Annotated in this window: 59 protein-coding genes, 1 tRNA gene and 1 pseudogene (2 of these 61 running past the window's edge); 48 read left to right on the plus strand and 13 right to left on the minus strand. The window is 44.4% G+C overall.

Features of this window, described 5'->3' with window-relative positions; all coding sequences use genetic code 11:
• Together L7H18_02785 and L7H18_02790 are read left to right on the plus strand one after the other, a co-directional pair.
• Positions 1 to 1877, plus strand: the 3' portion of a protein-coding gene (locus tag L7H18_02785) for a DUF3494 domain-containing protein (GenBank protein ID UMX48439.1). The gene continues 208 nt to the left of window position 1, outside the view; only the last 1877 of its 2085 coding nucleotides appear in the window; the start codon falls outside the window, past its left edge; the stop codon is at positions 1875 to 1877.
• 82 nt (positions 1878 to 1959) lie between these two features.
• Positions 1960 to 2574: a class F sortase gene (locus tag L7H18_02790; protein ID UMX48440.1), complete on the plus strand. Its 615-nt coding sequence runs from the start codon at positions 1960 to 1962 to the stop codon at positions 2572 to 2574.
• Positions 2575 to 2706: 132 nt separating this feature from the next.
• Here the strand turns inward: L7H18_02790 and L7H18_02795 are convergent, their stop codons facing one another.
• Both L7H18_02795 and L7H18_02800 read right to left on the minus strand, forming a co-directional pair.
• On the minus strand, positions 2707 to 3612 hold the full coding sequence (locus tag L7H18_02795; protein UMX48441.1) for a cysteine synthase family protein: 906 nt from the start codon (positions 3610 to 3612) through the stop codon (positions 2707 to 2709).
• 244 nt (positions 3613 to 3856) lie between these two features.
• Positions 3857 to 4771 carry a cysteine synthase family protein gene (locus L7H18_02800; GenBank protein ID UMX48442.1) on the minus strand — a complete coding sequence of 305 codons (915 nt, stop codon included), beginning with the start codon at positions 4769 to 4771 and terminating at the stop codon, positions 3857 to 3859.
• Between the two features lie 389 nt (positions 4772 to 5160).
• Here L7H18_02800 and L7H18_02805 point away from each other — a divergent pair, with 389 nt between their 5' ends.
• Genes L7H18_02805 through L7H18_02820 form a run of 4 tightly spaced genes read left to right on the plus strand, consistent with a single transcriptional unit; the run spans position 5161 to position 9204 of the window.
• Positions 5161 to 5772 carry a GtrA family protein gene (locus L7H18_02805; protein ID UMX48443.1) on the plus strand — a complete coding sequence of 204 codons (612 nt, stop codon included), beginning with the start codon at positions 5161 to 5163 and terminating at the stop codon, positions 5770 to 5772.
• Between the two features lie 38 nt (positions 5773 to 5810).
• The gene (locus L7H18_02810) at positions 5811 to 6182 is read left to right on the plus strand and encodes a four helix bundle protein (GenBank protein ID UMX47358.1); all 372 of its coding nucleotides are present in this window, start codon (positions 5811 to 5813) and stop codon (positions 6180 to 6182) included.
• 53 nt (positions 6183 to 6235) lie between these two features.
• Positions 6236 to 7354, plus strand: a complete 1119-nt coding sequence (gene dnaX, locus L7H18_02815; protein UMX47359.1) for a DNA polymerase III subunit gamma/tau — start codon at positions 6236 to 6238, stop codon at positions 7352 to 7354.
• 47 nt (positions 7355 to 7401) lie between these two features.
• Complete coding sequence (locus L7H18_02820; protein UMX47360.1) at positions 7402 to 9204, plus strand: peptidoglycan-binding protein; 1803 nt, start codon at positions 7402 to 7404, stop codon at positions 9202 to 9204.
• A 66-nt stretch (positions 9205 to 9270) separates the two neighbouring features.
• On the opposite strand, the gene L7H18_02825 is transcribed toward L7H18_02820, so the two are convergent.
• Entirely contained in the window at positions 9271 to 9747 is a 477-nt protein-coding gene (locus tag L7H18_02825) for a hypothetical protein (protein ID UMX47361.1), read from the minus strand.
• Between the two features lie 128 nt (positions 9748 to 9875).
• Here L7H18_02825 and L7H18_02830 point away from each other — a divergent pair.
• Positions 9876 to 9946 (plus strand) — tRNA-Gln (locus L7H18_02830).
• 1642 nt (positions 9947 to 11588) lie between these two features.
• Here L7H18_02830 and L7H18_02835 read toward each other — a convergent pair.
• The 3 genes from L7H18_02835 to L7H18_02845 form a co-directional block, all read right to left on the minus strand.
• Complete coding sequence (locus L7H18_02835) at positions 11589 to 12689, minus strand: hypothetical protein (GenBank protein ID UMX47362.1); 1101 nt, start codon at positions 12687 to 12689, stop codon at positions 11589 to 11591.
• Positions 12690 to 12697: 8 nt separating this feature from the next.
• Positions 12698 to 12892, minus strand: a complete 195-nt coding sequence (locus L7H18_02840; protein UMX47363.1) for a hypothetical protein — start codon at positions 12890 to 12892, stop codon at positions 12698 to 12700.
• Between the two features lie 138 nt (positions 12893 to 13030).
• On the minus strand, positions 13031 to 14296 hold the full coding sequence (locus tag L7H18_02845; protein ID UMX47364.1) for a hypothetical protein: 1266 nt from the start codon (positions 14294 to 14296) through the stop codon (positions 13031 to 13033).
• A 315-nt stretch (positions 14297 to 14611) separates the two neighbouring features.
• Between L7H18_02845 and L7H18_02850 the strand changes: the two genes are divergently transcribed.
• The 5 genes from L7H18_02850 (at position 14612) to L7H18_02870 (ending at position 18656) form a co-directional block, all read left to right on the plus strand.
• Positions 14612 to 15289: a hypothetical protein gene (locus L7H18_02850; GenBank protein UMX47365.1), complete on the plus strand. Its 678-nt coding sequence runs from the start codon at positions 14612 to 14614 to the stop codon at positions 15287 to 15289.
• Positions 15290 to 15322: 33 nt separating this feature from the next.
• On the plus strand, positions 15323 to 15715 hold the full coding sequence (locus tag L7H18_02855) for a hypothetical protein (protein ID UMX47366.1): 393 nt from the start codon (positions 15323 to 15325) through the stop codon (positions 15713 to 15715).
• A gap of 293 nt (positions 15716 to 16008) precedes the next feature.
• On the plus strand, positions 16009 to 16911 hold the full coding sequence (locus L7H18_02860) for a hypothetical protein (protein ID UMX47367.1): 903 nt from the start codon (positions 16009 to 16011) through the stop codon (positions 16909 to 16911).
• Positions 16912 to 17140: 229 nt separating this feature from the next.
• A complete protein-coding gene (gene pyrF, locus L7H18_02865; GenBank protein ID UMX47368.1) occupies positions 17141 to 17875 on the plus strand; it encodes an orotidine-5'-phosphate decarboxylase in 735 nt (244 codons plus the stop codon).
• 10 nt (positions 17876 to 17885) lie between these two features.
• Complete coding sequence (locus tag L7H18_02870; GenBank protein UMX47369.1) at positions 17886 to 18656, plus strand: phosphoribosyltransferase; 771 nt, start codon at positions 17886 to 17888, stop codon at positions 18654 to 18656.
• 92 nt (positions 18657 to 18748) lie between these two features.
• Here L7H18_02870 and L7H18_02875 read toward each other — a convergent pair whose 3' ends face one another.
• A complete protein-coding gene (locus tag L7H18_02875; protein ID UMX47370.1) occupies positions 18749 to 19063 on the minus strand; it encodes a hypothetical protein in 315 nt (104 codons plus the stop codon).
• 246 nt (positions 19064 to 19309) lie between these two features.
• On the opposite strand from L7H18_02875, the gene L7H18_02880 reads away from it, so the two are divergent.
• From L7H18_02880 to pcm, 25 genes and pseudogenes are all read left to right on the plus strand, one after another.
• Positions 19310 to 19576 (plus strand): GIY-YIG nuclease family protein, encoded by a 267-nt coding sequence (locus tag L7H18_02880; GenBank protein ID UMX47371.1) that lies wholly within the window; start codon positions 19310 to 19312, stop codon positions 19574 to 19576.
• 517 nt (positions 19577 to 20093) lie between these two features.
• Positions 20094 to 21167 carry a DUF2726 domain-containing protein gene (locus L7H18_02885; GenBank protein UMX47372.1) on the plus strand — a complete coding sequence of 358 codons (1074 nt, stop codon included), beginning with the start codon at positions 20094 to 20096 and terminating at the stop codon, positions 21165 to 21167.
• A gap of 184 nt (positions 21168 to 21351) precedes the next feature.
• Positions 21352 to 21672, plus strand: a complete 321-nt coding sequence (locus L7H18_02890; protein ID UMX47373.1) for an AAA family ATPase — start codon at positions 21352 to 21354, stop codon at positions 21670 to 21672.
• Positions 21673 to 21841: 169 nt separating this feature from the next.
• The gene (locus L7H18_02895; protein ID UMX47374.1) at positions 21842 to 22336 is read left to right on the plus strand and encodes an NUDIX domain-containing protein; all 495 of its coding nucleotides are present in this window, start codon (positions 21842 to 21844) and stop codon (positions 22334 to 22336) included.
• A 192-nt stretch (positions 22337 to 22528) separates the two neighbouring features.
• A complete protein-coding gene (locus L7H18_02900; GenBank protein ID UMX47375.1) occupies positions 22529 to 22876 on the plus strand; it encodes a hypothetical protein in 348 nt (115 codons plus the stop codon).
• Between the two features lie 387 nt (positions 22877 to 23263).
• A complete protein-coding gene (locus L7H18_02905; protein UMX47376.1) occupies positions 23264 to 23764 on the plus strand; it encodes a hypothetical protein in 501 nt (166 codons plus the stop codon).
• A gap of 85 nt (positions 23765 to 23849) precedes the next feature.
• Positions 23850 to 24509 (plus strand): hemolysin III family protein, encoded by a 660-nt coding sequence (locus L7H18_02910; protein UMX47377.1) that lies wholly within the window; start codon positions 23850 to 23852, stop codon positions 24507 to 24509.
• Between the two features lie 69 nt (positions 24510 to 24578).
• Positions 24579 to 24797, plus strand: a complete 219-nt coding sequence (locus tag L7H18_02915) for a type II toxin-antitoxin system HicB family antitoxin (GenBank protein UMX47378.1) — start codon at positions 24579 to 24581, stop codon at positions 24795 to 24797.
• Between the two features lie 328 nt (positions 24798 to 25125).
• Positions 25126 to 25263 (plus strand): GIY-YIG nuclease family protein, encoded by a 138-nt coding sequence (locus tag L7H18_02920; GenBank protein ID UMX47379.1) that lies wholly within the window; start codon positions 25126 to 25128, stop codon positions 25261 to 25263.
• A 102-nt stretch (positions 25264 to 25365) separates the two neighbouring features.
• Positions 25366 to 27228 carry a DNA helicase RecQ gene (recQ, locus tag L7H18_02925; GenBank protein ID UMX47380.1) on the plus strand — a complete coding sequence of 621 codons (1863 nt, stop codon included), beginning with the start codon at positions 25366 to 25368 and terminating at the stop codon, positions 27226 to 27228.
• A 367-nt stretch (positions 27229 to 27595) separates the two neighbouring features.
• The gene (locus L7H18_02930) at positions 27596 to 28102 is read left to right on the plus strand and encodes a winged helix-turn-helix domain-containing protein (protein UMX47381.1); all 507 of its coding nucleotides are present in this window, start codon (positions 27596 to 27598) and stop codon (positions 28100 to 28102) included.
• A 61-nt stretch (positions 28103 to 28163) separates the two neighbouring features.
• Positions 28164 to 28634 carry a transposase gene (locus L7H18_02935; protein ID UMX48447.1) on the plus strand — a complete coding sequence of 157 codons (471 nt, stop codon included), beginning with the start codon at positions 28164 to 28166 and terminating at the stop codon, positions 28632 to 28634.
• 128 nt (positions 28635 to 28762) lie between these two features.
• Complete coding sequence (locus tag L7H18_02940; GenBank protein ID UMX47382.1) at positions 28763 to 30697, plus strand: S8 family serine peptidase; 1935 nt, start codon at positions 28763 to 28765, stop codon at positions 30695 to 30697.
• Between the two features lie 534 nt (positions 30698 to 31231).
• Complete coding sequence (locus L7H18_02945; protein UMX47383.1) at positions 31232 to 31600, plus strand: TraR/DksA family transcriptional regulator; 369 nt, start codon at positions 31232 to 31234, stop codon at positions 31598 to 31600.
• A gap of 6 nt (positions 31601 to 31606) precedes the next feature.
• The gene (locus tag L7H18_02950; GenBank protein UMX47384.1) at positions 31607 to 32272 is read left to right on the plus strand and encodes a hypothetical protein; all 666 of its coding nucleotides are present in this window, start codon (positions 31607 to 31609) and stop codon (positions 32270 to 32272) included.
• Between the two features lie 121 nt (positions 32273 to 32393).
• Positions 32394 to 33575 carry an endolytic transglycosylase MltG gene (gene mltG / locus L7H18_02955; protein UMX47385.1) on the plus strand — a complete coding sequence of 394 codons (1182 nt, stop codon included), beginning with the start codon at positions 32394 to 32396 and terminating at the stop codon, positions 33573 to 33575.
• 334 nt (positions 33576 to 33909) lie between these two features.
• A complete protein-coding gene (locus tag L7H18_02960; GenBank protein ID UMX47386.1) occupies positions 33910 to 34227 on the plus strand; it encodes a hypothetical protein in 318 nt (105 codons plus the stop codon).
• Positions 34228 to 34241: 14 nt separating this feature from the next.
• The gene (locus L7H18_02965) at positions 34242 to 35081 is read left to right on the plus strand and encodes a hypothetical protein (protein UMX47387.1); all 840 of its coding nucleotides are present in this window, start codon (positions 34242 to 34244) and stop codon (positions 35079 to 35081) included.
• A 124-nt stretch (positions 35082 to 35205) separates the two neighbouring features.
• Positions 35206 to 36981, plus strand: coding sequence for an ABC transporter ATP-binding protein/permease (locus L7H18_02970; GenBank protein ID UMX47388.1), 1776 nt, complete (start codon positions 35206 to 35208; stop codon positions 36979 to 36981).
• Positions 36982 to 37152: 171 nt separating this feature from the next.
• Positions 37153 to 37485 carry a hypothetical protein gene (locus tag L7H18_02975; GenBank protein ID UMX47389.1) on the plus strand — a complete coding sequence of 111 codons (333 nt, stop codon included), beginning with the start codon at positions 37153 to 37155 and terminating at the stop codon, positions 37483 to 37485.
• A gap of 95 nt (positions 37486 to 37580) precedes the next feature.
• Positions 37581 to 37856: pseudogene (locus L7H18_02980) on the plus strand (ABC transporter ATP-binding protein).
• Positions 37857 to 38278: 422 nt separating this feature from the next.
• Positions 38279 to 38941, plus strand: coding sequence for a hypothetical protein (locus L7H18_02985; GenBank protein ID UMX47390.1), 663 nt, complete (start codon positions 38279 to 38281; stop codon positions 38939 to 38941).
• A gap of 179 nt (positions 38942 to 39120) precedes the next feature.
• Positions 39121 to 40839 carry a DUF2207 domain-containing protein gene (locus L7H18_02990; GenBank protein ID UMX47391.1) on the plus strand — a complete coding sequence of 573 codons (1719 nt, stop codon included), beginning with the start codon at positions 39121 to 39123 and terminating at the stop codon, positions 40837 to 40839.
• A 330-nt stretch (positions 40840 to 41169) separates the two neighbouring features.
• Positions 41170 to 42600 (plus strand): serpin family protein, encoded by a 1431-nt coding sequence (locus tag L7H18_02995; GenBank protein ID UMX47392.1) that lies wholly within the window; start codon positions 41170 to 41172, stop codon positions 42598 to 42600.
• A 35-nt stretch (positions 42601 to 42635) separates the two neighbouring features.
• Complete coding sequence (pcm, locus tag L7H18_03000; protein UMX47393.1) at positions 42636 to 43280, plus strand: protein-L-isoaspartate O-methyltransferase; 645 nt, start codon at positions 42636 to 42638, stop codon at positions 43278 to 43280.
• A 165-nt stretch (positions 43281 to 43445) separates the two neighbouring features.
• Here pcm and L7H18_03005 read toward each other — a convergent pair whose 3' ends face one another.
• The gene (locus L7H18_03005) at positions 43446 to 43802 is read right to left on the minus strand and encodes a hypothetical protein (protein ID UMX47394.1); all 357 of its coding nucleotides are present in this window, start codon (positions 43800 to 43802) and stop codon (positions 43446 to 43448) included.
• Between the two features lie 73 nt (positions 43803 to 43875).
• On the minus strand, positions 43876 to 45294 hold the full coding sequence (locus L7H18_03010; GenBank protein ID UMX47395.1) for an aminopeptidase: 1419 nt from the start codon (positions 45292 to 45294) through the stop codon (positions 43876 to 43878).
• A gap of 56 nt (positions 45295 to 45350) precedes the next feature.
• On the opposite strand from L7H18_03010, the gene L7H18_03015 reads away from it, so the two are divergent.
• Both L7H18_03015 and L7H18_03020 read left to right on the plus strand, forming a co-directional pair.
• Positions 45351 to 46430 carry a Xaa-Pro peptidase family protein gene (locus L7H18_03015; GenBank protein ID UMX47396.1) on the plus strand — a complete coding sequence of 360 codons (1080 nt, stop codon included), beginning with the start codon at positions 45351 to 45353 and terminating at the stop codon, positions 46428 to 46430.
• A 12-nt stretch (positions 46431 to 46442) separates the two neighbouring features.
• Positions 46443 to 47006 carry a hypothetical protein gene (locus L7H18_03020; protein UMX47397.1) on the plus strand — a complete coding sequence of 188 codons (564 nt, stop codon included), beginning with the start codon at positions 46443 to 46445 and terminating at the stop codon, positions 47004 to 47006.
• 29 nt (positions 47007 to 47035) lie between these two features.
• Here L7H18_03020 and L7H18_03025 read toward each other — a convergent pair whose 3' ends face one another.
• On the minus strand, positions 47036 to 47683 hold the full coding sequence (locus L7H18_03025) for a hypothetical protein (GenBank protein UMX47398.1): 648 nt from the start codon (positions 47681 to 47683) through the stop codon (positions 47036 to 47038).
• A 107-nt stretch (positions 47684 to 47790) separates the two neighbouring features.
• On the opposite strand from L7H18_03025, the gene xseA reads away from it, so the two are divergent.
• Positions 47791 to 49056, plus strand: a complete 1266-nt coding sequence (xseA, locus tag L7H18_03030; protein UMX47399.1) for an exodeoxyribonuclease VII large subunit — start codon at positions 47791 to 47793, stop codon at positions 49054 to 49056.
• The gene (locus L7H18_03035) at positions 49001 to 49237 is read left to right on the plus strand and encodes a hypothetical protein (GenBank protein ID UMX47400.1); all 237 of its coding nucleotides are present in this window, start codon (positions 49001 to 49003) and stop codon (positions 49235 to 49237) included. The genes xseA and L7H18_03035 overlap by 56 nt, the downstream gene beginning before the upstream one ends.
• A 295-nt stretch (positions 49238 to 49532) precedes the next feature.
• On the opposite strand, the gene L7H18_03040 is transcribed toward L7H18_03035, so the two are convergent.
• Positions 49533 to 49868, minus strand: coding sequence for a hypothetical protein (locus tag L7H18_03040; protein UMX47401.1), 336 nt, complete (start codon positions 49866 to 49868; stop codon positions 49533 to 49535).
• Positions 49869 to 49994: 126 nt separating this feature from the next.
• Here L7H18_03040 and L7H18_03045 point away from each other — a divergent pair, with 126 nt between their 5' ends.
• The 3 genes from L7H18_03045 to L7H18_03055 all read left to right on the plus strand — a co-directional run bounded on the left by L7H18_03045 (position 49995) and on the right by L7H18_03055 (position 53593).
• The gene (locus L7H18_03045) at positions 49995 to 51203 is read left to right on the plus strand and encodes a S41 family peptidase (protein ID UMX47402.1); all 1209 of its coding nucleotides are present in this window, start codon (positions 49995 to 49997) and stop codon (positions 51201 to 51203) included.
• Positions 51204 to 51354: 151 nt separating this feature from the next.
• A complete protein-coding gene (gene rplI / locus L7H18_03050) occupies positions 51355 to 51798 on the plus strand; it encodes a 50S ribosomal protein L9 (protein UMX47403.1) in 444 nt (147 codons plus the stop codon).
• Positions 51799 to 51967: 169 nt separating this feature from the next.
• Positions 51968 to 53593, plus strand: coding sequence for a CTP synthase (locus L7H18_03055; protein UMX47404.1), 1626 nt, complete (start codon positions 51968 to 51970; stop codon positions 53591 to 53593).
• Positions 53594 to 53819: 226 nt separating this feature from the next.
• Here the strand turns inward: L7H18_03055 and L7H18_03060 are convergent, their stop codons facing one another.
• Both L7H18_03060 and L7H18_03065 read right to left on the minus strand, forming a co-directional pair.
• The gene (locus tag L7H18_03060) at positions 53820 to 54104 is read right to left on the minus strand and encodes a bL27 family ribosomal protein (protein ID UMX47405.1); all 285 of its coding nucleotides are present in this window, start codon (positions 54102 to 54104) and stop codon (positions 53820 to 53822) included.
• A gap of 281 nt (positions 54105 to 54385) precedes the next feature.
• Positions 54386 to 54550 (minus strand): hypothetical protein, encoded by a 165-nt coding sequence (locus L7H18_03065; protein UMX47406.1) that lies wholly within the window; start codon positions 54548 to 54550, stop codon positions 54386 to 54388.
• A 97-nt stretch (positions 54551 to 54647) separates the two neighbouring features.
• Between L7H18_03065 and L7H18_03070 the strand changes: the two genes are divergently transcribed.
• The 4 genes from L7H18_03070 to L7H18_03085 all read left to right on the plus strand — a co-directional run.
• On the plus strand, positions 54648 to 55634 hold the full coding sequence (locus tag L7H18_03070) for an IS30 family transposase (GenBank protein ID UMX47407.1): 987 nt from the start codon (positions 54648 to 54650) through the stop codon (positions 55632 to 55634).
• A 136-nt stretch (positions 55635 to 55770) separates the two neighbouring features.
• Positions 55771 to 56772, plus strand: coding sequence for an NAD(P)-binding protein (locus tag L7H18_03075; GenBank protein ID UMX47408.1), 1002 nt, complete (start codon positions 55771 to 55773; stop codon positions 56770 to 56772).
• 7 nt (positions 56773 to 56779) lie between these two features.
• The gene (gene uppS, locus L7H18_03080) at positions 56780 to 57463 is read left to right on the plus strand and encodes a polyprenyl diphosphate synthase (GenBank protein ID UMX47409.1); all 684 of its coding nucleotides are present in this window, start codon (positions 56780 to 56782) and stop codon (positions 57461 to 57463) included.
• A gap of 9 nt (positions 57464 to 57472) precedes the next feature.
• Positions 57473 to 57671 carry the start of an isopentenyl phosphate kinase gene (locus tag L7H18_03085; protein ID UMX47410.1) on the plus strand. Its footprint extends 584 nt past the window's final position, so the window shows 199 of its 783 coding nt (coding positions 1–199); its start codon is at positions 57473 to 57475; its stop codon lies off the right edge, out of view.

The raw sequence follows: 57671 nt of genomic DNA on the forward strand, positions 1-57671 counted from the left end.
TAACCGCCGGTGATGTGAGCGGCACAATATACTCTACCGATGGAGTCGCGCCGGGTTTGGCAATTATAAACCCCGCCGTTCAGGCAAATCTTTCAACCGCGAACGACAACATATCCGGTCAAGCTCCAACCGCCAGTATCGGCCCCGTTCTTGATGGTTTGGTTCTCACTCCCGGGGTCTATGATATTGGCGCCGGACGGTTGAATGGCGGGTCGCTTACTCTTAACGGGCAGGGTATATATATTTTAAAGGCATCAAGCGATTTGGTATCCTCGGGTTCAATTATCTTAACTAACGGCGCGCGGGCTTGTGATGTGTATTGGCAAGTCAACACTCTGGCAACCATCACCAGCGGTTCATTTGCGGGAACAATTATCGCCGGGACCGGCATTCATTTCGGCAGTGGCGCGGCTTTGGACGGGAGAGCTTTGGCGTTGGGAGGCGATGTGACACTGCTCAACAACAACATTTCCGGACCGACATGCGCGACCGCTTCTCCTTCCGCCACCGCCACTCTTCATATCGTCAAGGCGGTGGTCAATAACAACGGCGGCACGGCGGTTGCTTCCGATTTCACGCTCAATGCTACCGGCACAAATGTTTCTTCGGGTTCTTTTACCGGTTCTGAATCAGGCACAGATATCACATTGGACGCCGGTTCTTACGCGATAACGGAACCGATCGTTCCAACCGGTTATTTGCAATCCGGTTCCGGCGATTGTTCGGGAACCATCGCGGCCGGCGAAACCAAAACATGTACCATTACCAACGACGATATCGCCCCGCAACTTGTCGTGAATAAAGTCGTTGTCAACGACAATAGCGGCGCCAAAACCATCTCTGATTTTCCGCTTTTCGTTGACGGCAACAGCGTGGTATCGGGAGTAGCAAACTCAATCGCGATAGGGCCGCACACGGTTTCCGAAACTCCCGGTTCCGGCTATACGGCCGTCATTGGCGGCGATTGCGCCGCGGACGGCACCATCACTCTCGCGCTGGGCGATGTGAAAACTTGCACCATCACCAATAATGACACCGCGCCGGTACCGGCGCCGGCGTCCCAATCAAGCGGCGGAGGTTCATATTATGCCGCCGTTCCGCCTCTTATTGATGCGGTGAAGGTGCCAAGCCCTTTGGCTTTGCCGAACGGCTCCGGTACGGTAAAGTACACTTACACGCTTCGCAATATCGGAACGGTTCCGGTGAGTAATGTGAAAATGGCGGGCGATACTTGCAGCCCCATCGTTTTGATTTCCGGCGACGCGAACGGCGACGCCAAACTTGATGTAAATGAAATATGGACCTATACTTGCTCCGCGACACTTTCAAAAACCCACACGAATATTGTCACCGCGACCGGGTGGGCTAACGGCATAAGCGCGACCGATATCGCAAGCGCTACGGTCGTTGTCGGCGTTCCGGTGGTGCCGCCGCTGATCCATGTGACAAAAGTTCCGAATCCGCTCGCGCTTTCATCCGGAGGCGGAATGGTCACCTACACCAACAAAGTTACCAACCCGGGAACAGTCGCGTTAAGCAATATCCGGCTCACCGATGATAAATGCAGTCCCGTAAAATATATTTCCGGCGACACGAACGGCGATTCAAAACTTGATACCGCCGAAACATGGACATATACTTGCCAAACAAAAATCGCTGAAACTACGGTAAATACCGTTACCGCGAGCGGAGAAGCCAATGGCCTAACAGCCAAAGATTTTGCGATCGCCACCGTTGTCGCGACCACCGTTCCCAAATTGCCAAACACGGGGATTTCTCCCGATAAAGATAACTCTTTTGGGAATATTATTATACCGGCGGGCGTTTTGGCGATTTTAATTTCCCTTTACTTTGTTCGAAGAAAGCAAACAAATTAGAAGATATTGGAAGAAAATGGGCAAGCAAATCCCGGATAAATTTTTATCCGGGATTTGAGGTTATCGAATTTTTGTGAAATATATGCGCCTGAAAATCCTGTCAAAACGAGCGATGTTGACGGTTGCCCTTTTTTCGGGGTCTGTTCTGTTCGCGGCCATTCTTTTGCCTCATACCCCAAAAAACTTAATTCATGACGGTTCGGCGTCGCTTATTGAAAATGCCGCCATTCTCTCAAATGAAGAACCGGCAAGCGTTGAATTGCCGGCGCGCCTTAAAATTCCGACAATTGATGTTGACTCCGCCGTTATTCCGATGGGCCTTACTTCCGACGGAGCAATGGATGTGCCGAAAAGCCCCACCGAAGTGGCATGGTTCGACCTCGGACTGCGCCCCGGAGAAAATGGCGCCGCCGTTATTGCCGGCCACTACGGCTGGAAAAACAATACACCGGGGGTATTTGATAATTTATATAAATTGGCCGTAGGCGACAAGATATTCGTTGAAGACGAAAAGGGATCAACCGCGGCTTTTGTTGTGCGCGAAGTTAAAATATACGGCAAAGATGAGGCCGTTCCGGATGCGTTTGTCTCAAGCGACGGGAAGGCGCATCTCAATCTCGTTACTTGCGCGGGAGCTTGGGATAAGGCGGAAAAAACCCGTTTCGAGCGGCTCATAGTTTTTACCGACAAAGAATAGGCTTGGCGTTCGGGATTGGCGAAAAAATGAAGCGGCCGCGGGAACAATCAAGAATTTGGAAGAAAAATTTTCGGAAAATAATTTTTCCAAAAAAAACACTCCAAAGGAGTGTTTTTCGTATTGTCCGGCGACCTAAGTTTTAAATATTTCCGTTGAAAGATATTGTTCGCCTCTGTCGGGAAAGATCGTGACGATCGTGCCGCTTTTGGCCTTGCGCGCGTAATTTTGCGCCACCAGCATGGCCGCGCCGGAACTGATTCCGGCAAAAATACCTTCTTCCATGGTTATGCGGCGCGCCATTTCGCCCGCTTCTTTTTCGCCGATCTCGACAATCGCATCAACCAAAACCTTGGAATGGTCGGCGCAAGGCGCGTTGGCGGCCAATACCGGCGCGGGCGCGTTAGTCTCGATTGAAGATCCGCTGCTCCATATTCGGGGCTGAATGCCGATAACCCGCACTTGCGGATACCGTTCTTTCAGTTGCCGCGCGATACCGGAAATCGTCCCGCCGGTACCGACGCAAGAAATGAAATAATCGATCGGCCCGGGTACCTGGCTGATAATTTCCTTGGCGGTGGTGCGATAATGGGCCTGGCAATTTTCCTTGTTGATGTACTGGTTCAAAACCACCAGACCGGAGTCTTTGGCAACCATTTCGTTAACCATATTGATCGCGCCTTGACGCCACATCTCGGGTTTAACCAATATAACTTTAGCGCCGAATCCGGCGATAACCCGCCGCCGTTCTTCGCTGGCGGTTTCTGGTGACACAATAATAGTCTTATAGCCCTTGGCCGCGGCCACCATCGCGATTCCCACGCCGGTGTTGCCGTTGGTAATCTCGATTATCGTTTTATCCTTTGTTAACCGGCCGGTCTTTTCCGCGTCCTCGATCATCGCCAAAGCCACGCGGTCTTTCATTGACCCGCCGGGATTAAAACCTTCCAGCTTGGCAAATGTCTTCACTTCGGGATTGGGATTCAATTTTTTGATTTCCACCAGCGGCGTGTTTCCGATGGCGCTTAATATTGTATTCATATTTTTTGATTGTAGTAAAAACGCCTCCCGGACAGAGAGGCGCAGATTGGTAGCTGTAATTACCGACAAAAATCCGCCCCCTCAACAGGTGAGAGCAAAACAAACGCAGATCGATTTTTTGCCGGTATATAAAGTCTTCATATTTCTATTATATTGATTTTATCAAGAAAGATTTGATTTTGTCAATGCTTGCGTGCTTGTTGTTCTTGTATGCTCCGCGATTCCCCCGCAATTTCTTTCGCGGTTACGCGGCAAACATTTCCGTGCTCAAATATTTTTCTCCGCGGTCGGGAAACACGGTGACAATTACGCCTTTTTCGATTTTTCGCGCGTATTTTATCGCCATTGCCATCGCCGCGCCCGAACTGGCGCCGACAAACAGTCCTTCTTTTCGCGCCAAATCCTTGGCCGCGGCGAAAGCTCCCGCGGAATCAACATCTATAATGATATCGATTAGCGACTTTGAATGGTCCGCGCAAGGCAGACTTGGGCAGAGGATCGGCGGGACATAGCCGTCTTTGACTGATTTTAACCCTTCAATTTTTTCTCCCGGCATAGGCTGGATCCCGATCACACGCACATCGGGGCAACTCTCCCGCAAACTTCGGGCAATCCCGGTTATCGTTCCTCCCGTTCCCACGCCGGCGATAAAATAGTCGACTTCTCCGCCGATCTCGTTGATTATTTCCTTGCCGGTCGTTCGATAATGAATATCGCAATTCTGCTGATTTTCGAATTGGTTGAGCATCACCAAATTTCCGTCGGCCGCCACCATCGCTTTCACTTTTTTTATCGCCGCGTCGCGCCATTCTTCGGGCTTGACCAGAATCAGTTCCGCGCCGAAAGCCTTGATCATTTTTCGGCGTTCGACGCTCATATGTTCAGGCATCATAATAATAACCTTGTAAGCTTTCATGGCCGCCACCATCGCGACGCTGATGCCGGTATTCCCGCTGGTCGGTTCGATTATAGTTTGTCCCTTTTTCAGCCGGCCGGTCTTCTCCGCATCCTCGATCATCGCCAAAGCAATTCTGTCTTTGATTGACCCGGTGGGATTGAAACCCTCAAGTTTGGCAAATATTTTAACATTCGGATTCGGATTCAGTTTTTTGATTTCCACCAGCGGGGTGTTTCCGATCAGCGAAAGTATTGAATTCATATTATTAGTGGTTGATTATTGCATTTAATTGTTAAACTCCAAACAAAACGCCTCTTTTGCGAGAGGCGGGCGGGTTAACAGAACAAAACCGCTTCTCGTTCAAAAGAGGCTCATACAGGCGCAGGCGATTTTCTTTCCCCGATGATTTTCCATAAATAAAAAATACATTGATGTCGGGGTATTAACCCCGCCATCAACCAAAGGATGTTTCCTTTGGAATCCTCATTTTTTTATTCCCCGCAGCAAGCTGACGGGGTATAATAAAAGGAATTAACAATAAGCTTATATTAACAAAAGACGCCCCATTGTCAATATATCGCTCAAATAAAGGATGTGGTAAACTTAAGATACGGCATCATATAACCATAAAATCATTTAATCACAAACAAATGAATAAATTCGACGCGATCATCGCCGCGGCCATTGGCGAAGCCACGGCATGGTATTTTATCAATCTTTTGGGTGAACAAGGCGTGGTGGAAAAATTGGGATGGTTGGGACAATATCTATGGATATTGGCGATAATTTTTCCGATATTGGCCGCGCTCGCGCTATGGATCGCCTCGCTGATAGGTAAAAAGTTCGTTTCAATTTACCAGCTGGCCAAATTCTTGCTCATTGGAGTGATCGCCACAATTTTTGATCTGGGAACATTGGCTTTCTTTATAAATGTTTCCGGCATAAGCTCCGGCTTGGGTTTTAATTTGTTCAAAGGCGCGTCATTTATTATTGCCACGGTTTTAAAATATATTCCCGACAAATATTGGGCCTTCAAAAAGAAAGAGGCGGCAAACATAAAAAAAGAATTCATCCAATTTTTCGCGGTTACGCTTATCGGTTTGGCGATTAATGTGTTTATCGCCGATTTCATCGTTAATGTGACGGGGCCGCAATTCGGCTTGCCCGCCAAACTCTGGGCAAATCTGGGCGGCATCGGCGCGGTAATCGTAACTTTCGCGTGGAACTTTATCGGCTATAAATTTATAGTATTTAAGAAATAGATACATCTCAAATGTCAAATCCTATATCTCAAATCTAAATGTCAAATCTAAAATCTGAAAAATCCAACAATATCAGATTCAGAGCATATGATTTTTCTATAGTGGTGATCGAATTGGTAAAAGATTTTCCGCAAACCAAGATGTATATGATTTTTATGGATCAATTGTTGAGATCGGCAACTTCAATCGGTGCCAATGTATTTGAAGCTAAATCATCAAGCTCAAAAAAAGATTTTGCGCGATTTTACGAAATTGCTTTAAAAAGTGCGAACGAAACCATATATTGGCTTTCTCTTTTGAAAGACAGCCGCTTGGTAGAAACTAATAAATGTGCCGCTTTAGTTAAAGAAGCGGAAGAAATTTGTAGAATGATCGGATCGAGTTTGCTAACTATGCGAAATAAAAGATAGTAGATTAAAGATATGGTTCTGACATCTAGGATTTGCATTTGACATAAAAAATTATGGAAAACCTCGTTTTATATCGCAAATACCGGCCGCAATCTTTCGCGGATGTGGCGGGTCAAGATCATGTAACGGTTACGATCCAAAACGAAATCAAAAGCGGACATGTCGCCCACGCATATTTGTTTTCCGGGCCGCGCGGGTGCGGCAAAACCACCACGGCGCGCATCATCGCCAAAGCCGTAAACTGTCTCAACCGCAAACCGGACGAATCCGAACCGTGCAACCGATGCGCCAATTGTTTGGAAATATCGAGCGGTCGGGCCATTGATCTGATTGAAATCGACGCGGCAAGCCATCGCGGCATCGATGACATCCGCGAACTGCGCGAAGGCATCAAATTCGCGCCCACCAAGCTCAAATACAAAGTTTTTATCATTGATGAATGCCACCAGCTGTCCAAAGACGCTTCCAACGCGCTATTAAAGACTTTGGAAGAACCGCCGGCGCACGCAATCTTTATATTGGCCACCACCGAACTTCACAAAATTTTGGCCACGATCCTGTCGCGGTGCCAGAGATTCGATTTTCGCAAATTGACCTTGCCCGAGCTTGCGGCGCGCCTGCAAAAGCTGGCCGACGCCGAAAGAGTGAAAGTGGAAAAAGCCGCCTTGGAATTGGTGGCATTGAGCTCCGGCGGATCGGTGCGCGATTCGGAAAGCCTGCTGGGCCAGGTATTGGTGTCGGGCGGCGGCAAAAAAACCGCGATAAAAGCCGAAGATATCCGTCGGATATTGGGAATGACCGAAATCAAATCCGTGGGTGAATTCGCGGGTTTGCTGTCGCAAAACAAAACCGCGGCCGCGGTCAACTATTTAAACGATATCGTTGAAAACGGATATGACATTCATGAATATGCCAAAAGCATTTTGGGCTACTTGCGCCAAGCGCTCATTCTTTCGATTGTCGGCGCCAAAACCGCCCCAAACGACAACTTTATGATCACCGGATTGACTAATGAAGAATTTGAATTACTGCGCGGGCAAACAATCGCGATGGGCGAGTCAAAGATAAAAAAAACTATCGAAATCTTTCTTTCGGCGCAAGAAAAAATAAGATATTCGCCAATACCGCAATTACCGCTTGAGCTTGCGATCGTGGAAGCTTGCACAGTTTAAACGGTTTTCACTTGCATCCATCGATGGGATGGTTGTAAAATTAAATTATGAATACAAAAATACTGTTGTTTTGTTTCTTTTGCGCTTTGGCGGCGAGCAACATTTTATTTGCCGCGAATGCCAGCGCCGCATTGGACGCACCGATAATCCCGGCCAACATGGCTGTTGGATCGGTAGGGGAAGATGTGAGAAACCTGCAAAAATTTTTAAATGCCGCGGGTTTTACGGTTTCGCTTGGCGGACCCGGATCGCCGGGAAATGAAACCGCGACTTTCGGCGGCGCCACGCGCGCGGCTTTAACAAGATTTCAGTCCGCCAACGGCATTGCCGCGACCGGAGCGTTCGATAACCGCACGCGCATATTGTTTGCCGTTCTGAATTTGAGAAATCAAATAGCTTTTCTTCAGCAACAGCTGGCGGCTATGCTGGCCAATACAAACCAAAACAACAATTCCAACGCCGTTGACGATACCTCAGGACCGCATATCGCCACATTAAAAATCAATAACGGCGGCGACAGTGGCTATGTCGATACCGGCGATTACATTACAATAATTTTCAACGAAGCGATAAACCCCCGATCAATCAACAGCGGCCTTGACGCGGGAGACAGAGTAACCGGAGTGGCCTATTATGAAACCGGCGGCGTGAGCGTTTCTTCGAACGGAAAGGTGGTTATAAAAAATATCGCCGAATTCGATATGGGATCAGTGAGAAACGCGGGCACATTCGCGGTTAAACTGGCTCTTGATCCCAACGGCAAAATTTTGACCGTCACCCTTTCCGGGGGCGGCGATCTGGATATTGCCGATGAGAATTTCGGCCAAATCGCGCAATCCGGCGGCACGGTTTATGACAAACACGGCAATAAAATGACCACCGATTCGGATGCCGGCACCGCCGCGGGAACCTTCGGCGGCAAAAACACGAGCGGCAGCGGCAACAGCCCCTACATAACTTCAATCGCTATTTTTAACGGCGGCGACAACGGTTATATCGACAAGGGCGATTATATTGAAATCACATTCAACAAAGCAATCAATCCCAAGTCGATAAACGAGGATTTGACAAACGGCGGTACCATGGTCAATCTGTATTCGTCCGATATCGGCGGCGTGAGCGTTTCTTCGGATGGAAGAGTAAATATCGGCGCGATCGCGTCATTCGACTCGGGAACGGTTAAAACCGCGGGAAATTTCACCTCGAAAGTTTTCCTCAATTCAACCGGCCGGGTATTGACAGTCACTTTGACCGGCGGCAGCGATGTTGAAATCACCGGCGAAGATTTTGATTCCGCCGCGCAAATCGCCGGCGCTATCGAAGACACTTACGGCAATGTGATGCAGGGCGATCAAAATATGGATGATCCGTACGGCACTTTCGGCGGCAACAACGGCGGCCCGAGCATCGCTTCAATCTCGGTATATAACGGCGGCGACGCGGGTTATATCGATGAAGGAGATTATATCAACATAACTTTCACCAAAGCAATTGATCCGTCATCAATCAATGGAAGTTTGAGCCGAAATAATACGGTTAGCAACATCGGTTATTCGCAAACGGGCGGTGTGACAGTATCCTCTTCGGGTACCGTAACCGTCAGAAATATCGCGGTTTTTGATATGGAATCGGTTCACAGATATCAAAATTATACCGTTGATTTGGCATTGAATTCCGGCGGCGATATTTTAACGATCATATTGACCGGCGGAAATTCAAACGAAATAACCCATGAAACACTCGATAATGCGATTCAGATAGGCGGAACCGTTACCGATGAAGATGGCAACGCGATGAACGACGGTTCAAGCATCGCCAATCCCACCGGTACCTTTGGCGGAAAGCTCTAGCGCGCAATTCAAAAAAAGACCGTCCTCGCGGACGGTCTTTTAAAATTGTATTCGGAATTTTATCGGCTAATAATAGTTTGGCGAATAATAATTGGCATTGCCGCATCCATACCCTTGGCAACCGGCATTGTAAGCCGGGTAATACGAAGCGGGGCAATTATAATTCACGCTTGATATCTGCGTATAGTTGGTCGCGCCCGACGCCGAATTGTAATAATACTGGCCGGCGTTTGCTTGATAGACAATGGGGCAATTGCACCCATAATTATAGTTACGGCTATAATCATAGCCGTAACCGGCGTAATAATAATTGTTGGCGGGAACATAATCGGGATAGGCGGCGGCGTTTCGATGCTGATACCCGCGGCTTGAATAGTCGCCGCGGTAATCCCAATCGTTGTCGTAATTATAATTTCTTCCATCATAATCGCTGCCGTGATAATTGTTGTTGTGATTTCGGTCCCGGGAAGCCAGCGAAAATCCCGGCAACAACGCAACCGCCGCAACACACACAACCAGCAAACAAACATATTTATTGGTCATATTTTCTTGATTATTTTATTATTTTACCACTTCACTTATCGCCACACAACCAAAACAACAACCCCCGCCTTGATATTCGCCTGTTTTGAGTTATAATAACTGCGTTAAAGTCAATCAAAGAAACACAATGCGGGATCGTCTAATGGTAGGACAACGGACTTTGAATCCGTTTATCATGGTTCGAATCCATGTCCCGCAGCATTCGCGGACTTTGAGCGTAAATTTCCTCAATTTCCATCTTATTTTTGCCTGTTTTAGCCGGTTCTAACCGCTTTTCTTCGATGGCAACCTGTTTCATCGGAATTAGCGTGTTTTCCGTATCAATCGTTATTATTCTGTCTTTTAGCAACAGGTTCGAACCAAGTTTTGAAAGTATCTCTTTTTTCTTCATTGCGTCGCCTTTCTCAAAAGCAATCAAAGCGTCTTGCGCAAAATCAAATACCTCGTCGGCTTTCTTAACCCAGTGGTCAACACTTTGGTTTGCGGTCGCAAACAAACCTTCCCAGCGTTTCTTTTCCGCGTCTAATTGTTCCTTGCGAATCTTAAACTCATTTTCGCTGATTTCATTTGCCGCTCGCATATCAATCAAGCCGTAAATCTTATTTACGCAATCCTTATACGCTTTTTGTTGCGTATCAATAACCGCATTTGTGGTTTTTGCTTCTTTTTGGTTTTCAATTCTGCACCATTTAAGCGCAAAATCGTGCAATCCCGCCGGAATTGTAAACTCTTTGATGGCTTTTTTGATTTGTTCTTCTAATTCCTTCTGTTCAATGCACTTTTGTGTGCAATTCGAGTGCTTACGCTTCGAGCAATGGTAATAAATATACCGATGAACCTTGCCATTTTTCTGTTTTTTAATTTTCTCCTCGGCGGTAACCATTGTATCTAAACACTCGCCGCATTTAATCATTCCGGTAAAAGCAAAAACGTGCGTTTTTGGCCTTGGCCTTCCTTTCCTGCCCAGCAAAAACTGAATTTTGTCGTATTCTTCGGCGGTCATTAACGGTTGATGTATGCCTTTATACCAAAGCCCGCTTCCTTTCGGGTATTCAAACGAACCAAAATAAACCGGATTGGTAAAAATAGAATACATCGTATTTTTGTGCATTCTCTTGCCGTTAGGCATTCGGAAATTCCATTCATTTGCTGCGATTTTCAAAATCTGGGGCGGATTGTAATTTCCAGTAAGCATTAAATCAACCATCTTTCTAACTAAATCAAACCGCTCCGGGTCGGGAAGTATCCGTTTGCTTCCGCGAACCGCAAATTTTTCATTCATATATCCCGTTGGCGCAGGAGCCGGGTATAAGCCCTTTTCGCATTTTGTCTTCAAGCCCCTTCGAACATCTTGGCCTCGAAAATCATTTTCAAGTTTTGCCTGCCCGCAAAACAATCCTAAAATAAATTTATCATTGGGAGTATTGCGGAAAGTTTGGGTCGGCGTTTTTACTTCCAGGAGCTTTCCTTCGTCGAACAAATAAATAATTTTACCCGCGTCAACCGAATTTCGTGAAATTCGATTTGCATTCCAAACCAGTAATCCATTGGCAAACCCTTTTTCGATTTTTTCAACCAAATTATTAAAAATCGGACGACCTGGCTTTTTTGCCGAATGCGACTCGGTCATTACTTCAACAATTTTGAGCTTCTCGCGCCTTACAACTTCTTCAAGCTCGTTTCGTTGCGATTCAACGCTCAGAATTTGTCTATCCTCGCCCTCAGACGAACGACGGCAGTATTCGATATATTTGATTGTTTGTTTTGCATTTTCCATAAGTTTTAATATCCAAGTTCTTGGACTTTACTATACCGCTTTTGAAGCGAAGCGGCCAGGGGATTTATTGTTTTACAATCTTAAAATCCACCAGCTGTTTTCGGCATTCGTCAAAGACTTGTTTTAATGTAAATGATGGTATGTTGTAAGTGCTTAATAATTTCTTTAATTTTTTCTTGGCTCGATGGCGGTCTTGCCTTGAATAATAATCATCGCCAAACAATTTTTGCTGGTAAGAACCCGTTTGCTGATTTGCCAGACACCAACCCATCCAAGCGTAAGCGTCATATAAAGGCATTCCTGATTGCTTGGCCTTTTTTAGAAACTCACTGGTAGGGTATAGCGGCGTATCGATTGTGGCAATGCTCAAATCATTGGCTAATTTGTCGAAAAATTCCAAAAGAATCCGCTGGCATAAGTTATCATTAAAAACTTCCTGCAAACACCTTTCTTTGCTTTCGTCCCCGTCAATTCGTCTGCCGATGTATTTTTTGAGCGTAAACCTTTGCTGGAATGTTATTTCCATTCGAAGGATTTTATCCGGCAACATCCCAATCTTCATTTTTTCAGCAATTTGTGTTTCTGCGTTATTCTTTGCCTTATCGACCAATTCCGAACCTTTGTCATACATTTTCCAGCCAATCTGTTTATTGTAGATTCGCCCGCAAAATCCAAGACGGTTGCCTTCGGTGTAATATGTATCTTTTGTATGGCTGTATGCTTTGCCAATATCCAAAAAGGGGATAACTTTCAAAAATTCAACCGGATAGCCAAAGTTAGACGGCAAAATGAAATTAAACGAAAAAGCGATGTTTCTTATACTGGCCATTTTAATTATTTCTCTTGAAATCGGCTGGCCGTTAAAAACTCGGCACATTTTATCAAACAGGGTATTTAAGACCTGCTCGTAATCCTTTTCATCAACTCCAAAATAATTGCTATTTCTTATCAATTTTGGAGCGGAAAATTGAATAACGATGTCGCGAGTGTAATAATCGGTTATTCCTTGTTTTTTTGAAATTGTGACTGTGGGCATATAATTTTTTGCCGGGTCGGGATTGAATACGTATTTTGTTACACCCCCGCTTTTGATTGACCTGAAATGAGTTAAATATCTGTCGGGAATTTCCAATCTTTCGACAATCAAAATTACAGTATCTATCATAACCAGTGTTACAAGGTGATAGTATTACTCCGGTCAGTTTCGTTGCCGTTTTCAATTCGGCCGATTTTAGAAGGACCATAAACTGCCTTGTAAAATTCGACAAAGCGATTGGCTTTTTCTGAAGCCTCGGTATCTGAAAGCTGGATTTTATAAATCCGGCAGTAAATTCGCTTAAATTCGTCAACGGCCTTTTGCGGAAGCATAATTTTGACCCTTATGCAGTTATGACGCAAAACCGCCAACAAATCCTATGGCTAAAAGTTGGATAAAATTCTGACTATATTCTGACTATTTCCTGTAACAAAAAACCGCTTTTTGAGGCGGTTTGCGGACTCTTGTTTTTAATCGACTAATTTTAAGCGATAGGCTTTATTATTTTTTTGAGTTTCAAATATGTTTTCGTTTGAATTTTCATTTTTGGGTAAAATTTTAAGTCCGTGTTTAATCTTTTTAACTATACCTTGCAAACACCACATTTCCGTTTGATAGTCTACGAGTGGATTTGGAAACTCCTTTTTGTATAAAACTTTTAAGAGAGTTGTATATTTGGCTAAATGAGTTGCGCTTTCCAAAAGACATAAAAGCACAATGTATTCCTGGGTTTCGGGTGCAAAGCTGCCATACGTATTATTGCCATTGCCACCGTCATACTTAAAAGCCCCGCTAAACCTGTTAAAATCCAGTTTTAACCCGCTTTCGGTATGAAAAACGAGCCAACCATCATCTTCCCCTGCATTTATCTCTTCTAAACCCTGTTTTTCATTATCATCATCAATGGCCTTTTTTGCTATTTTTTCTCTTTCCTCGCTATTTCCCAGAACCTCTATTATCGAATAAAAAGATGTTTTTTCTTCTGTCAAAAAAAATCCAGGTAGCTCAATTTCTTTATAATTGCACAATGAATCAATTAAACCACCAATTACTATTTTGCAATGTTGCTTGATTCTATTAAAATCTTTTTCTCGTATATTGCTTTTATAATTTTCCGGCGAAACCAATAAGCCGCATAAGTTCCAAAACTCTCTAAATGTATTTACATTTAATCTGGCCGGAAGCCAGCTAATTAGTTGATTAAATTCAAGCAGGCCATCGTTGTACTCATCAATCAATTTATAAAATTCAAAACGTGATTTTTTATCTTTAACAATGTGGTAGCCAATTAAATTAAAAAGCCTCGTTATTGATTCGTATTGTTTTTTAACTTGGTAAGCTTTATTTGCGTAATCATTCAATGCGCTTTCATCCAACCGATAATAATTATTTTTATCTAATGCTAATTGATATAATTCTGGTAAATCTACTTCATCCTGTCCGGTTTTTAACTGATTTTTATATTTGCAATTCAGCTTTTTTTGTAGCTCGATTATCTTTTGATTATCGGTAAGTTTTAAGATTGCAGTCGCATTTTCACATAGCTGGTTTTGAATCTTGGTAAAATCTTTATTCGAAGCTAAATTCTTAAAATAATGCAATCGGTAATCAAATTCTTTTTTGAGTATTTCGTTTTGTTGGATAAAAACAAAAAAGCCGATTAGGAAATTTTCTCCAATTTCTTGGACGCGCTCCAACTCAGCTTTGAATAGCTGTAATTTTTCAATTGTAGTCATAATGGCTTTGATAAACCCTTATTTTCTATTATTTCATTTCTCATTGAATTTTCAAGTTAAAAATTTGTTAAAAAGCAAATTTTGAATTAAAATGAAACATAATTTAATAGTTGGCCTAACCCTCGTAATTTAATCTGCGAGGTATGGCGTAAAAACCTGTTGAAAATACTGAACTCCACGTTCAGCAATCTTTCAACAGGTCATATCGGGAAACCGGTATGGAGCCGCAAGGCTCAGCTGGCGTGGAGCTCTGTGTTTATGTGCGCTCTATGGCCAGCCAAAACGGCCATTTTTTGTTAATTTTTTATAAAAAATATGGAAGCAATAACAATAATAATCTTAATCGTGATTTGTATAATTTTGGTTAAATGGTTGGCTGGTGCAGGCGAAAAGGAGAAAAAGCAAAAAATCGATGATGATATAAGATTCAGGCAGCTCGTTGCCAGTGCTAAATCGTATATCGAAAACGCTAAAATTGAAAAACAATTACCTGTTGGTCTTACCTCTTTAATGCTTGCAAACGGCGAACAAGCATTATTGGAGGAAGGCACGCAATTGATTGAAACTCGGTCAGTGAGAGATACTGGCGGCGGCGGGGTTAGAATCCGCGTAATGAAAGGCGTTTCTGTCGGCGGGTTTGGTTCGCAAGGGGAAAGCCATCAAGCTTACAGAGTAATAGACCAAGGCACAATTACGCTTACCGATAAAAAAATTATTTTCAGCGGTTCAAAGGAAAATCGGAATATACCAATCGACAAAATTATTAAATTCGACCCGTTCAATAACGGAATGATAATCAAAATTGACGGACGCTCAAAGAATGTCGCTTTTTATATCAACAATTCTTTCCTATGGGGCGCGATTATAAATATGCTTCATTCCGAAATTAACGACATTTCCAATTTGCAACCGGAAAATTTTGATAAAGCATTGGAATGGCTTAAAAATTGGGAATCATCCGATGTCGGAGTAAGCAGCGTAAGCCCGGAATAGTTTTTTATTAAACATTAAATAACCAATAAAAATATGCCACTATCATCCGAAGAAATCGCTAAAATCGAAGAAGAGGAGCGCGTGCGCGTTGAAGCACACGAAAAATACACTCAAATCGCTCATCCCAAAAACGGAAAAGCGTTGTTTCTATCAATTCTTATTCCCGGTTTAGGCCAGATGTCAAAAGGAGAAGCAGGAAAGGGGTTCGTTATTCTGGTATTCTGCGTGGGTGGTTATTTTGTAGGGGTAATACCTGGAATAATCATTTTCGTCTGGCAGCTTTTCGACGCCTACAATTACAATAAAAAAACCGACCCAAATAATTCCAGTGAAAGCGATTCAGTAACCAAGATTTTAGGTATCGGACTGCTTATTATTATGCTATTAGCACTAATAGGTTACTTTATGGGCAGTTCTTCAAATTAAAATCCCAATCAATCCCAATTTGAAAATTATTTTTGAGCCTAAAAACAAAAGATAATCTGGAATCATCGAAATGTCGTATTTTGCATATATTCAATAAAAACAAGGAGAAATTCTTGTTTTTATCTTATTCGAAAATCCAAATTATCCTGAATTTGAGAATCATTTTTACGACTTAAAATCAAATTTGGATTGTGAAAATTAAAATGCAACTATTCAATAGTCACTGATTGGTCGCTTGCTATTCATTATAAATACAATATAATGCCTATAATCGTGAACCTTATCAACAAAATATGGAGGTGAAAGCTATGATAAGATTCTCTGATAATTTTGAAACCGAGTACTTCGTGCCAAGCGGAATTGTTGGACAAGACGGAAGCGGCTGGTTGCACCATAAAATCTTGGAAAAAATAGGGCTATGGGATTCTTCATTATTGGTGCCAGTAGCAAAAACCGTTACTTTGCAACCAATAAAGGGTAATTGGAATGGAAATCCTTGGCATTGTATCAGACCATCGTCCTTTTATCGGTTGCGCCCAGCAGGAACAGTCAATTTCATCGGACTTACCAACCCAGGATTCGATGAATGGAAAAAGGAAATCGGCTCTCGAATTAACACGGGGAAAATACATCCGGTTGTTTCAATTTTGGGAACGCCTGACGAGTTGGCAAGAATGGCAAAAGACCTCAATGATTTTGACATTCCGGCATTGGAGATTAACGCTTCTTGTCCGAATACCAACGATTGCAGCGTTATCAATAATGCCACAAGGGTAATTGAGAGTTGCCAAGTAGTGCGGGAAATCTCAGATTTTCCAATAATCTTAAAAGTGTCCGTTGCTCACGACATAGACAGGATTATTCCGAAAGTTGAAAATTACTGCAAAGCGTTGGCAATAAACAGCGTGCCTTATCCGATGGTATTCCCGAATAAACAGAGCCCGCTTTCACATTTGGGTTCTGGCGGAGGAGGAATATCGGGATTAGACGCTCAACAATATACGTGGGCTCTTGTTAAAAAGCTGAAAGAAATGACGAATGTTCCGGTTATTGCACCAAGCATTTGGATATATGAAGATATTGCTTGGTTGCGTAACGTATATAAGGCTGATGCGTTTAGTTTCGGGGCTTTGGCCTTGTTATCTCCTTGGTTGGTAACAAAATATATACGTCTGGATTTGCGAAGAAAGCAGTAACTGCCAAGGGCTATCTGCTTTTTATTTTTGGATTAAAGCAAAAAGTAGTAAGCAAAAGCTTGCAAATTAAAAGAATTTAAGTAATATCAATCAAGATGTAGCGGCGCAGATTAAATCTGGATTCGCCGCTTTGCGTGCAAGTCATTTTGGCGGTTTTAAGATAAAACCACTTTGCACATTCAAAACAGAATCGCCCCTAAAAGAGCAAGCAAATTTGTGAGGTATCCATATGCAAGCAAGCGAAGAGATGATAAAAAACGCGCGAGAGCGAATAATCTACGCCCTTGATGTAAGTGGTTCGGTAGCCGCAATGCCTACAATTAAGACTATCGCACCATTAGTAGGTATCATTAAGACTGGATTGGAGTTAATCACATCAGGAGAAGCCCCGGAAGTAATAAAGGCAATCCAAGGAATGGGAGGCCAAGTTTTCTACGACGGTAAATTTGATGATATTCCAAATACCGTCGGTAGAGCTACCAAGATTGCCGCTGGATTCGGCGTTAAAATGATTAACGTCCACGCCTCAGCTGGTAAAGAATCCATCAAGGCCGCAATTGCTAACAAGGGCAAATCCCTTATTTTGGGAGTTACCATCCTGACTTCCATTGATGAGACCGAATGTAAATCGATATTCGGTGATACGCCCGGCAATAAAGTAGTCCAGTTTGCCGAAATGCTGGTTGACTTGGGAGCAGATGGTATCATTTGTTCACCCAAGGAATTGGTATTACTCGGCAAGATTGAAAAATTCAACCATCTGTTGAAGATTACTCCCGGCGTAAGGCCAGTATGGGCAGAGACAGGCGACCAAAAGAGGGTAATGACCCCAGCTGATGCGATAAAGGCAGGCGCAACCCATTTAGTGATTGGGCGTCCGATATCTTCACCCCCAAAAGAGATAGGGTCGCCAACTAACGCGGCGTATCTAATCGCCAAGGAAATAGCAGAAGCAATGGCATAAAGGAGGAGCAATGAAACCAAAAAGATTGACGGCAAAGCAAATCTTTGAAAAACGGCGCGATTATCTTGATATTGCGCGACAAAGAGACGCTTATTATGAGCGTATAGGTAACAGCCCTCTTGTTGGTTACGCGGGCAAGTATAACGGTCCTGACGGCCAGAAATTGCAGTTTGTCGGATTTGCATATATCAATGTTGCAAAACTGGAAGAATGTCCAGCTGATGACCTCGATTTCATAGGCACCGAATTGGCCGATAAAGCAAGAGCAAAGTTAGGCCAATTGTCCAAAAAAACTGTTCTCGTGGCAGCTCCTGTCGGCGGTTATGCCCTATCAATTGACCTTGGGCGCAAACTAAAATGCCGGACAATCAAGGCCGAGAAGAAAGTAACCAAGGTCGGAATTGAGGGCCAGCGTGACGAAACCAAGCTGGTTTTAGACCGCCACGAGCTATCAGAAAGTGATGAAGTTATAATTGTTGAGGATGTTTGCAATAATTTCTCAACAACGCTTGACCTAATCCGCTTGGTAGAAAGTTTTGGCGCAAAGGTAATTGCTATCGTATGCTACTTGAACAGGTCTCCTGACTACGACTTCGTATATAATCCCAGTGGCACAGAATACAATATCCCCATTATCCCACTGGTGCGCCAAATAATAGCAGAATTCAAACAAGATGCCCCAGAGGTAATGGAGGACATTAAAAAAGGGAACATCGAATGGAAACCAAAGAAAAAGGAAAGCTGGGCCAGGTTAATGAAAGCAATGAGGGCTGTATCTTAATACACCCAATTTACATAATTGCAACCTTTGACGGAAGGTTTGATAAGAGCACATCAAAACGCCGTCTTTTTATTTATAAATAAAGAAAAATTCTAAAAGGGACAATCTTTCTCAATACATTTTTCCATTCCCTCAAAGAAAATTTCTCGCCTTTCGAGCGGAATAAACCGCATTATTTGCGGTATCCATTTAGAACACCACGCTTTAATATCATCAGTTTCGTTAAATTCCTCAATAGCTTTATCCTGATTATCACCGTTAATCAAATTTCCCAGATGAATACAGGTATGGTATCCTACCTCAAAGTAGCTATTCTTGCCGCCATCAGAGGCGTTAATAACAAGAGCCTTAAACCAAGTAGGCAAAGCGGCATTTTTGATATTTTCTAATGATTTTTTATTTAACATTTTGTTATTTTTAGTAGTTTTTCTGCCTTAATCCAAGAACTTGGACAATTAGCTTACGGCGCATAAAGATTGCTGAATAGCGGTTCTAACGCCACATAATGCCCGCAGCTCTTCGTCGCCTCCACTCCTCAGAGCCTGCGGCCGCAAGGCCAAATACAATAGAGCGATGAAGACCCTGAACGAAGTGAAGGGACAGTATTTTTCAGGGTCTTTTCGTTATTCTGAGAAACCGCGCGATTTGATTCTATGCAGTATTCCACCTATATTCTCGAATGTGCCGATGGGAGTTTTTATGTTGGATGCACTAACGATATAGAGCGCAGATTAAAACAGCACAACGATTCAAAGTGGGGCGCGCATTACACAAAAATTCGCCGACCAGTGGAATTGCGATATGCGGAAACATTTAACGATCTTAAATCCGCTAGACAACGCGAAACTGAAATAAAAAGCTGGCGCCGCGAAAAGAAGCTGGAATTAATTGTCGCTCTTCCAATCAAAGGCCGGAGTTGACACCATTTTGCGCTAGTTTCTTGAACTCAGTTATTAGACTACAGAGGAATGCGCAGACCGAAGGAAAACAAAAATGTTGCTGTTGGGCGTCTTTTTTTGTAGCAAAGCGGTTTTCGGCGTGAGCTATCGCTTGCCTTGACCTTTAGGCACGGTGTCGGGCATTTCGAGGGGCAGCCGGACAAAAGCTCAAAGCTTGGAATAACCACAAACCAAAGGCGCTGTTTCCCTGAAAGCCCGGAGCAGGCGGAACGCCGACCGCGGAGGGGAAACAGCACCGGAACAAGCCCTCAAAACTTGGAATTGGCACTTACCCGGCGCAAATCAGGCTCCTAAAAACTCGTCATTTATAGAATTGAGGGTACAAGGCCCGGCCTTGTTTTTATATATGACAAACAATAAAATATCGCGAGATACGAGCGGTGTGAGAAAAAATTATTTGAGCTCGCGGTTTAAAAATTTCAGAGGGGATGGCCTTTTGTTTGCAAAAAAATTATAATAAATAGTTATCAAATTAAATATGGACTCTTTTGTTGATTTTACGCCAATCTATAAAATGATGGCAGATATGTTCTTGGTTATTTTTAATACGCTATTTTGGGGATTTTTATCAATGTGGCCAGTATGGACTTTTGTTTTGGTTATTGTAATCATCGTGCTTTTAGAAAGAAAACACATAAGAAATTTTTTTGATTGGGCAGGCTGGGAATTCTTTGAGATTTTAACGCGAATTTTTGGCTTATATATCCTATATTTGCTTTTGTTATTTTTTTCTCAAAGAGATAATTTTTGGAAATGGGTTTTTTATGGTTCAATAGTTATGATTGTAATTGTAGCAATCTGCTCATTGATTAGTTCGATAAATGTTAGAATAATTAGAAAAAAAATTGAAATACTTATAACAGGCGTAAAAGAAAACAACCTTGAAGAAAGTATTTATAAATTTATCGATGAATATAGCCATAGTAGTAGAAAATTAACAAAATGGAACTATCGAGGATATTCATTTGATCCCTATAAATTGGAAGATTTATCGAATATTCTTCAAGATAAGGGAATCAATGCTTCGGTGGCCGAAACTCTATATTTAGTAAAAAGATATATCGAAAAGCGCGAGCGAGCAGCAACTTTACTTAGTCTGGAAGGAATAAACAGATCAATAGCGAAGCAAAATGAAAGCAATTTTCCATATCAAATAAATAACAATTTCCTTACCGAGAATGAAAAGAAATTATATTACGCATTAGAGAATTTTGGAAAGAAAAATAACTTCCACATCCTATCAAAGGTTAGGCTTGAGGATTTGCTTTATCTCCCGCTAAAAACGAAAAATCGCTGGAAATATCATAATAAAGTAAAATCATATCACATTGATTTTGTAATATGTGATTATCAAAGTTTAAAACCAAAAATTGCGATTGAACTTAATGATTCAACCCATTCTCGCCCCGATAGACAAAAACGTGACAAATTTATTAAAGAAGTTTTCGAGAGTATAAATCTACCATTGCTGTGGATGGAAACTCATAATTTCTATGATCCAAATGAAATTTCAACAAGAATATTGAATATATTAAACCCCAACCAAAATTAAAGCCGTTCCAAATTTACCCCAAACGGACAGCGATTCGCCTTCAATAAAAATTTCAGAGGGGATGGCCTTTTGTTTGCGAAAAAAACGGATCAAGGACGGTAAATTGGATTGAATCAGTACTTATTTAAATAAGTATTTAAATAAGTACTCGATATGGGTTGAAAAATTGGAGAGAAAAATATTTATGATTATATTTATTAATGGTTCGATCAATGCCGGGAAAAGCACTGTTGCCAAGATATTGGCCGAGAGAATCGGTAACGCGGCTTTGGTTGAAATTGATGTCCTTAGGGAAATGATCGGATGGATGCCGATTGACCGGGCTGTTCCCATCAATCTCAAAAACGCGTTATCGGCAATTAAAAATTTTGCCGATGAAGGATTGAATATCATTGTTCCTTACCCGTTATCGCAGAAAAATTACGACTATTTGAAAAAGGAATTAACGGGCATTGATTCGGATATCTTTTTTTCACGCTGGCGCCGGAATTGGCCAGGATATTAACAAACAGGGGCGGGCGGGAATTAAATGATTGGGAGCGGGATCGGATAAAATATCATTACCAAACAGGCATACAAAAACCTTCGTTCGGGAAAGTAATAGACAATACCAAACAAACTCCGGAAGAAACAGCCAATTTAATATTTTCAATGATTTTTCACCGATAATTTTTATGGAAAAACCGGCTGGTAAAATTATTATGGGCAATGTGTGCTTTATTATTGATAGAAAAAACAATAAAGTGTTGTTGCTCAAAAGAAACCGCGCGCCGATGCAATCCATGTATACGGGCGTGGGCGGCAAAACCTTATCCAATGAAAGTCCGTTTGACTCTTGCGTTCGCGAGGCCAAAGAAGAAACCGGATTGGATATTTCGGAGGTTAAACTCAAGGGTGCGGTAAAAACAATTTTGGATGGAGGCGACTCTTCGTGGATTCTTTCGGTTTACACTGCCGGCGGTTTTTGCGGCGAGATGATTGAATGCGGTGAAGGAAAACTGGAATGGGTTGATATCAACTCCATCAATTCCCGCAAATTGATCGGGTTTATAGAAAAGATAATGCCGTATATTCTGGACGAGAGCGTAATCTTTGATGGAGTGATTATTCACGACATCAAAGGCAATGTTATCAAGGATAGCATCAAAACATATTCGGCGCAGAATTAAAACTATGAATAAAAAAATTATATTTATGGCGACAGCCGTTGTTCTGGCGGCGGCGGCATGATTAGCGTTTATTTTTGGCGGTAACCACATTGATGGTTTTTTTGCAGATCATCGCATGGAGAATGAATTGGCTGTCGGGATACTGGTTGTTATGCTATAATTAAATCGCGACGACAAATAAATATAAAGAATATGAAAATAATTAAGTGGACGGCGAGAATAAGCGCGCTTATCATCTTGGTTTTTGGTTTGTTGTTTTATTTCGGCTACGGAAACCCTCTGCCGTTCGCCAATCCGAACTATTCATTGTGGGAAAATGTCGCACTGGCGATGATGCCTTTGATTTTTATCGGACTCGCTTTGGGTTGGAAATATGAAAAAACCGGAGGTTATCTCGTGGTCATTCCAATGGCGATAGGTTTCTTGGTGGGACTGGCAACCGCCGCGAATTTCAGCGTCAATATGCTTTGGCCGCTGATTCCGGGAGGGTTGTATCTGGTATCGGGATATATGAATAATTCCCTGACAAAAAAATCTTAGAGGCTGTCTGAAAACTCCATTCAACTGCAATTTCCATATTTCGGCTGCGCCGAATTCATCAGTTGTCGGCAGACTTAGCTTAAGTATGCCTCCGCCTTCTTCATTCGGCTCGCATATTTCGCTATGCGAAATCGCTTCTGCCCCGAAATCTGAAAATTTCGTTCTGAATGGAGTTTTCAGACAGCCTCTTAGCAAGCTTTGCCATTTCCAGTGTAAGTTTACGCCGACAAAACACTCCGGGAAATCATCCCGGGGCATTGTTTAACTGTTTATTTAAAGAAATAATTTTTAGCGCGGCAATCTCGATTGGCCGTCTCGACCATGATTTTCGGGGATCAGCTCACTTACGCTAAACGATCTAAAATAAGCGTTTTATAACAATTTTTAATGACAATTGATGATTTGAAAAAGCTTGCGCGGGAAATAATCGCGGAGGCGCAACGACTAAAAATCGCGCATACTTCTGAAGATAAAGCGCCAGTCAATTATGCCTGCGCATTTGCCCGCCGCGTCGCGGAATACGAAGAAATGGTTGATTTGGCCCGCCAACTGGGCCCGATTGCGCGAAATACGGCGATGGGACCGGTTTTCCATATTGATCCTTTGCCCACCGTGGCGGGCAGCCTGGAACTGTTGAAAATCCGGCGGCCCGACACAAAGCGAAGGGAGAGAGGCGATGCGGATTTTACCGTGGCGAATTATGAAAATTTTAAAAAGAAATATCTTGGCAAGCCGGAATTTGGCATTATCAAACGCCCCGAAATGGAAATGGTCGAGCTGATCGACCCGACATACGACGCCCTTGCGTACTTCTCGCATCCCACACTTGTCGAAGTTATAAGAATCAATCTCGACAAAAAAATAGCCGAAACTGTCGAAACCGATTGATTTTATTTTTAACGGCATGGATGGCCCCAAAATCCGGCCGGCGTTCAATCTCTTTTTGAACACTACGAAACCAAAAAGCAACACAATGGATATAAATATAAAAATCAAAGACCCGGTTAGCGGTTATTCTCATTTGGTTGGCGCGGTTTTGGTGTTTATCGGCACAATCGCCCTTGCGTTAAAAGCGGACGGCGCGCTCCAAATGTTTTCGTTTCTGGTTTTTGGCATTTCGGCAACCTTGCTCTACGCGAGCAGCGCCTGGTACCATTTGTTTGGCGCGTCGGCCGAAAAAATCGGCCTGATGCGCAAACTGGATCATGCTTTTATTTATATTTTGATCGCGGGAACCTTCACGCCGTTCTGCTTGATATTGATGGGCGGACTCTGGGGCATTATCCTTTTTGCCATAATATGGACTTTGGCCGCGATTGGAACCGGCGCGATTTTTTTTCAATCATTCTGGAAATTTTTCCCGCGCTGGGCCTATACGGGACTTTATCTGTTGATGGGATGGATCGCCCTTTTGCTGATATACCCGCTGCGGAAACATCATGCCGTCATTGGTCTGTTGTTGCTCGGAGGAATTTTTTACACGATTGGCGCCGCGATTTACGCCCGCAAAAAACCGAACATCGGCAAAGCGATCGGTTTCCACGAACTTTTCCATTTCTTCGTGCTGGCCGGCACGCTGGCGCATTTTTATTGCGTCTGGCGCTACATCGCGATGCTGGGAAATAAAATCTAGCATTTGCCCCCGGCTTGGTCTGCGCCGCGCTTGAAATAATTTTTTTTTGCGTTAATATCTAGTTATATTATGAAAAAGATTGATTTAAAAAATGTGGTCTGGAAGGAAGGTAAGTATTATGTGGCGTGGAACTTAAACACTGCCATTTCCAGTTTTGGCAAAACCCGCAAGGAAGCGTTGGAGTGTTTGCGGGAAGCGCTGGAATTGCATTTTGAAGACGCGCCCGCTTCCACGATCAATAAGGTTGAACGGCCGGATTTGGTACCAACCAGTTTTAAATATGCCTAAGCCGATACCCTTGAAATCAGTTTTGAAAGTCCTTAAAGAAAGGGGCTTCTTTTTTATCCGACAAAAAGGTTCGCACGCGCGGTTCCGCAAAATCGGCAATCCAACCCGCAATGTTACGGTTAAAACAACTTGCAATGAAATCCCGTATGGCACTTTTCAATCAATACTCCTCCAATCCGGTTTAAAAGAAGAGGATTTTTTTAATTAAAAAATACATTGATGTCGGGGTATTAACCCCGCCATCGACCAAAGGATGTTTCCTTTGGAATTCTCATTCTTTTTGTTCCCCGCGGCAAGTTGACGAGGTATAAAAAGAATAAATCTCGCCATGTATTTTGTCTACCTTATCCAATGCGGCGACGACAGTATTTACACCGGCATTGCCACGGATGTGACGCAACGGTTCGAAAAACACAAAAACAAAAATGGCGGACATTGTACCGCCAGCCGCGGGACAAAAAAATAATCTATTCCGAAAAATACGCCGCCCGGTTATTGGCCTCAAAGCGGAAAACTGAAATCAAAAGCTGGGCTCGCGCAAGAAAACTTCGTTTGGTCAAATGACATTATGAAATCTTTGCTTAAACAATATTTTGGCTATGATGAGTTCCGGCCTTTGCAGGAGGAGATTGTCAATCACATCATTGCGGGAAACGATGCGTTTGTTTTGATGCCCACGGGCGGGGGAAAGTCGCTTTGCTATCAACTGCCCGCGCTAAAATTCGCGGGGCTGACCTTGGTGATCTCGCCTTTGATCGCCTTAATGAAAGACCAAGTGGACGCGCTGAAAACCAACGGCGTGGACGCGGAATTCATAAATTCATCGCTGTCGCCAAAGCAAACCGCGGAAGTTTTTGGCCGCGTTAAAAGCGGCGCGGTTAAAATTTTATATGTTGCGCCGGAAAGATTTGCTTTGAGCGCCTTTCAGGAATTTTTAAAAAGCTTGAATATCAGTTTGATCGCGGTGGACGAAGCGCATTGCATTTCCGAATGGGGCCATGATTTCCGGCCCGATTACCGCCATTTGAGCCGACTCAAAGAACTTTTCCCAACGGTACCGCTGGTGGCCCTAACCGCCACGGCCACCAAAAAAGTGCGCGAAGATATTGCCGGCCAGCTGCAATTGCGAAGCGCGCGAGTTTTTGTTTCCAGTTTCAACCGCGAAAATCTGCATCTGCGGGTGGTCGAAAAGAAACAAGCTTTTCCGAAATTGCTGAATCTTCTGCAAAATTACCGCGATGAACCGGCAATCATCTACTGTTTTTCGCGCCGGGAAACCGAAGAAATCGCCCAGGATTTGCGCGCGCACCGATTCAAAGCCGAAGCCTACCACGCCGGATTGAGCGCCAAGGATCGCAACCGAACGCAAGAACTGTTTATTAAAGACGAGATAAGCGTGATCGTAGCCACGATCGCTTTCGGCATGGGCATCGACAAGCCGGATGTGCGATTGGTGGTGCATTATACTTACCCCAAAACCCTTGAGGGTTACTATCAAGAAATCGGCCGCGCCGGGCGCGACGGCCTGGCCAGCGAATGCGTTTTGTTTTACACCTATGCCGATACCCGGAAACACGAATTTTTCATCAACCAAATCGAAGACGGCGACGCGCAAAAACGAGCGATGGCTAAATTGCGCGAGGTAATGAATTATGCCGAATTGAGTTCTTGCCGGAAAAAATATATTTTAAGATATTTTGGCGAAGATCTTGCGGCCGATAACTGCCAAGGATGCGATGTTTGCGTCGAGAAAAACGCGGCCAAAACAACCCCGGCGGGAAATGACCGAAACTTCGACGGCACAATTGTCGCCAAAAAGATTATTTCAGCCGTTATCCGGCTTCATGGCCGCTTCGGTAAAAATTATGCGGCCGATGTCCTGTTGGGAAAAAGAACCCAAAAGATAACGGCAAACCGGCACAACCGGCTTTCGGTATATGGAATTGTCGGCGATTTTTCAAAAAACGAACTTCTGCAAATTATGGATCAACTGGTGAATCTGGGTTTGCTGGCAAGGAAAGAAGGGCTTTACCCGGTTTTATCGGCCACCCGGAAGGGATTGATTTTCGCGCAAGGCGGCGAACGGCTTGAATTGCGAAAATTGATTGAAAAAGAAACCGAACCCGCCAATATCCCAGAAACCAAAAAAGACAACGCCGCTTTCAATCGGGAACTGTTCGAAAAACTGCGCGCTTTGCGCAAGGAACTGGCCGATAAAGCCGGCGTACCGCCATTTGTTGTTTTCAGCAATGTATCGCTTCAGGAAATGGCTTATTATTTGCCGCAAACCACCGACGATTTCGGCCGCATCAACGGCGTGGGCGCAATGAAGCAGAAACAATTCGGAAAGATATTTCTTGCCGCGATAAACAAATTTGCCAAAGAAAACAATACCGGCGGAATAAAAAATACATCGATGTCGGGGTATTAACCTCGCCATCGACCAAAGGATGTTTCCTTTGGAATCCTCATTCTTTTTGTTCCCCGCGGCGAGCTGACGGGTAAAAAAACAGCATATGAACGCGGCCGGTGGCAATCGCCATTTGCCACGGCAACCCCTCACTGGGAATGGAATTTCAAGGGTCTATCCCTCGTTAATGCGAGGGTTAGACCCTTGAAATTCACCCCGAATGCTTTCTTGCCAGGGTCTAACCCCTGCGATTACACAGGGGATAGACCCTTAAAATACAAACTCCAGTGAGTGGTTTTGCCACGCTATCGACATTTTCAGGCAAATGTATTATTGACCTTCGCATAATAACTTGACTATAATCGCCTTTGTGGGATAATGAAGGTATATGAAAAATCGTAAATCTTCACCATCTTGCAAAAGCAAAGATGATCTTCAGAAAAGAAGAATCAAAGCGATAAAGCTTTGGGAAAAAGGCCAAACCCAATATAAAATCGCCAAAAAACTGGGAGTCAGTTTTGAAGCGGTGAGCAATTGGGTGGAAGCATACAAAGCCCAAGGATGGGATGGCCTGAAAAGCAAAGGCAATCCCGGGCCGGATTCCAAATTGACCCAAGAGGAAAAACGCGAAATCAAAAAAGCGATCCTCAAAGGAGCGCAAAAGCAGGGATATGCCACCGATCTTTGGACGCTGGCAAGACTGCGAGATCTGATCAAAAAGATATCGGGAACAAAATATCACCCCGGCCATGTCTGGAGGGTGGTAATCTCGCTGGGTTTTACCAGCCAAAAACCCGAAATCAAAGCCAAAGAAAGAGATGAGAAAGCCATCAAAACTTGGAGAGTAAAAACCTTTCCAAGGTTAAAAAAAATGGGCGCAAAAACATCATTTTAAGCTGGGATTCCATGATGAATCGGGAATTTCCGACCGCCCCACGGTCAGAAAAACCTGGGCGATTAAAGGCAAAACGCCGGTAATCAAATCCACCGGATCGTGGGCCGCAATGAGTTTGACGGCAACGCTGGTTTGCGCGCCGGCAGGAAGCAATCCGGCGATGTTTTTGAAAAGCAAAAAAGGAAGCGTCAAAAAAGAAGATGTGCTTGTATATTTAAAATTATTAAAATACTGGTTTAAGGGAAAAAGATTGCTTCTTTTCTGGGATGGATTGGCGGCACATCGCGCCAAGATCGTCAAAGAATATTTAAAAACTCAAAAATACTGGTTGCGAGTTGAGAGATTTCCGGCCTACGCGCCCGAGCTTAATCCCGTTGAATATTTTTGGGCGGCGATGAAAAACAAATATGTCTGCAACTTGCGGCCGCAAGGCCTGCCCGCCCTGGGGCGGGCGGTCAAATCCGGCAAACGCAAGATCGCCGGAGACAAAGAATTAATGAAAGGATTTTTAAAGGCTTCCGAATTATATTGATATGATAGTCAATCTATTATGCGAAGGTCAATAGTATAAAAAAATTTAAAACCGCAAAACAAAAATTCAGTGCCGGATTAACCCTGACGATCGGGCAATGAATTATGTGGCGCAGTCAACGGAAAAATATGAAGAATAAAATTGCCTTATTGGCAGCCTGTTTACTGACAATCGCCGGATCGGCGTTGGCCGAATCCGATAACGCCATTCTTTTATCTCCCCAATCTGATTCGCAAGCCTTTATCAACGAATCGAATAACGGCGGTGAATATATCGCCGATGAAATAATCGTTAAATTCAAGGGCGACAAAACCGATTTTAGAGTTCTTAAGGTTGCCCGAGGCCTAGTGGGAACCATAATAAAAGAATACCTCAAACATGCCGATGTGGAATACGCCGAACCCAATTACATCGCGCACGCCCTGATGGTTCCCAATGATTCCCTATACAAATACCAATGGAATTTCGGCAGTTCAGATAAAAACGGGATCAATATGGAAAAAGCATGGAATATCACCGCGGGCGATAATTCAGTAATCGTGGCCGTGGTGGACACCGGGATCGCCTATGAAACTTACGGAAAATTTTGCCAAGCGCCGGATATGGCCCAAACCCGTTTTACCGCCGGTTACAATTTCGTTTCAAATACCGCGCACGCCAATGACGATCAAGGTCACGGCACGCATGTTGCCGGAACAATCGCCCAGAGTACCAATAACTCTCTGGGAACTTCCGGCATCGCATTCAATACCACATTGATGCCGGTGAAAGTTTTGAATAGTTCGGGCAGCGGTTCTTACTCGACGATCGCCAATGGCATTCGTTATGCCGTCGACCACGGCGCCAAAGTAATCAACTTAAGCTTGGGCGGGAGCAAAAGCAACACGACCCTGAAAAACGCGATAAAATACGCCTACGACAAGGGCGTAACGGTAGTGGCGGCTTGCGGCAACGACAATGCCAGCGGTTGCCTGTACCCCGCCGCTTACAGCGACTATGTCATTTCAGTGGGCGCCACTCAATATGACGGCACCAAAGCCCCCTATTCGAACTACGGCTCCAATTTGAACATTGTCGCGCCGGGAGGCAACACTAAGGTTGATCTGAATAACGATGGCCAAAAAGACGGAATTTTACAGCAAACCATTACCGACTCCAGCAATGTTTGCAGTTTCAACTATTACCTCTATCAGGGAACTTCGATGGCCACGCCCCACATCGCCGGTATTGCCGCCCTGTTGCTCGCCAAGGGCAACGCCACCACGCCCGACCAGATAAAAACCGCGATTGATTCGACGGCCAAAGATTTGGGTGCGGCCGGCAAAGACAAAACTTACGGCTATGGTTTGGCCGATGCCTATGCGGCATTGCAATGGCCCGACAACGGCCAACCAGAATGCAGTGTTGACGGTGATTGCAACGATGGTTTGAATTGCAACGGCATCGAAACCTGCCAAACCGGAAAATGCGTTGCCGGAACTGCCGTTAATTGCTCCTCGTTAACCGACAAATGCAACACCGGTACCTGTATCGAATCAAGCGACGCTTGCGGCGCAACCCCGAAAACCAACGGAACTTCCTGCGATGATGGGATTTACTGCAACGGATCAGAAACCTGCCAAGCCGGAACCTGCACCGTGGGCGGCGCGGTAGTTTGCAACGACAACAGCGATTGCACCAGCGACAGTTGCAGTGAAACAACAAAGTCTTGTTCATATATCGCCAAAAGCGACAACACCATCTGCGATTCCGGAATTTGCTGTGCCGGATCATGCAAACCCGGCATCGCGGCTTGCTCGACCGCGACAACCTGTTGGAACGGAACAAACCAGTATTTAAGCTTGGCAACGGCGCAATTCAAAAAATTCTGCAAATGCGCGCAAGGAACCTATGCCTATAAAAACTACAAATCGAGTTTTAGCCGGAAAACCGTGTGGAAATACGGCAATACCGGCGACAACGAGATATGGACCGTTTCGTCAGCAACATCGCTCAGCCCGGTCTACAGCGTAACATGCAACGACAACAAAGCCTATCTTACCAGCCAAACTTACGCCAGGTAGAAATTAACCAACAAAAACCGCGGGTTTGCCTTTCCGCGGTTTTTGTTGTAAAAAAACATTAATAACGGAAATTGTTCTTGATACTTTTTTTGATACGGTAAAAACGATTCCACTTTGCCGGCGATTTATGTCGTTATTGAACTCGAGAAATATAAATTTGGCGCCGCGGTTTCCGGTTTATGCGCCGGCGCTCGGCTCCCGCAAGATAAAAAATATCGCCGCGGCCATCGCTATACCGTTGGAAATCGGTTTAATCGCGGGTTTGGTGATTCAATCCCTTCCTTAAATCGTGATAATTTGCAATAATGTAATCAATCGCGCCGCGACAAAATCATACGGCATAATTTTAGCAAACAATGAATACCTTGTCGCTTTAAAAATCAAAAATATATTTTCCAAATGTATTTCGTCGAGCGGAGTATGAACCCCGCACGACGACCAAAGGGGGCACCCCTTTGGAATCCTCTTGGTGTACCCCGGGGCAAAGCCCCGAGGTATTGCACTCAATAAAACAAAACAATCATAATCAAAAAAATGGACCAAAAAAAACTGGAAAAATTTAAAGACATTCTAACCAAAGAAAAAATCGAGATTACCGCGGAATTGAACAAGATCGCGACACAAAGTAAAACCGACCCCAAGGAATGGATAACCAACTTCACCGGCAACGCCAATGATACCGGCCACGAATCACTGGAAATTAAAGCCGATGAAGTCGAAGAATACGGCAGCGATGTCGCCATTACCAAGCGAATGGCGCAAAAACTGGCCGATATCGACTTGGCTCTGGATAAAATTGAAAAAAAAGTTTTCGGCAAATGCGAAGATTGCGGCAAAGATATTCCCATCCAAAGACTGGAAGCTTTCCCAACCGCGCGTTTTTGCACCGAATGCGGCAAATAGAAACCAATGAATAAAAGATCGGTAAAAATTTTAGTTCTCGCGGTTGTTGCGGCAATCATTATCGGCGCGATTTTTTGGGCTATCCGGCCAAAATCCGCTTTAGCTCCCGCGCCCGGCCCGAATCTGGCATCGTCGGAAACCGCCATATCCGCCAATGCGTCATCATCGCAAACGATCGCGAAACTGGAAACACAAACAGCGGACTGGCAGTTTTACTCCAACAGCGAACGCGGTTTTTCTTTTAAATATCCGGTGGATTTCGGCGCCAATGTCTGGAAACCTGAAATTTGGCCGCCCGCGGTAACCGTAGTTGGCGCGAATATCGATCCGATCGAAGCCGGTTGCCCGAATTTACAAAAATCATCCGATGACGCACCGGCTAAAAATTCAAGCGCGACCCCCTACGGAATCCCTTATTCTCTCTATATCGGCAGCAATATCGGTGCCGGCCAGCTCTATTCGGAATACTGCTATGTAATCGCCGATAAACAAGGCGGCAATATTGTCATTGATTTTCTCGTTCATTCCCATACCGGTTGCGGATTCGGCGGCTGTGGCGCCTATTGCGGCACGCAATACGAAAACGAATGCACAAATCTTAACCGGTTCAAAGACATAATTTCGCCGATCAGATCGATGGTAAACACTTTCTCGTTTGTTGCCAAAAATTAAGATATTGAAAATCACACCGATAGAAAAATATTCCCGGCGCTCTTCCGGAATATTTTTTTAATTCTTTTCGTATTCCAACGCGAAAACTCAACTTATTGCGCCGGCATTTTAATTGAAAATTATGAAAATCAATTATCAAAACGCAATTATAACAATAACAATCCTTTTGGGACTGGCGCTTGCCGCCACAATCGGTTTTTATTTAGGCGACAAAAAGCCCGGAGAATTAAAAAACACTCCCGAAACCGCCGAAAAGACTCAAATTGCGGATAATGAAACCGAAATCCCGGCAATTGAACAAAAATTTGAAAGTTCTTTGAACGAAGAACAAACCATTGCCGCGGCAACTTCAACGCCGGCGGCGAACAAAGAACCAAAATCGACCGAAACTTCAATAGCGGACGATGAAATTCCCTTGGAAAACGCCGAAAGGTTTGTAATTTCGATCGGCGCCAACGATATCGGCAAAGTTACGGCCGACCTGCTCGACAAGGGATTCATTAACGAACCGGAATCATTTAAAAAATTGATCGGCTCTTCAATTCTCGCATTCGTTCCGGGCGGCTACCGGCTTTCAAAAACAATGGCGGCTTCGCTTGTCGCCAAAACTTTGCAAAGCAAACCGTATATGGTCTGGATAATCGTTCCCGAAGGTTTGCGAAAGGAAGAAACCGCCGATCTTTTGGCAAAAGATCTGGAATGGACTATTGATCAAAAAGAAAAATGGATAAAAGAGGATACGGCGGCCGATAACGACTATTTTGAAGGCGTGTACTTTCCCGACACTTATCTGATTCCGGTCAATGAGGCACCCGTTGATGTCGCCAAACGATTGATCGCCAAATTCAATGAAAAATTCGCGCCCTACTTGCCGGAATTCAGCTGGCAAAACATAAAATGGACCACCGGCCTTAAATTGGCCTCGATCGTTCAAAGAGAAGCTGTCAACGCCGCGGATATGCCGCTTATCGCGGGCATTTTATGGAACCGCGTTGAGCAAGGAATGTCACTCGACGCCGACGCCACGCTTCAATACGCCCGCGGCGATACCGGTAACGGCTGGTGGGCGCCCGCCGCGGCTAAAGACAAGCAAATTGATTCGCCCTATAATACCTACACCAATAAAAACCTGCCGCCGCACCCGATCTGCAATCCGGGGATTTCCGCTATCGAAGCCACCCTGAATCCGGCCCAAACGGATTGTTTGTACTATCTGCATGACGGCAATCATTCCACGCATTGCGCCAAAACCTACGAAGATCATCTTGAGAATATCCAAAAGTATTTAAAAAATCAAAATTGAGGCCGCATCGAAAGCGAATCGCCGAGATTTGATTTTGAGATTTAATTTGCGTGATTCGCTGAAAAAGTAGTATAATTATTTTATTGAGCGCGATGTCTCGGGGTTTTGCTCCGGGGTGCGCCAAAAGGATTCCTCGGGTAACCCGCAAGTACTCTCGTGAAGGAATCTCCCTTTGGCCGCAAGATCGGGGTTAACGCCCCGATCGCGGACTCAAGCGGACTCAAATTGAAAATATAAAATTTATCGCGCAGATAACAATTGGATTTGCCGCGTGATAATTTTTCCCGGATATTAAAAAACCGGAAAAATATCGCTTGGTAAATTTAATAAGAAAATGACAAAATCGACAAAGATAATCATCGCGGTAGTTATTACCACGATTGTCGTAATCGGCGCATTGGCGCTGACTGGACCCCGCGGCGAAAACAACCAACCAGTCGTAACGACACCGCCAACCAATGACGAGCCCGCCAATGTTCAGTCGGAAACTCCGCCGGCGGCCACAACCGGCGAAAATCAAATCCTCGAAACCGAAACCACCATTGATGAAGACTTAGCCGATATTGACGCGCGAATGACCGGCCTGAACGAAGATAACGCCAATATCGAAACCGGGCTTAACGACGCTTCCGGAGATACTATCGTCAAATAACCACCAATAAAACCATGTCCAATAAAAAAATTATAATTGCGTTAGCCGTGCTGGCAATACTGTCGTCAACCCAAAACGCCGCCGCGATTTCAATGAACGAATTGCCGGCAACCCGGGGCAACGCGGCAACCTCGACCGATATGACCAAAAATAGAGGCGCAAACGACAACGGACGAAACGCGCTTTCAAAGATACAAGAAAGAGGCGGCGAAGAAATCGACCGGCGGGTTGAGTCGTTGAATAAATTGGAAGAACGGGTGCGATCAATGATAAAAATAAACGACAGCCAAAAAAACGCGATTATCGCGCAATTACAAACGCAGATCGAGTCGCTGAACGCGCTTAAAGCCCGGATCGCGGCCGGGACAAGCGCGAGCACCACTTTGGAAAACGAAAAGAAGATAACCAAAGAGTTCCGCGTTTATGCCCTGACGATTCCGCGGGGGTACATCATCGCCGCGATCGACCGAATCGACAATATGGCCCAGAAATTGCAAGGTTTGAGCGATAAACTCGCGGCCAAAATTACGGAAACCAAACCCGATAACGCGGCCAAGCTGCAAGAAAGCGTTGCCGATATGAATACCCGAATCGCCAACGCCAGAACGCAAGTGATGGCGGCGCAAGCAAAAGTTGAAAATTTAAAACCGGACAACGGCGATGAGGCAATCGCCAAATCAAATCAGGAAGCTTTGATCGCCGCCAAAGGATTGGTAAAGACCGCCACAAATGATTTGAATTACGCGCGCAATGCCGCCAACGCCCTCGCCAAAGAACTAAGAAAACTGGGAATCAAAACAAATGTCGGCTTTGGCGCCGCCACCACAACCGCCTCGACCACGACAGAATTATAAAAATACCCAATATCAAAAATCCCGCCACGCGGGATTTTTGATATACCCGTTGTTTGATTTGTCGTTTCGAGTTCTTGGAGTTATTATGGAACCATAACCCCGCGCTTGCGGGGAAATTATTTGCATGAACGATTATCCTGAAGTTACGACAAAAATGGTTCTCGCCGAATTCTGGAAAGGAGTCAAGCCGCACAAACGGTTGTTTTGGGGCAGTTTAATCTGCTTTTCAATCAGTTTTGCCATAAATGTTTTTGTACCGATATTTTACAAAGATTTTTTTGACACTCTGGAATCATTTTCCGATAAAAACGAAAGCACCCCCATATTGATACGGATCATATCAATTATCGCTCTGTTGCATTCTATTAATTGGGTTTTCGGACGAATATCGGTATTGATGGCGAATCGACTTGAAGCAAAAGTGTCTTCTCTTTTAAAACAAAATTCTTTTAATTATTTGATATTGCACTCGCGCAATTTTTTCGCGAACAATTTTTCGGGAAGTCTGGTACAGAAAATCAACCGCTTCAGCCGTTCATTTATCAGAATTGCCGATGCCGCTTTTTTTGAGTTTCTTCAATTATTGATCACGGGAATTGGAGCGATTATAATCACATCATTTATTTCGCCGATGATTTCCCTGATAATCACCGGCTGGATAATTATATTTGCAGCCTTTAATATTTTATTTCAAGTGCGCGTCAAAATTAAATACGATATCGCCGCCGCCGCCGCGGATTCTAAAACAACCGGACTTCTTGCGGACAACATTACCAATTACAGCCCGATTTCCCTGTTCAACGGTTATAAACGCGAATCGGCGCTATTAAAGGAAACCGTTAACGATCAAGCGAGAAAATTATGCTTTTCATGGGATTTATGGATTGTTATTAATGCCATCCAAATCGCGTTAACTTATACGATCGAATTTTTCATATTCTATTACGGCATTATTTTCTGGCGGCAAGACCTGATCACGGCAGGCACATTTGTTTTGATGCAAATTTACATTATCGGAATCGCGCAGCAATTCTGGGGATTGAATCGAACCGTGCGCGAGGTTTATGAAAGTATCGCCGATTCCAAAGAAATGGTGGAGATTATGGCTTTGCCGCACGAAATCAAGGATGTGGCCGCGGCAAAGGAATTAAAAGATGTTGAAGGGGGTATCGAATTCAAAGAAGTTAATTTCAGCTTCAACGAAACTCGCAGTGTTTTAAAAGATATCAATTTGGTTATCAGCGCCGGAGAAAAAGTTGCCTTGGTTGGGCCGTCGGGAACCGGCAAAACCACATTCACGGGATTGCTTTTGCGGCTTTTTGATCCAGCCGGCGGCGCGATTTTCATTGACGGACAAAATATCCATAATGTCACCTTGGAAAGCTTGCGCGCGAGTATCAGCCTGGTGCCGCAGGATCCGGTTTTATTCCACCGAACGATTATGGAAAACATCCGCTATGGAAAACCTCAAGCAACCGACAAAGAGGTGATTACCGCGGCCAAACTCGCTCATTGCGATGAATTTGTCGATTCAATGCCATTGAAATACGAAACATTGGTGGGAGAACGAGGAGTCAAACTTTCCGGCGGCGAGCGCCAGCGCGTCGCCATTGCCCGCGCCATTCTGAAGAACGCGCCGATATTGGTGCTGGATGAAGCCACTTCCAGCCTTGATTCGCAATCCGAAATGCTGATTCAGGACGCCTTGGACAAATTGATGTCCAGATGCACCACCATCGCCATCGCGCACCGCTTGAGCACAATCCGCAAAATGGATCGCATCATCGTAATGGACAATGGCACTATCATCGAACAAGGCACGCACCAAGGTTTGATCCGCAGAAAAGGAGGTATCTACAAAAATCTCTGGTCCCTCCAAGCCGGCGGCTTTATCGAATAAAACCTGAACCTTGAATCTTAACCAAGGCCTCACCCCTATAAAAACATAGTTTTTATAGGGGTGAGGCCTTTTCAAGTCCATGTTATATTTTTGCCATTTTACTTGACAAATTTACAATTCTGTGCTATCATTGTGGTAGACTGTAGGGATATGGCATGAAATGCCGCCCCTATGGAGGTATTAAAAATGAGAAAGATAGTTATAGCACTGGCAATTTTTGCCAGTATAATGGGCGCAGTAAGCGCTCAAGATGGTTATGGGGGATATTTCACCCTGAATGGCTCACACACTGTTACATTCAACGGTGTGACAATATCAGCGCTTTCCAGTGCTGAAGGAATTCAGATCAATGTAAGCACTGACGCGACCCAGGAAAAAAATGTTTGGGTTCAAGTGGGAAATATTTCACAGAAACTCCCGCTGAACCCAGAGAACGGGTTCAAGAACTCGACCGTTCTCTATGGATATGGGAATTCAACCGCAATGGTTGAATATTCCTGGTAATAACCTCCTTCCTCATTTTCTAAATTTTTTGGAAACTGGATTGGAGGTTTTTTGTTACATTGATTCTTTATATTTTTCGCCTAATCAAAGGTTTTTTGAAAAATGCGCTGATTTTGGTGTTGGATGAAGCCACTTCAAGCCTGGACTCGCAATCAGAAATGCTCATTCAGGACGCCCTAAACAAGTTGATATCCAGATGCACCACCATCGCCATCGCGCACCGTCTCTCCACCATCCGCAAAATGGACCGGATCATCGTAATGGACAACGGCGCCATCGCCGAACAAGGCACTCACGCCGGCCTGCTTCGCAAAAAGAAAAGTATCTATAAAACCCTCTGGTCCCTCCAAGCCGGCGGCTTTATCGAATAAACTATTGTCAACTTATATCTTCGTTTGAAGTCGTTTCTCAACTGATCTTCAAGGCGCAAATGTTGATAGTTATGTATTGCAACTTGCATTTCACAGGTTGCATTCCACAACTTGCATTTGATATTTCCTTATTAAAAATCCGCTTATTTATCCCACATTTTCAGCTATCGCTAAATTTGTAGGATATTTGGTGCTTCTAAATTTTGCGGTCGCAAAAATTAGCAACATTGCTCTTTTTTTAAAATACAGATACCAAGACTTGCATAGGCCCAGTATCTGAAACTTTTCCGTAAATTGCTAAACCGCGGATTTTCCATATCTATTGAAAATTAAACAATTTCTGATAGATTTAAATCGGTTCTTAAGAACCGGTGATTTAATTGAACCAGATACGAATTTTGTCCTTAACCAGCATTTTATTGATGTTGATGCTGGGAGCAGTATTTGCGACGGATAGTGTTAGAAATGTCGACGGGTTCGGAAACGGGAGTATTTCTCCACGTGCCATAATGGTGCATACGAACGCGAACTTGTCGGGCATGTTCGAACAAGGGCTTGCCTATAGCTACTTAGTTATGGGCAACGGTGATCGCGAAAAATGGTTACCGCCGGGAGACAATTCAAGCTTCGGTAATTATACCCATTTGCCAAAAGCTTATCACGGTGGATTCGGTGTTTTCCCGGGTAATTGCACGGCAGAAAGCATGAACGCGGCAACAATCGGAATTGGGTTGTTTTATCCGCGAGAAGAAACCGGATCGCAGAAACAAATGGAAGCCGCCGCCGATCTGGTTGTTAGTTTAAGCCTGAAAAACCCAACTATTCAATATGTTTTCGGGCAAAATGTGACCGCGTTCTATCTGATGCAAGATGCTTTGGGCACCGGTAGCAATCCTGGTGGATTGATGTATAACCCGTGGTATTTTTCGGTTAGACGGTTTTCGTCGATCATTAATGAAAGAGGAAAGCCGTTTGGAATTTCATTTCATGTCGTCGATTCCATCGGAAAATACTGCAATACAACCAGCGGCACCAATATAACACATCCCATCGAATATCTTGTAAGAAATGTGAATAACCAGTAACATTTTTATCAAGATTTCTTTTTTTATGGATCCGCATCAAAATATCAACATTTTTTGGTAAAATAAAGTAATAATCAAACTATCAGAATTCGCTGTTTCGCAATTCAAAGAAAATTATATTTTACAAACCAAATCGCTTAAATGGCGATTTTCTGGTAAAATAGTAGAAATACAACAATATGGCCAAAATTATACATTTTCTAGCCGTTGCGCTGGCAATGGTGTTGCCAATTTTAACCCAAGCGCGGGAAACCGCGCAAATCACTGATTGGTATGTCAAGGATTTTCGGTCAACGATTACCGTGCAAACCGATTCGTCGCTTTTGATCGAGGAAAAAATCATTGCCGATGCGGGAAATTTTCCGGATAAGCATGGGATTTTCCGCGTTTTGCCGTTGGAAACAAAAACCGACAAGGGGACGATCAAAACTCCGGTGTCGCTGGTGAGTATAACCGATTTTGAAGGCAACGCGATTCCTTATTCGGCCTCGACAAATAATTTTGACCATACTGTTACCTGGAAAATCGGCGATGCCGATAAAACCGTTACCGGCGTTAATGATTACGAGATAACTTATTTGGTAAAAAACGCGGTGCGATCGGGGAACGCGGGTTTTGACGAGCTTTATTGGAACTTGAGCGGAAATTTTTGGGATATTGAAATTGATAATTTTACGGCCAATGTCATATTTCCCGCCGGAATCGCCCAAAACAACAGCCAAGTATACCTCTATAGCGGCGGGTTGGGCCAAAAAAACAACAACATGGCAAGCTACGAGTGGACCAACGACAATACTTTGAAAATCGCCTCGAAACAAACATTATCGCCCGGGCAGGGAATTACCGCGTCGGTAACATTTCCGAAAAACATTATAAAACCTTATCAACCGGGATTTTTTGAACTCTATGGCGAATATTTTTGGTTTTTAATTCCGTTGCTTGCGCTGCTTATCGGTTATTACTTTTGGAATAAATACGGCAAAGATCCGGTGGTCGATAAAACCGTAATTCCCGAATTCGAGATTCCGGAGAATTTAACGCCGATGGAAATGGGATTGCTGGCAAGCAACGGAAATTTTGGCGATTCGCTGATATCGGCGACAATTATCGGTCTGGCGGTCAAAAAATATATCGTGATTGAAGAAATTCCCAAACAAGGCGTATTCGGCAAGCAGGATTTTCGATTGAAAAAGGCCGGCGGCGGTCCGGAGCCGCTAATTGAGCCGGAAAAACTTCTGATTGATAAAATTTTCGGCGCGAACAATGAAGTTTTGCTTTCCAAACTCAAGAATAATTTTTACAAAGATTTGCCCGAAATCAAAAAAGCGGGCGTTGAGGCATTGAAAAATAAAGGGTTAATCTGCCAGAGCGGTTTAACCATAAAAATGATTTTTATCGCCGCGGGATCAATTTTTTTGTTTGGAATAATTTTTGCGCTCGCCATTGGCGATCTTTGGCTCATCGTTTCGCTCGCGCTTGCGGGAATTGTTTTGTTGATTTTCGGATTATTGATGCCCAAGCGCACGCCAAAGGGCGCGGAACTGAATTGGCGCGTAAAGGGTTTTAAACTTTATATGGAAACCGCCGAGAAATACCGGGCGCAATTCAACGAAAAAGAAAACATCTTTGAAAAATTTTTGCCCTACGCGATGGTTTTTGGAATGACTAAACTGTGGATTAAAAAAATGGAAAAAATCTACGGCAAAGAATATTTCGCCAGTTATCATCCGGTGTGGTACGCGGGCAATTTCGCCGCCGGATTTAACGCCAATGATTTCACCATGCGGATGAATTCGTTATCGGCCGGAATCGCGGCCAACATCGGCACAACTTCGGGCGCGCACGGTTCCGGCGGTGTTGGCGGGGGCGGGGGAGGCGGCGGCGGAGGCGGTTGGTAACCGAAAACAACAAACAACGATAGATGACAGGATAACAATCATAATGTAAAATCAAAAATATATTTTCCAAATGTATTTCGTCGAGCGGGGTATGAACCCCGCACGACGACCAAAGGGGGCACCCCTTTGGAATCCTCTTGGTGCACCCCGGGGCAAAGCCCTGAGGTATTGCACTCAATAAAGAAAATAATTTAAATTACGAAACCATTAAATTCAAATGCCTTGAAGGGGTCTAACCCTTGCGATTATCCCTCGCAAAAGCCTCGGGACAGGCGCGAGGGATAGACCCCAAATACAAAGCGTTTCGTAATTCAAAATAATTAAAAAAATATGAACGCAAACCGAAACGGAAACACGATTGTCGTAATTCTAATCGCTTTGGGGGTTGCCGTCACCGGCGCGATTGGCGCCGGCTGGTATGCCTACCAATTATATTCAACCCCCTCAAACTATGATGTTTTGCCAATGAACAATGATGATATGCCGCTCGAAAAAAACATCAATGAAAATAGCGAACTTGATTCCGCCTCAACAACCGAAGAGCCGATTAGCGAACAAATCCCCGATGCGAACGGCAATATTGAGTCGCCAATTGAATTCAAAGATTATCCGGCCGCCAAAGACTCATTGGCAACGGTTGCCGCCGCCAACCAATTCGCGTTTGAACTATATGGCCAATACAAAAACACCAACGACAATATCTTCTTTTCGCCCTATAGCATCTCATCGGCGTTGCAAATGACCTATGAGGGAGCGCGCGGAAAAACCGCTCAAGAGATGGCGGCGGTTTTTCATTTCCCCAATGACGCGGCAACGCGCATCGGATCGTTTGCCAAATTGTATTCGGAAATCAATCCCAAAAACGCAACTTACCAGCTTTCAACCGCCAACGCGCTCTGGGCTCAAAATGATTATCCGTTTGATCAAAACTATCTAAAAACCGTTGAAACTTGTTATCGCGGCAAAGCGACAAATCTTGATTTTGTTTCCGATACCGAAAATTCCCGCCAAACCATCAATGAATGGGTGAGCGATAAAACCGCGCAAAAAATTCCCGAGCTGTTCGCTTCAGGATCGCTGAATCCGCTCACCCGCTTGGTGTTGACCAACGCGATTTATTTTAAAGGCAAATGGGAAGCTCCGTTTGAAAAAATGCTCACCAAAGAAAAAGATTTCACCGCGCCAAACGGCGCGAAAACCAAATGCCAAATGATGAACATGAAAGAGAGTTTTGGATATGCCGAAACCGCGGAATACCAAGTATTGGAGTTGCCCTATGGAAACAATGACTTGTCAATGATAATAATTTTGCCTCAAAACGGGAAAATGGCGCCAATCGAAAGCGAGTTGTCAATGGGAAAATTTGCCGCGATAAAAAATGATTTGAAATCAGAATTGGTGGATGTGTTTTTGCCGAAATTCAAATTTGACGCTTCCTACAATATGAATCAAACGCTGGCAAAAATGGGAATGCCCACAGCATTTGACGATGGAAATGCCGATTTTTCGGGAATGTATGATAAAACGAAGACAACGGAAAATCTTTATATCGGCCTGGTAATCCACAAAGCATATATTGATGTTTATGAGGAGGGTACCGAAGCCGCCGCGGCTACCGGAGTGGCAATGCAAGCGACCGCGGTAATGGAACCACCGCAAGCAAAAATTTTCAATGCCGACCATCCGTTTATGTTCGCGATCGTCCATAATGATACCGGCAGTATTTTATTTATGGGCAAGGTTAACGATCCAAATAATTAATCAAAGCCGCCTTCGAGCGGTTTTTTGAAAAATTTATGGCTTTAATCGAAAACTTGATCGGCTCCGGCTACTTAAAAACTTCGCGGATAATTGAAGCGTTCCGAAAAATTAAAAGAAAAGATTTCCTGCCGGAAAACCTACCTCATCGCCATTTCGCCGCCGAACTGGACGAGGCTGTTTCCATCGGCTGGGCGCAAACCATTTCCCAGCCCGCGACGGTGGCGTTTATGCTGGAGCTTTTACAACCTTGTCCGGGCGATAAAATTTTGGATGTTGGTTACGGTTCGGGCTGGACCACCGCGCTGTTGGCGCATATTGTTTCACAAAACGGCGCCAAAGGAAAAGTGGTGGCGATTGAAAGAATAAAGTTGTTGGCCGAATTCGGCAAGAGAAACATCGGCAAATACGGATTTATTAAAAGTCGAATCGTTCAATGCGTGGTTGGGGATGGCGCGAAAGGATATTCGCCTCAAGCGCCATATGACCGCATTTTGGCTTCCGCCGCCGCGCAGAATATGCCGCCGGCATGGGAGGAACAATTAAAGACCGGCGGCGTGATCGTCGCCCCGGTCCAAAACGCGGTGCTAAAAATCGAGAAAAGCAAAAACAACACCTTCAACGAAACCCGCTATGAAGGATTTGCCTTTGTGCCCCTGATACAAAGCGAAACTGACAAATAATGTTTTATTGAGTGCAATACCTCGGGGCTTTGCCCCGGGGTGCACCAAGAGGATTCCAAAGGGGTGCCCCCTTTGGTCGTCGTGCGGGGTTCATACCCCGCACGACGAAATACATTTGAAAAATATATTTTTGATTTTTTGCCGAACGGCATCAAATGTATTGTTTCAGGAAATTATTTTGATGCCGATTTCGGCAATCTTAAATCCCGCGTAGACCATAAACGCGGCAAACATTGACCAAACGATCACATTGAGCAATTTAGCGATTTCTTGCGCCGGCAAAAGATTCGCCACCGCTTCTTGCGTTGCTTGACTCATCGCTAATTGCATTTGCGCCTCAACATTGAGGTTGGCGGTATCAGGAGATTGTGATTTTGCCGTTCCGCGGTTTTCTCCAAAATTAAACACCGGCGGAAAATCCGCCTTGGCGGTGAAATAACGATACGAAGTATTCACCGTCCAAGCAATCACCGCCAAACCGACAGCCAGCAAAACCCAACCGATTATTTTTTTAGCATTCATGAACAAAAGCTGTTGAAATCGAATATCAACAGCTTACCAATAGCTTGTTGATATTCGATTTCAACACGCCATATTATTTACTTTCAAAGAAGGCTTTATAAGCCAAGTAAGCCGAATATATATCGGCCTTGCTGGCGATCTCAAACGGCGCGTGCATTGAAAGCAGGGGAACGCCGATATCGATGATATCCATATTCAACCGCGCCAAATACATTGCCACGGTACCCCCGCCGCCGATATCCACCTTGCCCATGCCGCCGATTTGCCAATTAATATCGTTTTCATTGAAAATTTTCCTGACAAAGCCGACAAATTCGGCCGTCGCTTCGCTGGTATCGTATTTTCCGCGATAACCGCTATGTTTTTCAATCGCGACCCCCGCGCCAATTTTCGCCGTATTGGCCGCGTCAAAAACATCGGCGTAGTCGGGATCAAAACCAACCGTAACATCGGCGGAAATCGCCCTTGTTTTCACGAAAACATCGCGCAAAACATTTTCATCATGATTGCCGGTTTCCAAATAAATCAATTCGCTCACAAAATCGGAAATATAATTTGAATTCGCTCCCGTGGCGCCTTCGCTGCCTATTTCTTCCTTATCGGAAAGAACGACAATCGTCGCGTATTCATTATTTTCGGATTCAAACAACGACTTCACCGCGCCATAAGCGCACACCCGGTCGTCCTGTCCATACGCGGCGATCAAGCTGCGGTCGAAACCAAGGTCGCGCGCCATGCCTTGCGGCACCAGCTCCAAATCCGCGGAAACAAAATCTTCTTCGGAGATACCGTATTTTTCATTTAAAAGTTTTAATAATCGGATTTTCACTGGTTCTTTGTCATCCTTGTTTTTTGAACCCAAACTGCCCGCGACGATATTCAGAGTTTCGGCCGGAACCGCTTCATCGAGTTTCTTTTCATATTGCAATTTGGCAAGATGCGGTAATAAATCCGTGATCATAAAAATCGGATCCTCCGGTTTATCGCCAATCGCAATTTCGATCGCGCTTCCATCCTGTTTTATAATCGTTCCATACATCGCCAAAGGCAAAGCCGTCCATTGATATTTTTTAATACCGCCGTAGTAATGGGTTTTTAAAAACGCCATATGCTCTCCCTCGAATAATGGCCTGACTTTCAAATCCAATCGGGGCGAATCGATGTGCGCCATGATCATGCGCGCGCCTTCTCTAACCGGTTTTTTGCCGGGTTTTGCCAAAATTATGGCTTTGCCGCGATTGATTGAATAGACCGGAGCGTTGAAACCTTTTTGTTTGACTTCGCCAATATGTTCCAACTTTTTGAAACCATTTTCGATCGCTTGGACTTCGGCGATCTTAACCGCCAAGCGTTCGGTTTTGGCCGCGCTTAAAAATTCCTTGTAACCTTCGCAGAAATCAAACGCTTTTTTCGTAGTGGCATCATCCCAGATATCAAAAGCGAATTTCTTTTCAAACATCAAATTAGGCTCGTTTTGTTCATTTTTATCCATAGTTGTGGTAATGTATTATTATTCAAAATAGCTTATTTGGCTTAAAAAGTAAATTTATGAACGACAGAATAAAAGAATTGCAAAAATTTATCGATTCGGAAAAATTAGACGCAATGATTGTCACCAACCCGGTCAATATCTTTTATCTGACCGGAGTGAACAATTTTGACAGCGAAAAAGGTTTTTTGATGGTGGTTTTCAAAAATAAATATCGGTTGATTTCATCGCTATTTTATCAAAACCGGATCTGTGGAGTAATTCCAAACGCGAACGCGGTTTATGTGCCGCGCGGCGAATCGATTTCGGAATATATGCTAAAGGAATTTGGCGATGAAGCCGCCATTGGTTTCGAGCGGGAAGATTTGTCATTCGCCCGATACGAATTATTCAAAAAAGTCTTGCGCGGTAAAAAACTGATCCCGGTTTCCAGCGCGATTGAAAAATTCCGGCAAATAAAAACCGACGACGAAATATCGCTCATAAAAAAAGCCGCCGCGATCACCGACAAAACTTTCGCCCAATTGTTGAAATCAATCAAACCCGGCGTTACCGAACTGTTTTTAAAAAGAAAAGTTCTGGAAATTATGCAGGATTTGGGAGCGCAAGGATGCTCGTTTGACCCGATTGTGGCAAGCGGAAAAAATTCCGCGGATCCGCATTATGAAGGGTCGAATAAAAAAATAAAGATCGGGGAAATGATCGTGATTGATATTGGCGCGCGGTACAAAAATTACAACGCGGATATGACGCGCATGGTATTCACGGGCAAAGCGTCGCAAAAGTACATAAATATGTACAACATTGTTTTGGAAACCCAAGAAAAATCATTGGAAGAATGCAAACCCGGTGCCTCGCCAAAACAGGTTTTTGACAACTGTGTTGAAAATTTCAAAAAATATGGCGAAGACCGATTTTTCACGCACGGGTTGGGGCATGGCGTGGGCATCGATATCCACGAATTGCCGAATTTAAGCCCGGCGGGAACCGGTGGATTTGAGAACGGAATGGTGTTCACCGTGGAGCCGGGGCTTTATCATCTCGGCTGGGGCGGCATCCGCGTTGAAGATTTGTGCGCGATACAAAACGGCAAATGCGCCATATTAAGCAAAACGCCGAAAAATCTCATTGAAATATAATTAAAATAACATATGAAAAAAGCGATTCTGATTGTTCTGGCGATAATGATCGCGGGCGAACTGGGCTATCTTTATTATCGGATGAAAACCACCGAATTCCAGCCCGACGACAAGTTGTTGGATGTTCTGCCCAAAACCGCGGAAGAGAATCCAACCGCGACTACGCCTATTGGCGAAAACGCGGAAAATTCAACCGGCGCGGCGACAAGCACATTGAGCGAAGCCGACAAAAAAATAAAAACTTTTGAAGAATGCGTCTACGCGGGCAAGCCGGTCAGCGGACAAAAGCCTCATCGCCAATGCAAAGTTGCCGACAATTTGACTTTTATCGAGATTGAATCCTGCGAAACGCCCACGGGAGAATCAATGGATTTCTACACCGCCCAACGCATCTTCGACTCCAGCCAGTGCGCGATCGAAGGCAGCGCCGATAGCGATCCTTATTGCAATCCGAACACCGGCGCTTGGTGGATCGACATTTTGACATACCGCAAAGGCTGCGACCCGGCCTGCGTCATCGACATTAAAACCAAAAAAGCCGAAGTCAACTGGCGCTGCACCGGCGCGCAACCATAGGATCATACGATCATAAGATCATAAAAACATTAAAATCGCGCCGGTTGGCGCGATTTTTCGTACAAAATGCAACCCCTCACTGGGGAGCAAATTTGTTGAGGTTTGACCTCGAGAATTTGTATTTTGAGGTCAATCCTCAACAAATTTACGGTAAGGGCTGGCGCGAATTTGAAGGTCAAACCTCTCGCAAGCCGAGGATTGACCTCCAAATGCGCTATTTTTACTTCCCAGTAAGTGGTTACTACAAAATTATTTGACAAATTATATGTTTTAGTATTAAATATAAACGGAGTCTTTAATAACAATGGAGGAATTAAAATACTAGAAACTCTTTCAGACGACAACCTGATGCAACTAGGATCGTTTCTAATAATTGAAATCGCAATAACCGTATTATCGATCGTAACATTGATCGCAACGGACAAGCGATTTGAACAAAAACACGATAAAGCATACGCAGCACTTTTTTCAATTGTGTTTGCAATCGGAATCGGTTTTGCGGACACGGTTGTCGCAACATATGGTTTTGAAATGATTAAAGACGCAAGCTTTCTAGTCAAAGGTATTTGCATCTTTCCACCAATAGTAATTTGCCTTGTGACGATAGCAATATCTGACAGGTCTGAAGGGAGATGGTCAAAAAAATCTCTATGATCATTCTCCGTTTTTTTATACAAACGCGCCTTTTGCTATGCTATAATATTTAAACAGTGTCAGCCGCCGCGAATTTGTTGAGGATTGACCTCCCAAAGCCGAGGTCAAACCTCCACAAATTCGCTTTGTTATGGAATTTGATAATATTAACCAAAAAAATATTTTTGAAGCCGGACCGGTGACGGTGGCGCAGTTTATTGATCAGCTCAATCGGCTGGTCAAGCCGGTTAGCGTGAAGATCATCGGCGAAGTGAGCGAGGCCAAGGTTGGGCCCACCGGGCATATGTATTTTTCGATGAAGGATGAAAAAAACGCGGCGGTAATGAGTTGCGCGATTTGGCGTTCGCGTTATGAGATGTTTGGCATCCAGCTCAAGATCGGCATGAAAATCATTGCTTCGGGACACGCCGAGATTTACGCTCCCAGCGGCCGGCTGTCGTTTATCTGTGATTCGGTTGAGCTTGCCGGAGAAGGCGCGTTAAAAAAAGAATACGACCGGCTTCTGGCGAAATTGACGAACGAAGGCATATTCGCGATTGAAAAAAAACGAGCGGTGCCAAAATTTGCCCGCCGTATCGGCATTATCACCTCAAAGCAAGGCGCGGTCATTCACGATTTCTTGAACAATATCGGCAAATTCGGTTTCCAAATCGAATTCATCGATTCGCGCGTCGAGGGCCAGCTGGCCGTGGGCGATTTGCTGGCCTCAATCCAAACTTTTAAAAAGCGCGAGATCGATGTTTTGGTGATAATGCGCGGCGGCGGCTCGCTGGAAGCGATGATGGCATTTAATAATGAAACTATCGTTCGCGAAATTGCCGCTTTCCCGGTGCCCGTAATCGCGGGCATCGGCCACGACAAGGATGTGCCATTGGCCGCGATGGCGGCGGATGTCATGACCTCAACCCCAACCGCGGCGGCAAATCTGCTCACTCAATCATGGCAAGAAATCTTCCGCGCGCTGGATCGTTATGAGAACGCGATCATCGGCGGCTATAAAAACGAACTTACCCAAGCACGGTCGCGATTGCGGCAATATGCCGGAATTTTATCCAATTTCAGATATATCCTGCAAAACATCACCCGCAAAATCAACGCGGTAATGGAAAATTCGGTTTTATCGATAAAAAACCGGTTATTGTCGATCAACCAGCAAATTTCATACTTGCGAAACATCATCGAATCGCACAATCCCGAACGCCAATTAAAACTTGGCTATTCGATCGCCAAAATCAACGGAAAAATCCTGAAATCCGCCAGAAACGCCCGGCCCGGGGACGACTTGGATATAATTCTGGCCGATGGTATGATCAATTCAAAAGCAACTAACATTAAATTGCATGGAAACAAAAAAGAAAACCGCCAGCCTGAACGACAATTTAAAACAACTGGCTGAAATTTCCGAATGGTTCGGCGGCCAAAAAGAACTGGATGTGGAAGCCGGCATTGAAAAAGTAAAAATCGCGGCCGAACTCATCAAATCCAGCAAAGAGAAATTGAACAAGCTGGAAAACGAGTTCAAAGAAATCGAAAAGGAATTCGTTGCCGAAGCGGCACCTGAAAATAACGATTTTTGACAAAACGGTTCTATCTGGTAAAATAAAATTGCTTTAAAAAATCTATAACTATAATACGACACCTGACGGGTGGCGTATTTTCTGATCATTAACAAGTTAAAAAGGTGGAGAATGTCAAAAAAAGAATTGATATCATGGGTTTCAAAACATTTTAGTGTTTTGCTTATAATCGCGATCATTTTTGTTTATTTAACAATGATCGCGGTTTCAATTCGTGAATAAATAAACCGAAATATTTCTGTCAAATGATATGATATATAGAAATGTCATAGACCGAAATATTTCGGATCTTTTTTTATCTAATTTGCGCGCCTTCTTTGGCCATATCGTCAACGCGCAAAGGAAAATGGCCGGTTTCGTCGCCCGCGACCAGCATCATGCCTTGGCTCGTGCCTTCGCCCAGCTTGCGCTCGGCGAGATTGACGACGAAAACATATTTCTTGCCGATCAGATCGGAAAAGTTTACGAATTTGCGGATTCCGGCAAAAATCGTGCGCGTGCCGATCTCGATGCCGAAATCGATTTTCATTCCGATCAATTTGTTGCTCCATTGCGGCTCAAAGGCTTCCAGAACCCTGCCCGCGCGCAAATCTAATTTTTCAAAATCACCGAATTCAATAATTGGCTTCATAATATTTTGTTATAATGGAAAGATAATATCACAAAAATACAAAGACCAAAAGGATGCCGGCCGGCGGCGATTGGACTATTTGTTCTTATTGGTGTAAATTGGATTTGTTGTAAAAAAAGAATCGATATGAAATTTTTTGATTTTTCGGAAAACAAAGAAAAGAAGAATTGGAAGCCGTTGATTATTTTTTTGTCCGCCGCGGCAATTTTCGGTATTTTCTACGGCGGATACCTGATGGGAAAATCGGCCAACGCGCCATTATCGCCGGCAAACGCGGATATGACGCTTTTTTGGAAGACATGGAACACCTTGGAAGCCAATTTCGTCGATAAAGAAAAAATCGACCACCAAAAAATGGTCTATGGCGCGATCTCGGGAATGGTGGACTCTCTGGGCGATCCCTACACCGCGTTTTTCAATCCGACCGACACAAAAAAGTTCGCCGAAGACACCGCCGGAGCGTTTGAAGGCGTGGGAATGGAAATCGGCATCAGACAAAAACAGCTGCAAGTCGTAACTCCGCTGGAAAAATCTCCCGCCCAAAAAGCGGGCATACGCGCCGGCGACGCGATTATCAAAATTGACGGCAAATCAACCGTCAATATGACCACCGACGAAGCGGTTGATCTCATCCGCGGCGCGAAAGGCACCGAAGTAACTTTGACGCTTTACCGCGAAGATTGGAAAGAAGCGCGGGATTTCAAACTTATCCGCGAAATGATCCAACTGCCTTCTCTCAAATGGGAAATCAAAAACAACGATGTTGCCTACATTCAGCTCTACCAATTCACCGACAAAGCCAGCAATGATTTCAAAGCCGCGGCCGTAGACATCATCAACAGCCCGGCAAAACGAATCGTGCTTGATCTGCGCAACAATCCGGGAGGATTGCTGGGCGTATCGCAAGATATTGCCGGATGGTTTCTGGAAAAAGGCCGAATTATCACCTATGAAAGATCGAGCAATCCGAACGATGGCAATGAATACAGATCGGAGGGGCCATCGTTATTGTTAAAATACCCGGTGGTTGTGCTTATCAACGAGGGATCGGCTTCAGCGTCGGAAATTCTGGCCGGCGCCCTGCGCGACAACAGGGGAATCCAACTGATCGGCGAAAAATCATTCGGCAAGGGATCGGTGCAACAAGTTATCGGCCTGGATAAAGGTTCCTCGCTGAAAGTCACCGTGGCCAAATGGTATACGCCCAACAACGACCAAATATCGGAAATCGGGCTGACTCCCGATATAGAAATTAAAATCACCGCCGAGGACGAAGCAAAAGCAAAAGACCCGCAATTGGACAAAGCTATTGAAATCGTCAAAACTTTAAGGTAAAATAAAAAATACATTGATGTCGGGGTATTAACACCGCCATCAACCAAAGGATGTTTCCTTTGAAATCCTCATTCTTTTTGTTCCCCGCAGCGAGCTGACGGAGTATAAAAAGAATAAATATCATTAGAAAAACGGATTAAAGAAAACCAATATGAAAGTTATATTATTACAAGATATCGACAAAGTGGGAAAAAAATTTGAAGTCAAAGAAGTCGCGGACGGTTTCGCGAAAAATCACCTATTCCCCAAAAAGCTGGCTCAACCCGCCACGAAAAACGCGTTGATCTTTGCCGAAACGCAAAGGGAAATCGCCGCCAAAATCACCGAAAAGGAATTGCAAGAGACTCAAGCCAAAGCATCGGCAATGGACGGACAGGAGGTGGTAATCACGGTGAATGTGGGCGAGAAAAACCAGCTTTTCGAATCGGTCACGGCGCAAAAAATTGCCGAAAAAATGAAAGAGGATGGATTGGAAATCGACAAAAAACAAATCATCTTGAAAGAACCGCTCAAAGAACTCGGGGAATATCCGGTCAAAATAAGTTTCCCGCACAACCTTGAAGCTGAAATAAAAGTGACAATCGCCGCCGAATAACGGCAATCTTAACGCCCCGCCCAAAGCGGGGCGGTTATAAATTCAAAGTTAAAAAATCAAAATTAAAAATTACAGTTAAAAATTAAAAATGGATAAATTTTAAAATTATTTAATTTTATATTTTGCATTGTAATTTTTAATTTTGATTTTTACATTTTGAATTTGGAATATGGTTAAATACATATTTGTCGCCGGAGGCGTAATGTCATCCATCGGCAAGGGAATTACCACCGCCTCAATCGGCAAAATACTCAAAAGTAACGGTTTTAAGGTTACCGCGATAAAATTCGATCCGTACATCAATGTTGACGCCGGCACGATGAACCCGATTGAACACGGCGAAGTTTTTGTTACCGACGACGGCACCGAGTGCGACCAGGATGTGGGCAATTACGAACGATTTTTGGACGAAAATCTAAGCGCGGCCAACTATGCCACCACCGGCAAGGTTTACCAATCGGTGATTCAACGCGAACGCAATTTGGAATACAACGGCAAATGCGTGGAAGTGGTGCCCGATATTCCCAACGAAGTCATTCGGCGCATTAACAATGCCGCCAAAACTTCAAAGGCGGATTTTGTAATGATTGAAATCGGCGGCACCGTGGGCGAATACCAAAATATGCTTTTCCTGGAAGCCGCGCGGATGCTCAAACTCAAAAACCCCGGAAGCGTACTTTTCTTGCTGGTGGGCTATCTGCCCATTCCGGAAATGGTGGGCGAAATGAAAACCAAACCGATCCAAAGCGCGGTCAAACAAATCAATTCCGCCGGCATCCAGCCCGATTTCATTATCGGCCGCGGAACCCAGCCCTTGGACGAACCGCGCAAACAAAAAATTTCCATATTTTGCAATGTTGATGTCCGCGATGTGATTTCCGCGCCGGACGCGGCGACAATCTACGAAGTGCCGATCACCTTTGCCAACGAACATCTGGGCGACCGGATTTTATCGAAATTCCGCTTGAAATCAAAAGCTAAAAATATGGCCGATTGGAAAAATTTCGTGGATACCGTGCGCAACGCCGCAAAGCCGGTAAAAATCGGCATCGTGGGCAAATATTTCGAATCGGGAAAATTCACCTTGATGGATTCCTATATTTCCGTGATCGAATCAATAAAGCATGCCGCTTGGTTTCATAACCGCAAACCTGAAATCATATGGTTATCATCGGAAAATTACGAGAAAGACTTAAAAAATCTAAAAGAGCTTGACCAATACGACGGGATCATTATTCCGGGAGGATTCGGCAACCGGGGGATTGAAGGCAAAATAAAAGCCATTGAATATTGCCGCGTCAACAAAATTCCTTTTTTGGGATTGTGTCTGGGCATGCAGTTGGCCACCATCGAATTCGCGCGCAATGTTTGCGGACTGAAACGCGCCACCTCAACCGAATTCGATCCCAAAACCGATCAGCCCGTAATCGACCTGATGCCCGAACAAAAGAATCTGATAAAATCCAAAAAAATGGGCGCTTCAATGCGCTTGGGCGCTTATGACTGCCGGCTCAAAAAAGGCACCAAAGCTTTCAACGCTTACGGCAAAACCGAAATGATTTCCGAGCGGCACCGGCATCGCTATGAATTGAACAATGATTACCGCGATGTTTTGGAAGAAAAAGGATTGGTAATCGCCGGAATCAATCCGGAGAAAAATCTGGCCGAAATCATTGAATTGAAAAACCATCCGTTCTTTATGGCGGCTCAATTCCACCCCGAATTCAAATCCCGCCCCCAAAAACCCCATCCGCTGTTCAGAGAGCTGGTTAAAGCGGGAATCGGCAAACAATAATTTTCAATTCTCGAACTCCAATTTTCAATAAACTTTAAACTACGAAATGATTTGTATTTTGGGGTCTATCCCCTGTGTAATCGCAGGGGTTAGACCCCTTTAAAAGTATTTTGAATTTAATGATTTCGTAATTTAAGGAATAAATATTCCAAATTCCAATAAAAATTAGTCAAAACAAAAACACCCATTAAAAGGTGTCTTTTGTTTTAATCTGAAAAGTTAAAAATTATTTTGCCGCTGGAAAAACCTCCGCCACTTTCGCCAATCTTTGCGTGCCATTAAACATTTTCTTGCGGGTTTCGCGGTATTTCACCACGCCCTCGGCAACCGCGTAAAGCGTGTTGTCGCTGCCGGTTTTGACATTTTTTCCGGCGATGATCGATGTGCCGCGCTGGCGCACCAAAATACTGCCGATTTTTGCCGGTTGGCCGTCATAGAGCTTCACGCCCAAATATTTTGGCCGCGGATCTCTTCCCAATTTTGTTCCGCCGGTATTTTTGGTCTTTGCCATAATTTTGTATTTGTATTTTGCATTTCAAAAGGCCGTTCCCCCGCCACGGCGGGGGTGCGACCTTGGCAAACTGCATTTTGTATTTGTTATTTTGCTTCCGCGCAACACCCAAATAATAGCGCAAATCTTGCTTTTTGTCAAAAAAAATAGGGGCGAAATGTCTTACATTAAGCATTTTGCCCCAAAAAAAAGCGATGGAGTCAGAGTTCTTATTCTTCAACCATTGCGCCTAAACGTCCGTAACGGAGGATTAGGGATGATCAAAATTACCTCTAACATACTCACTCTTCTTTTGCTTCGTTGATACGCCTCATGAGGTTGCAGGCATCAATTACAAGATCAAGAACAAAATCTCGATCTTTCATATTTACTCCCGCAAGCTCTAAAATCTTGCTCTCTCTTCTTGCAAAATCGCGCATGATTTTTTGCAAATCAATTGCAACCATTGCAATAAGGAGAGCCCTGCTCTTCTCTCCAGCCGTTTTCTCACCTCCTTTCTCGAAAATTCTCTTTTGAAATGCAACTTCGGTAAAATGAAGTTGTATGAAAAAACAAATCCGCAAAAAACGAAAAAAGAAGCGGCATTTTCGCCATTTGAAGCAAACCGACCGGGATCGAATCGAAGCGCTGTTGAATGCCGGCCACAAACAAGAGGAAGTTGCCAAAATACTTGATTTTGATGCCAGCGCCATCAGCCGGGAGATGAAAAGAAAACGCAAGAACGGCAAATACTCGGCGCTGACCGCCCAGCTGAAAGCAAGAGCGAAAAGATTAAACAGCAAGCATCCGGGAATGAAGGTTGAGCAATATCCGGAGTTAAGGGAACAAATCATCAAAGGGTTGAAAGACCACCGCTCCCCGGATGAGATCGCCGGGCGGATGAAGCGTGAAAAGCAAAACCCGCGGGTCGGCGCCAATGCCATCTACAAATGGCTGTACAGCGCTTGGGGCCAGGCATATTGCCCGCTTCTTTGCACCAAGCGATATCATCCGCGCAAACAGAAAAAGAAAACCAAAAGAGAAATGATTCCTAATCGTATTTCCATCAAAAAGAGGCCAAAGCGAGGAATCCACGCCGAAGGCGATCTGTTTGTTTCGCCGACCAAAACCGGCAGCCAAAACAGCGGCGCAATCATTTGCGTTCCAGCCTCGAAACTGCTTGCCGGCACGATGATTGAAAGCAAAAAACCGGCCGTAATGAGGCTGGCCGTTAAAAGCATGTTGTTGGATTTGAGCATTGATGATCTGACTTTCGACAATGGCATCGAAAACAAAGAGCACGAACAATTCGGATTGCCAGCGTATTTCTGCGACCCTCACAGTCCCTGGCAGAAACCACATGTAGAGAATGGCATCGGGCTTGTCCGCCGGTGGTTTATCCCCAAGAAAACCGATTTGAAAAACATCTCCGAGGAACGATTCCAAGATTGCCTGCATATCCTTAACGGCAAATACCGGAAATCACTGGGATACCGCTCCGCCTACGAAGTTTCGCTGAAACGTGGTATTATACAAAAAATCCCGCGCTGAGCGGGGTGAAAATATTAGGGGAAATTTAAAAGAAAAGTTGCATTTCGCTAGAAAATTTACATCTATCTTGTGTCTTTATTATGCATATTTTTCAATTTTTGTCAAGTTCCATCCATTGCGCTATAATGATTCCATTATGAAGATTGCCATCATCGGCGGGGGAATATGCGGGCTGTATTTGGCCAAGAATCTCGCGCAAAAGGGGAATGAAGTTTTTGTTTTTGAAAAAAAGAAAACCATTGGCAAGCAATGCTGTTCGGGGCTGTTTTCCCAGCGGCTTTTTGATTTTATTCCCGAAGCAAGGCCGCTTTCGACCAATCAAATCAATTCCGCGATAATAAATTTCCCAAAAAAATCGGTAAGGTTGAAATTTCGGCAACCATTCTTTGTGATTGAGCACGATCAGATGGATTTGCTGATGGCCGCGCTTGCCGTTCAAACCGGCGCCCAAATCCGCGTCAACGAAAAAATCGATGCCGGGCGCCTTCACCAAATCAAAACCGAATTCGACCGCGTAATCGGCGCCGACGGCGCGCTTTCGCCCACAAGAAACTACCTGTTAACCGATCGCGTGGGTCCGACCCGCGCAAAAATGCGTGGGTCGGACCCACGCAAAAATGGCGAGCCGAAATTCTGGCTGGGAATCCAGGGGTTGGAGGAAAAAACAGACAATTCGGATTTTGTGGAAACTTGGGCCACAAAAAACGGATTTTTGTGGAAAATTCCGCGCGGAGAAAATATTGAATGGGGGATTATGGAAAAACCGAAAATCGCGCCAAAGCTGTTTGATGAATTTGTGGCGCGAAGAAACCTCAAGCTTGCCCGCTTGAAATCCGCGATCATCCCGCAAGGACTGATCATTCCCGAAAACGAAAAAATTACGCTGTGCGGCGACGCAAGCGGCCTGACAAAACCATGGTCGGGCGGCGGAGTCATCTGGAATTTGACCCAAGCCGACATTCTATTGAAAAATTTTCCAAATTTCCTACAATACAGAAAAGAAGCTTCGCGCTTTTTTAGTTTGAAAATCAGGCTGGGAAAAGCGGCGAAAACTTGCGTTTACGCCGCGGGATTCAATTTTCCGACAATAATTCCCGGCGGCGTCAATCTTGACGGCGATTATCTGATCAAAAAATAGAAAAATAATGGAAAACCAATCAACATTGCCCCGCCACGCGGGGCTGATCACAGATGGAAACCGCCGTTGGGCAAAAGAGCACAACCTGCCATCGTTTGAAGGCCACAACAAAGGATTCGACGCGATAAAAAAAATTATTGAAACGGCCGGCGAAAAGGGCATCGGAATGTTCACCTTTTGGGCTTTTTCCACGGAAAACTGGAACCGCTCAAAAGAAGAAGTGGCTTATCTGATGGACCTTTTCGAGAAATCATTAAGCGACTTTGAAAGAATTTCGGGCAAAAATATACGATTCCGGATTGTCGGGCAAAAGCATCGGTTCAGACAATCGATACAAAGAAAAATTGAAGAAGTTGAGAGATCAACCGCGGATAACAAAGGGATGATCGTTAATATGGGAATGAGTTACGGCGGCCGCGATGAAATAGTACAAGGGATTAAATCAATTATCGAAAAAGGGATAAAACCCGAAGAAATCACCGAGAAAACCATTTCCGACAATCTTTGGTTGCCCGATATTGATTTGATCATCCGCACCGGCGGCGAACTCCGGCTTTCGGGATTTCTCCCATGGCAATCCACCTATGCCGAGCTTTTCTTCGTAAAAAAGTACCTGCCCGACTTCGCTCCGACGGATTTTGACGCGATTCTCGCCGAATACAACCAGCGCCAAAAGCGCTTTGGAAAGTAATTTACACATATGGACCTGACCATAATCAAGATCGGCGGATCGGTGATCACCGACAAAAAAAGCGGCAAACCGAAAATCAACTTCGGAAATATCAACAATATTGCCAAAGTTTTAAAGGATTTCAAGCAACCATACATCCTGATTCACGGTGCCGGATCTTTTGGACATCCTTTGGTTAAAAAAACAGGGATAGATAAAAGCGTGATCA

It is taken from the genome of Candidatus Nealsonbacteria bacterium DGGOD1a, assembly GCA_022530585.1.
GTDB lineage: Bacteria > Patescibacteriota > Minisyncoccia > Minisyncoccales > UBA5738 > UBA5738.

Coding starts and splice junctions, on each gene's coding strand:
- L7H18_02845 (UMX47364.1), bottom strand. CDS start 14,296: ATGACTACAATTGAAAAATTACAGCTATTCAAAGCTGAGTTGGAGCGC.
- L7H18_03005 (UMX47394.1), bottom strand. CDS start 43,802: ATGAATGCTAAAAAAATAATCGGTTGGGTTTTGCTGGCTGTCGGTTTG.
- L7H18_02965 (UMX47387.1), top strand. CDS start 34,242: ATGTCCAATAAAAAAATTATAATTGCGTTAGCCGTGCTGGCAATACTG.
- L7H18_03065 (UMX47406.1), bottom strand. CDS start 54,550: ATGGTTGCAATTGATTTGCAAAAAATCATGCGCGATTTTGCAAGAAGA.
- pcm (UMX47393.1), top strand. CDS start 42,636: ATGGCTTTAATCGAAAACTTGATCGGCTCCGGCTACTTAAAAACTTCG.
- L7H18_02835 (UMX47362.1), bottom strand. CDS start 12,689: ATGATAGATACTGTAATTTTGATTGTCGAAAGATTGGAAATTCCCGAC.
- L7H18_02985 (UMX47390.1), top strand. CDS start 38,279: ATGTTGATGCTGGGAGCAGTATTTGCGACGGATAGTGTTAGAAATGTC.
- L7H18_02820 (UMX47360.1), top strand. CDS start 7,402: ATGAATACAAAAATACTGTTGTTTTGTTTCTTTTGCGCTTTGGCGGCG.
- L7H18_03070 (UMX47407.1), top strand. CDS start 54,648: ATGAAAAAACAAATCCGCAAAAAACGAAAAAAGAAGCGGCATTTTCGC.
- L7H18_02930 (UMX47381.1), top strand. CDS start 27,596: ATGAAAAATCGTAAATCTTCACCATCTTGCAAAAGCAAAGATGATCTT.
- L7H18_02950 (UMX47384.1), top strand. CDS start 31,607: ATGAATAAAAGATCGGTAAAAATTTTAGTTCTCGCGGTTGTTGCGGCA.
- rplI (UMX47403.1), top strand. CDS start 51,355: ATGAAAGTTATATTATTACAAGATATCGACAAAGTGGGAAAAAAATTT.
- L7H18_02920 (UMX47379.1), top strand. CDS start 25,126: ATGTATTTTGTCTACCTTATCCAATGCGGCGACGACAGTATTTACACC.
- L7H18_03020 (UMX47397.1), top strand. CDS start 46,443: ATGAAAAAAGCGATTCTGATTGTTCTGGCGATAATGATCGCGGGCGAA.
- L7H18_02795 (UMX48441.1), bottom strand. CDS start 3,612: ATGAATACAATATTAAGCGCCATCGGAAACACGCCGCTGGTGGAAATC.
- L7H18_02790 (UMX48440.1), top strand. CDS start 1,960: ATGCGCCTGAAAATCCTGTCAAAACGAGCGATGTTGACGGTTGCCCTT.
- L7H18_03010 (UMX47395.1), bottom strand. CDS start 45,294: ATGGATAAAAATGAACAAAACGAGCCTAATTTGATGTTTGAAAAGAAA.
- L7H18_02860 (UMX47367.1), top strand. CDS start 16,009: ATGGAGGTGAAAGCTATGATAAGATTCTCTGATAATTTTGAAACCGAG.
- L7H18_02810 (UMX47358.1), top strand. CDS start 5,811: ATGTCAAATCTAAAATCTGAAAAATCCAACAATATCAGATTCAGAGCA.
- L7H18_03015 (UMX47396.1), top strand. CDS start 45,351: ATGAACGACAGAATAAAAGAATTGCAAAAATTTATCGATTCGGAAAAA.
- L7H18_02915 (UMX47378.1), top strand. CDS start 24,579: ATGAAAAAGATTGATTTAAAAAATGTGGTCTGGAAGGAAGGTAAGTAT.
- L7H18_02975 (UMX47389.1), top strand. CDS start 37,153: ATGGAGGTATTAAAAATGAGAAAGATAGTTATAGCACTGGCAATTTTT.
- L7H18_03035 (UMX47400.1), top strand. CDS start 49,001: ATGGAAACAAAAAAGAAAACCGCCAGCCTGAACGACAATTTAAAACAA.
- L7H18_02870 (UMX47369.1), top strand. CDS start 17,886: ATGAAACCAAAAAGATTGACGGCAAAGCAAATCTTTGAAAAACGGCGC.
- recQ (UMX47380.1), top strand. CDS start 25,366: ATGAAATCTTTGCTTAAACAATATTTTGGCTATGATGAGTTCCGGCCT.
- dnaX (UMX47359.1), top strand. CDS start 6,236: ATGGAAAACCTCGTTTTATATCGCAAATACCGGCCGCAATCTTTCGCG.
- L7H18_02895 (UMX47374.1), top strand. CDS start 21,842: ATGGAAAAACCGGCTGGTAAAATTATTATGGGCAATGTGTGCTTTATT.
- L7H18_02855 (UMX47366.1), top strand. CDS start 15,323: ATGCCACTATCATCCGAAGAAATCGCTAAAATCGAAGAAGAGGAGCGC.
- L7H18_02995 (UMX47392.1), top strand. CDS start 41,170: ATGAACGCAAACCGAAACGGAAACACGATTGTCGTAATTCTAATCGCT.
- mltG (UMX47385.1), top strand. CDS start 32,394: ATGAAAATCAATTATCAAAACGCAATTATAACAATAACAATCCTTTTG.
- pyrF (UMX47368.1), top strand. CDS start 17,141: ATGCAAGCAAGCGAAGAGATGATAAAAAACGCGCGAGAGCGAATAATC.
- xseA (UMX47399.1), top strand. CDS start 47,791: ATGGAATTTGATAATATTAACCAAAAAAATATTTTTGAAGCCGGACCG.
- L7H18_02990 (UMX47391.1), top strand. CDS start 39,121: ATGGCCAAAATTATACATTTTCTAGCCGTTGCGCTGGCAATGGTGTTG.
- L7H18_02805 (UMX48443.1), top strand. CDS start 5,161: ATGAATAAATTCGACGCGATCATCGCCGCGGCCATTGGCGAAGCCACG.
- L7H18_02840 (UMX47363.1), bottom strand. CDS start 12,892: ATGCTTCCGCAAAAGGCCGTTGACGAATTTAAGCGAATTTACTGCCGG.
- L7H18_02890 (UMX47373.1), top strand. CDS start 21,352: ATGATTATATTTATTAATGGTTCGATCAATGCCGGGAAAAGCACTGTT.
- L7H18_02880 (UMX47371.1), top strand. CDS start 19,310: ATGCAGTATTCCACCTATATTCTCGAATGTGCCGATGGGAGTTTTTAT.
- L7H18_03055 (UMX47404.1), top strand. CDS start 51,968: ATGGTTAAATACATATTTGTCGCCGGAGGCGTAATGTCATCCATCGGC.
- uppS (UMX47409.1), top strand. CDS start 56,780: ATGGAAAACCAATCAACATTGCCCCGCCACGCGGGGCTGATCACAGAT.
- L7H18_03060 (UMX47405.1), bottom strand. CDS start 54,104: ATGGCAAAGACCAAAAATACCGGCGGAACAAAATTGGGAAGAGATCCG.
- L7H18_03075 (UMX47408.1), top strand. CDS start 55,771: ATGAAGATTGCCATCATCGGCGGGGGAATATGCGGGCTGTATTTGGCC.
- L7H18_02940 (UMX47382.1), top strand. CDS start 28,763: ATGAAGAATAAAATTGCCTTATTGGCAGCCTGTTTACTGACAATCGCC.
- L7H18_02885 (UMX47372.1), top strand. CDS start 20,094: ATGGACTCTTTTGTTGATTTTACGCCAATCTATAAAATGATGGCAGAT.
- L7H18_02970 (UMX47388.1), top strand. CDS start 35,206: ATGAACGATTATCCTGAAGTTACGACAAAAATGGTTCTCGCCGAATTC.
- L7H18_02910 (UMX47377.1), top strand. CDS start 23,850: ATGGATATAAATATAAAAATCAAAGACCCGGTTAGCGGTTATTCTCAT.
- L7H18_02905 (UMX47376.1), top strand. CDS start 23,264: ATGACAATTGATGATTTGAAAAAGCTTGCGCGGGAAATAATCGCGGAG.
- L7H18_02900 (UMX47375.1), top strand. CDS start 22,529: ATGAAAATAATTAAGTGGACGGCGAGAATAAGCGCGCTTATCATCTTG.
- L7H18_02800 (UMX48442.1), bottom strand. CDS start 4,771: ATGAATTCAATACTTTCGCTGATCGGAAACACCCCGCTGGTGGAAATC.
- L7H18_02875 (UMX47370.1), bottom strand. CDS start 19,063: ATGTTAAATAAAAAATCATTAGAAAATATCAAAAATGCCGCTTTGCCT.
- L7H18_02960 (UMX47386.1), top strand. CDS start 33,910: ATGACAAAATCGACAAAGATAATCATCGCGGTAGTTATTACCACGATT.
- L7H18_02850 (UMX47365.1), top strand. CDS start 14,612: ATGGAAGCAATAACAATAATAATCTTAATCGTGATTTGTATAATTTTG.
- L7H18_02945 (UMX47383.1), top strand. CDS start 31,232: ATGGACCAAAAAAAACTGGAAAAATTTAAAGACATTCTAACCAAAGAA.
- L7H18_03040 (UMX47401.1), bottom strand. CDS start 49,868: ATGAAGCCAATTATTGAATTCGGTGATTTTGAAAAATTAGATTTGCGC.
- L7H18_02825 (UMX47361.1), bottom strand. CDS start 9,747: ATGACCAATAAATATGTTTGTTTGCTGGTTGTGTGTGTTGCGGCGGTT.
- L7H18_03045 (UMX47402.1), top strand. CDS start 49,995: ATGAAATTTTTTGATTTTTCGGAAAACAAAGAAAAGAAGAATTGGAAG.